The organism is Rhodopila sp. (assembly GCF_035548235.1).
Lineage (GTDB): Bacteria > Pseudomonadota > Alphaproteobacteria > Acetobacterales > Acetobacteraceae > Rhodopila.
Genome location: NZ_DASZTJ010000033.1, coordinates 57,672 through 105,831 on the forward strand (window position 1 = coordinate 57,672; position 48,160 = coordinate 105,831).

Here is a 48,160-nt window from a genome sequence, read left to right on the forward strand (position 1 = left end):
TCGTGATGATGTCGCTGTTCATCGGGGAATTCGCCCGCACCGGCTGGCTGGCTTATCCTCCGTTGTCCGAATACGCCTACAGCCCCGATGTCGGCATGGATTATTATATCTGGGGCTTGCAGATAGCGGGTATCGGCACGCTGCTCTCCGGCGTGAACCTGGTCTGCACCATCGTCAAGATGCGCGCGCCTGGCATGACAATGATGAAGATGCCGGTGTTCACCTGGACGGCGCTCTGCACCAATATCCTGATCGTGGCCGCCTTTCCCGTGCTGACGGCCGTGCTCGCGTTGCTGTCGTTGGATCGTTACGTGGGGACGGATTTCTTCACCAACGACTTCGGCGGCAACCCGATGATGTATGTGAACCTGATCTGGATCTGGGGACATCCAGAGGTTTACATCCTGATCTTGCCGGCTTTCGGCATCTACTCCGAGGTGACGGCGACGTTCTGCGGCAAGCGCCTCTTCGGCTACACGTCGATGGTCTACGCGACCCTGGTCATCACGATTCTGTCGTACCTGGTCTGGCTCCACCATTTCTTCACCATGGGTTCGGGCGCCAGCGTCAACTCGTTCTTCGGGATCACCACGATGGTCATCTCGATCCCGACCGGCGCGAAGATGTTCAACTGGCTGTTCACGATGTATCGCGGCCGCATCCGGTTCGAGCCGCCGATGATGTGGACAGTCGCCTTCATGCTGACCTTCGTCATCGGCGGCATGTCCGGTGTGCTGCTGGCCGTCCCTCCGGCTGACTTCGTGCTGCATAACAGCCTGTTCCTGGTCGCTCATTTCCACAACGTCATCATCGGCGGCGTGCTGTTCGGACTGTTCGCCGGCATCAACTACTGGTTTCCCAAGGCGTTCGGCTTCCGCCTCGATCCGTTTTGGGGGAAGATGTCCTTTTGGTTCTGGGTCGTCGGCTTCTACTTCGCCTTCATGCCGCTGTACGTCCTGGGCCTGATGGGCGTCACGCGACGCCTGCGCGTGTTCGACGACCCATCGTTGCAGATCTGGTTCGTGATCGCCGCATTCGGTGCGTTCCTGATCGCGCTGGGTATCGGGTCGTTCCTGGTGCAACTTGTCGTCAGCATTCGCAGGCGGGAGGCTCTGCGCGACGTGACCGGCGACCCGTGGTTCGCACGCACGCTGGAATGGTCGACTGCGTCACCTCCGCCGGCCTACAATTTCGCCTTCACGCCCGTGATCCATGACATCGATGCATGGTGGGACATGAAGGAACGTGGCTATGTCCGGCCACGGCAAGGCTTCCGGGCGATCCACATGCCGCGGAACACAGGGACCGGCGTCATCCTGGGCGCCCTCGCGGTGGCGTTCGCTTTCGGGATGATCTGGTGGATCTGGTGGCTTGCCGCGCTGGGCTTCGCCGCCATGCTTGCCGTCGCGATCACTCATACATTCGACTACCACCGTGATTTCCACATCGGGGCCGACATGGTCACCCGTACGGAAGACGATCGTACCCGCCTGCTCGTGGAAGGGGCCTGATATGACCACGGCAATCCTGGAGGCTCCGGACACCCGAGATACGGCGACCGAGGCGCCTGCCTTCTATCTGCGCGACGAGCACGAGCATGCCGATGGCGGCAGCACCGCGCTCGGGTTCTGGATCTACCTGATGAGCGACTGCCTCATCTTCGCCGTCCTTTTCGCCACCTATGGCGTGCTGGGCCACAACTACGCAGCCGGACCGGCGCCGAAGGACCTGTTCGACCTGCCGCTCGTCGCCGTCAACACGTCGATGCTGCTGCTGTCTTCCATCACCTACGGCTTCGCGATGCTGGCCGCGTATGAACATCGGCAGACCGCGACCCAGGCCTGGCTGGCAGTCACCGGGCTATTTGGCCTGTGCTTCATCGGGATCGAACTGCACGAATTCGCCGGCATGATCGCAGAGGGCGCGACGCCGGAGCGCAGCGCGTTCTTATCGTCCTTCTTCACCCTGGTCGGCACGCATGGGCTACACGTCACCGCCGGGCTGATCTGGCTGGTGACGCTGATGGTCCAGGTTCGCCGCCATGGCCTGATGGAGGCGAACATGCGCCGGCTGATGTGCCTGAGCATGTTCTGGCACTTCCTCGACGTCATCTGGATCGGTGTCTTCACTTTCGTCTACCTGATGGGAATGCTGCGATGACCGGTCATGCCGCGCAGACCGGGGTCCATGCTGGGCTCCATCCGGATGGCCACGATCACGGAAGCCACCGGACCTACCTGACCGGCTTCGCCCTGTCGGTCATCCTGACCGCCATCCCGTTCTGGCTGGTCATGACCGGCGTGCTTGCCAACAACCAGGTGACCGGTTTGCTGATCATGGCGCTGGCCGCGGTCCAGATCGTTGTCCACATGATCTACTTCCTGCACATGAGCAGCCGGTCCGAGGGAGGCTGGAGCATGATGGCGCTCGTCTTCACCCTGGTGCTGGTCCTGATCGCCCTCGCCGGATCGATGTGGGTCATGTACCACCTCAACGCGAACATGATGCCGGGCATGACCGACATGAGCCGCATGCCGTGACTGTTTCGGCGCCCGCGATCGGGCTCCGCCTGCGATCGTCGGTCCTGATTTTTCCTCTGCTCATGGCCGGCGTCGTGTCCCTGCTGATCGGCCTTGGCATATGGCAGATCGAACGGCGAGCGTGGAAGCTGGCGCTGATCGACCGCGTGGAGCACCGGGTGCATGCGGCCCCTGTCGCCGCACCGGGCCCCGCCGCATGGAGCGCTTTGACCCGTGGCGATGCGGAATACCGGCACGTGGCGGTGACGGGTCGGTTCGTCGCGGGGCATGACACGCGGGTAAGCGCCACCACGGACCTGGGGATCGGCGCCTGGGTCCTGACGCCGTTCCGGGACGTCGCCGGCTATACCGTGCTGGTGAACCGCGGCTTCGTTCCCTCGGGTCGGCAGGACAGCCCGCCGCCCAATCACCTAGTGACCGTCTCCGGCCTGCTGCGCATCACCGAACCGGGCGGCGCCTTCCTGCGGGCCAATGATCCCGCGCACGACCGGTGGTATTCCCGCGACGTCGCCGCCATTGCCGCCGCACAGGCCATTCCCCGGCCGGCGCCCTATTTCATCGATGCCGATGCCACCCCTGACCCAAGGGCGCGTGACGACTGGCCTCGCGGCGGTCTGACCCGGATCCGGTTCTACAACAACCATCTCGTCTACGCCCTGACGTGGTTCGGGTTGGCGGCCGCCGTGGCCGGTGCGACAGTCGTCGCGTGCCGGGACATGTGGCGGTCCCGGCCGGACCGCTAGCGGCTGGTGCCTCGCGACAGACAATCGGCGTCGCTCGCCGCCATCCACTGGCGGCCCGTACTCCGCCATGCCTCGATCGAGATGCTGCGCCGTATGACCACCTTGCCTGCCCTGGACGTGACGCTGCCGGAGACCTTGCCGGTCCCGCCCGGCACCATGCGCGCCCTGACTCCGGATGCGACCAACCGCAAGAACATGGCCGCCCTGATCCAGCTCCGCTGGATCGCCATCCTGGGGCAGTTCGTCACCATCGCCGTCGTACGGCTCTGGCTCGGCATCGACCTGCCGCTCTACCCGATGGCCCTGGTGCTGACGGCCCTGACGGTGTTGAACCTCGCCAGCCTGGCGTGGATCCGCCAGGAGAGGGACCTCAGCACCAGGGCGTTGTTGATCGCGCTGGTGCTGGACGTCTGTGCCCTGACGGCCCAACTCTGGCTGAGCGGCGGCGCGACCAACCCGTTCACCTCCCTGTTCCTGTTGCAGGTGACCCTGGCCGCCGTGTTGCTGGAGACCCGAGCGACGTTGGTCATCGTCGGCCTGACCTGCATCAGCTTCGCCGGGCTTGTGTTGTCGTACCGCCCGCTGGTCCTGCCGCGCACCGACCTGGGCGACATGATGACGCTGCACGTCGTCGGCATGCTGATCTGCTTCCTGCTGGACGCTTCCCTGCTGGTGGTCTTCGTCACCCGCGTCGCACGCAACCTGCGCGATCGCGATGCCGGGCTCGCCGCGCTGCGTCAGCATGCTGCCGAGGAAGACCACATTGTCCGCATGGGCCTGCTTGCCGCCGGTGCCGCCCACGAACTCGGGACGCCGCTGTCGTCCCTGTCCGTCATCCTGGGCGACTGGCGCCACATGCCGGCCTTCGGCGAACCCGCCATGGCGCAGGAACTGGAGGAGATGCAGACGGCGATCGAGCGATGCAAGACGATCCTGACCGGCGTCCTGCTCGCGTCAGGCGAAGCACGCGGGGAAGCGCCGATTGCCACCTCGGTCGGCAAGTTCCTGAATGACGTCATTTCGGAATGGCGGACGCGGCACACGGAAACCACGGTCTCCTATGACAACCGCTTCGGCGTGGACATGCCGATCGTCGTTGATTCGGCCCTGAAGCAGATTATCTCCAATGTGCTGGACAACGCCGTGGAAGCATCCCCCCATTGGGTGGGGTTCACGGCCGAGCGGGTCGGTCAGATGCTGGTGCTGCGGATCAGCGACGACGGAGCGGGATTCACCGACGAAATGCTGGCGCGGTTTGGGAAGCCCTATCAATCCACCAAGGCGAAGCGAGGCAGCGGCCTGGGCTTGTTCCTGGTCGTCAACGTGATCCGCAAGCTGGGTGGGTCGGTCGCGGCGTCCAACCGTCCCGCCGGCGGCGCGATGGTGACCTTGAACGTACCTCTGGACGCCCTGGCGATCGGGTCGCCTCGAAATGATGGCTGAAACAACCGGCGACAGGCCGCTGTTCATCGTTGAAGACGATATCGAATTCGCCCGAACATTGAAGCGGTCGTTCGAGCGACGCGGGTACCGGGTCGCTATGGCATCAGGCCTGGGGGAGCTCAATGCGCTTCTGGCTGACGATACGCCCAGCTTCGCCGTCGTGGACTTGAAGCTGGCCGGCGCCTCGGGCCTCGCCTGCGTCGAGGCGCTGCATGCGCACGACCCGTCGACCCGGATTGTCGTCCTGACCGGCTTCGCCAGCATCGCGACCGCTGTCGAGGCCGTGAAGCTTGGTGCCTGCCATTATCTGACAAAACCGTCGAACACCGATGCGATAGAAGCCGCCTTCAGCAAGACGCTCGGCGACCCGGATGTACCGCTACCGGAACGGCCCAGCACGATCAAGACGCTGGAATGGGAGCATATCCATCAGATGCTCGTCGAGACCGATTTCAACATTTCCGAAGCGGCTCGACGGCTTGGCATGCATCGTCGCACCTTGGCCCGTAAACTGGAAAAGCGGCCGGTTCGGTAGCCGGCGGTATTCGTTGACGTCTGAGCTTGCACCAGATCATACTATTGTATGCCTTTATCAAATCCCTCACCGACCCGACCGTTGAGGCGAAACCTGCGTGAGCAGCTTGTGGAACAGCTCGGCGGCGACATCGTGCGCGGTCGGCTGCTGCCGGGCGACGTCCTGCCCAGTGAAGAGGAATTGCTGTCCCGCTACGGCGTAAGCCGCACGGTGCTGAGGGAGGCGTTGAACGTCTTGTCGGCGAAAGGTTTGGTGGATGCGAAGCCCCGCCGCGGCACGATCGTCCGTCCGCGTGCGGAGTGGAACCAGCTCGATCCTGCCATTCTCGGATGGCGCGATGATCCCGCTGCGCCGCCCGGAACCAACCTGGACCATCTGATGGAGCTTCGTCGCATCATCGAACCGTCCGCAGCGGAGTTCGCCGCCCGGCGAGGAACCGCGGAAGACCACATGGCGATTGCGAGCGCGTATGAAGCGATGATCAAGGCCAGCGACGATATCCGGGCTTTCGTCGCGGCCGACGTATCGTTTCACGTTGCGTGCCTTTGGGCGGCGCGCAACGAATTCCTGCTGCCGGTTGGGCACGCGATCCGTGCCAGCCTGATCGCGTCCATGAGGATCACGAATCGGGATAGCAAACAGAACCGGGCGGTGACCCTGCCGCTGCACAAAGCCATTCACGACGCGATATTGGCGCGCGACACCGCCAGGGCCCGCGATGCCATGCAGGCACATCTGGATGACACCGAGCGCCGGCGTGCCGCGTTAATGCCCTTGGCTGAACCGATGCGGAAAGCCACGAAACGCAGAGGGGGCCTGTGAGGCTCCATTATCCGGTCGTTCGGAATAAGGGTTCTTCAACGCAAATCTAGGCCTGCGTCACGGTATCAATCCCAAGGCTCTCGGTACCGCCAGGGTGAACCATGGCACGAACGTCACCAGCAGGAGTCCCGCCAGCAGAACCATGACATAAGGCACCATCGCGCGGGTGGACGCACCCATCGGCGCTCGGGCGATCGCACAGGCAATGTAGAATCCGACGCCTAACGGCGGCAGAAAGGCGCCAACGCCCATCGCGATCAACAGAACGATCCCATAATGAAGATCGCTGTTCCCAAGTTTGGTTGCTATCGGCAGCAGTAGCGGCGCCAAGATCAACAACGCCGCCAGGCCCTCCAACAGGGAGCCGAGGACGACGAGGGCAACGATCGATGCAAGCAAGAACAGTGTCGTGTTGTCCCGCCAGGAGAACACCAAGGCGGCCAGCGCCTGCGGCAACTGTGCCGCCGACAACGCCCAGGAAAACGTCTGGGCCGCTGCGAGGGTGAACAAGACCATCGCTGCCACTGTCGCGGCATCAGCGGCGACGCGGGTGAGTGTGCGTAGCCCGACCTCCCGGTAGACGAACGTCGCCAGGACCAGGCCATAGAGAACGGCGAACGCCGAAATCTCGGTCGGTGTCGCAAAGCCGCTGAGAATGCCGGTGAACAACAAAGCGGGCATCGAGAACGGCAGGATCGCGCCCAACCCCAGCCGCAGAAGTGATCCCCGTACAACCGGCACGGCGTCATTGGGTTGCGCCTTGCGGATGCGCACGAACACCAGCGCCATCAGGCACAGCGCGATCACGGCGGCAGGCAGAAGCCCGGACGCGAAAAGCGCGCCCATCGACAATGACGTGACGGATCCCAGTACCAGCATTGCGATGCTGGGCGGTACGCACTCGCCCATCGCGGCCGCCGAGGCCAGGACGGCGGCCGTCTCGCTGCGTCTGTAGCCCTCCTGATCGAGCATGTCCCGCATCACCAAGCCGACAGCCGCGACGTCTGCGGCCTTCGACCCTGATATGCCTGACACGATGTACATGCTCACGATCACGACCTGCAGCAGCCCGCCACGCAAGCGTCCCACCAAGGCCGCAACGAACAGGACCAGGCGGCGCGATATGCCGCCAGCTTCCATGACGAAGCCGGTGAGGATGAAAAACGGCAGCGCCAGCAGCACGAAGCGTGATACGCCATCCGTCATGTTCTGCGGCAATGCGATCATGGATGCCGGATAGACCTGCCGAAGAAACAGGCTCGTCGCCAGCACCAATGCGAACCCCACCGGAAGGCCCAGAAGGACCGTGATCAGAACGACGACGATCGCGAGTGTGATCGAGACGTTGGACCCGAGCGGCGGCCCGTAGGCGGCGGCCAGGTAAACCGCCGCGTTCAGCACGAGCAGCACTGACAAGCTGATCAGCACATCCCGACGCGGCTGTGCGGCCAGGCGGGTGATCGCGTACATGGCGATCAGTACCATCCCGACGGTGAGCGGCAGGGCAAGCCAGGTACCGTGCAACTCCAGCATCGGAGTCAACTCGTCCCAACGCTCCGCCAGCAGCGGCAGCGAGGTGAAAAAGGCGACAACGGCCGTTTCGAGCACCAGCCAGTCGGCGGCGGCATGCAGCGCAGCATGCGCCCTGGCGGGCAGCATCTCGACCAGCACCCTGACGGCGATGTGCTGGTCGCGGCGATAGGCGACGGCGCCGCCGATGAAGGCGATGATCGTCAGCGCCAGGCCTCCGACCTCGTCAGCCCATATCAGCGGCGAATCGAACAGGGTCCGCCCGAGCACATCGCCGATGACGGCCCCGAGTTCGCCGAACATGGCGATGGCCACCACGATGTCCAGCGCCATGTCGAGAAAGGCGAGAGGGGTTGCCGCGGGCGACACGGGCGGGTTGGCGATCGCGGCCGGCAAATCGGCCTGTCGCATCGGCATCAGCGCCAATAGGGCATGTAAAGGTTTGCCAGGTTCAGGTGGCGCAACAGCGGCCCAAACGCGTCTGGGCGCGGCGCAGGCAGCGGCATCGATCCAGCGAGCTCGATCGTGGCGATCACATCCCCGGTTTGGTCCGCCTTGGCCTGAAAGACCCGTAGCTGGAGTACGCCCGGCGTTTCCGCCCAACTTGTCCGAACGCCATTGACGGTGGCCTGGATGGCGTTCTCGTCCACGCCGCTGAAGCGCCACAGCGCCAGGCGTGTCGGGGTACCGTTGGCCCCAAGGCGTGCCCGGCCGGGAAAGATCTGGTCTGCCTCGGCGCGATAATGTCCCCACATCCGCGGGACGATCCGCTTCGTCCATTGGCTGTAGCGGGACCGCGCGATGGCGCCATATCCCGGTCCTTCCAGCACCGCCCGGTTTTCCAGGTCATACAGAGCAAGATAACGCGGGAAGCCGTCGAGGCAGAGCAGCCGCTGCGCCGTAACGAATCCCTTACAATCCCGGCGCTCCGGAAAATGTTCGGTATCGTACCAGTCCTGGAACTCCTCTTCCATGGTCGGGGGAGGCTGCATCATCGCCATCATCAGTCCGGCAGGTTCAGTCATGCGTTGTGCTCCATGATCATGTGGAACAACTCGGGGTATTTGGGACTGAACTGGTCGTAGACTGTTTTCATCTTATCCTGGAACGCCTTGAAGTCGGTATCGGTCGGCTGCATGCCGTGCGCCTTTAGGAAGGTCAGCGCCTCGTCGGAGCGTTTCGCGATCGTATCACGCCAGAACGGCAGCACGGCCGTGGCGGATTCTTGGAAGGCTGCCTGCTCTTCGGGCGTGAGCTGATTCCACCGGGCATTGCTGACCATCAGCGCGCCCGCGTTGTAGCTGTGCCGCGTCAGCGCGAGATATTTGGTGACCTCGTACACTTTGAAGGTGACCGCGGTGGGCAGCGGAAACTCCACGCCGCCGACGGTGTGCTGCGACAGGCCAAGATAGACTTCGCTGCCGTCCAGCGGGACCGGAATCGCGCCAAGCGCCCTGAACATGGCGGCGAACACGGGGCCGGGTTGGATACGGATCTTGAGGCCTTTCATATCGTCCGGCGTCTTGACCGGACGATCACGGATTTCCATCTGGCGCCATCCGTACCAGCCCCAGGCAAGCCCATGAATGCCCCGCCCGGCCATATCGGCGAAGAGCCGCTTGCCAAGGTCACCGTCCAGCAGGGATTCCGCCGTGGTCCGATCCTTGAAGATGAACGGAAGGTCGATGGACTGCACCGAGGGCACAAACGATTCGAGGTAGCCCGAGGTCAGGATGGCGCAGTCGATGATGCCGGTCTGCAGGCTGTTGGCCAGATTGACCGTGCTGCCCAGCGCACCGCCAACGAACATCTGCACGTCGTATTTGCCGTTTGTCCGCTTGGCGAGTTCCGCGCCGAAGCGCTGCCCGACCTCATAGGAGGTATCGTTCATTGTATCTGCTGTCGCGAACTTCAACTGGATCGGCGACGCAATGGCACGTCGTGTGGCGGCGGCGAGTAAGCCCCCTGCGATAACCGCACGTCGTTGGACGGATGGCTGACCGGACACCGTATCTTCCTCCCGGATGTTTTATTCGGTCCGCGCTTTAAGCGGGTTCCCGTATGATCTTTTGACTCGGCAGTTATGAATATCATAGGACGAATTGGGTAGTGTCAACTCCCGTAAGGCTCTGACGAACAAGTGGCCCCCGTGTTTCCAGGCCGGTCCGCCTGGAGCGTGCCTGGTTGGCTAACCGGCTTCGCTGGCCAGGCGGCGAAGGTTTCCGGCCACCTTTGTCGCCGCGTTCAGCAGCATCGCCCCATCCGACTGGGTCGAAATGAAACGCACGCCCTGGCGCAGGAACACCTGCTGACGCATCGGGTCGTTGTCGCCGCCGACCCCGGCATATTTGCCGTGCGCCAACGCAGAGGCGGTGATGCGCGCGACGGCCTCCATCGCCTGGGGATCACCATAGGCGCCAGGCTTCCCCATGTCCGCGAGCATGTCGGTCAGACCCACATGGAGAACGTCGACGCCCTCGACGGCGGCGATCGCATCGATGTTGCCCAATCCCTCCAGACTCTCGATCATGCATACGACGAGGGTGTTGGTGTTCAGCAGCGCGATGGTTTCCTGCATCGGCACGGGTCGGTAGTTGAAGATCGGATAGCCGCTGGTGACCGAGCGCGTGCCGATCGGCGCGAACTTGCAGGCCTGCACCGCCGCCCGCGCGTCATCGGCCGTGTTGACATCCGGAGCGACGATGCCGGTGACACCGGCATCAAGCATGACCGGGATGTTCGGATCGCGACAGCTTCTGACCCGCACGAACGGCGCCACGCCGCAGCCCAGCGCCACCTGTGCGATGTGGCTGATCGTTTCCAGGGAATATATGGCATGTTGGACATCGAGGAACAGGAAGTCGTGTCCACTCGTCGCTGCAATGCGGGCGATATCGCCCGACCTTGCCATGCGCACGACCATCCCAAGAGCGAGTTCATCGGCTTCCAACCGCCGGCGGACGGGGTTGATGATGTCGGGAAGCATTTATGCGATCTCCGGCGCCGGTACGACCGGCGTTGACGCGGCCGTCTCCCCAATCGGCATCCGGGCGCCCAACAGGGCGACGAATGCGCCGGCAAGAGCGAGCACGCCGCAGACGATGAACGGGATGGTGAAGCTTCCAGTCCCGCTGACAAGATAGCCCGTGACGATCGGTGCGAGGATGCCGAAGCTGTTGCCTCCCAATGTCAGGAAGGCAAAGGCGCGGCCGGTATCGGCGGGCGTGCGCAGCAGGTCGTTCGTGAGCGCGAAGTTCCAGGATTGGGAGGCGCCGCTGAACGTCAGGGCGATCGTCAGCAACGCGACGATCGCCGCGGTCGATTCGACGAATGGCGTCGCCAGGACGCTGGCCGTCGCGAGGCTGCCAAATGCGACAGCGTAACGGCGGAGGCCATTGTGTTGCGCCTGCGGTGTCAGCAGACGATCGCTGACATGGCTCAGGGCGATGCAGAAGACGATCGCGAGGCCGTAGGGCAGGGCGGTGTAGATCCCGCTGCCCATGATGGTCATGCCCCGGGCCATCTGCATGTAGCTGGGCAACCATGTCAGAAAGAAATACGCCGTGTACGTCAGGCATCCCTGCGTCAGGAACAGTCCCCACATGGTCGGTGAGGACAGCAAACCACGGTAGCCGATCGAGCGCTCGTTCTCCGCCCGCGGCGCGTCCCGCTCGGCTAGGATCATCGTGCGTTCGTCCGGGCTGAGCCAGGACGTATCCTCGGGCCGGCGGAAGATCAGCAGCCAGGCGCATACCCACGCCAGTCCGATGAGGCCGGTGATCACGAAGGAAATGCGCCAGCCGAAATCCGATACCAGCCAGGCGACCAGTACCGCACCGGCCGACGGCCCTGCGAGCGATCCGCTGATCCAGATCGCTGAGGCCAGCCCACGTTCTTTCTTTGGTGCCCATTCCCGGATGACGCTGTTCGCGCCGGGATTGGTGAACGACTCGAAGACGCCCAGCCCTAGACGACTGACCAGCAACGGCATCAACGATCCTGCGAAGCCGCTGCCCATCTGGGCGACCGACCAAAGGCCCACGGCGAACGCGATCGCCTTGCGCGTACCCAGCCAGTCGGTGATCGCGCCGGCCGGAAGCAAGCACAGGATGTAGATCCACAGGAAGGACGAGAACAGGTAACCCAACGCCGTGGGTGAGAGAGACATCTCCCTGGCGATGGAACTGCCCGCCACGGACATGTTGATGCGGTCCAACATGCTGATGGCCAGGAGCGTGAACAGCAGGGCGTATATGAACCACCGCTTCGTATGAACCGTCATTGCCGTCCTCCCCGCCTCCTCGTGATAGCTTGCGGTGCCGATTTTTCAGATATAGTCATACGAAATGACGAAGCTGTCAAACGAGGTGCGCAATGAATCAGGACAGTGTGCAGGCGTTCGCGAGCGCTCGCAGTCGGCGTCCCGCATGGCCGGGTATTGCTGAGCCGCTTCGCCCGAAGACGATCGAAGAGGCCTACCGCCTGCAGGATGCGGCCCACCGAGTTGCCGGGGATGCCAGGGTGGGATGGAAAGTCGGTTCCACCTCCGCCGCGGGGCAGCGAGTCTGGGGACTGCATGAACCGGTCTATGCGGGCCTGTTCGCCGGAGACCGCTCCCTGTCGCTTGCCGAGGCGCTGGACCGGCCGCTCACGCGTCCGTCACTGGAATGCGAGATTGCGGTGGTTCTGGGACGTGATGTCGATGGCGCCGATCCGAACCTGTCGGCGGAGGCGGTGAAACAGGCCATTGGCGCCTGCCATATCGGTTGTGAAATCATTGACAACCGGTACGGCGAGCCGATGGCGTTCGGGGTTCCGACATTGATCGCCGACGACTTCTTCCAGGCGGGCTTCGTGATCGGGGCCGAGAACACAGTCTGGAAGATGCAGGACCTGCTGACCGCGGAGGGGTTCATCGATATCAACGGCGAACGCCGGACCGGCTCCGCTCGCGACATCTTGAGCGCGTTCGACTCGCTTGTCTGGTTGGCCAGGGCGCTGGCGCGAAGCGGTCAGTTGCTACGTGCGGGTGAGATCGTGCTAACGGGCACGCTCGTGCCGCCCGTGCCGGTCAATTTGCCGGCACGGACAGTGTCGATGGGAATCACCGGGTTCGCGACCCTGACCCTCTAGGGTGCGCAGGGCTGCCCCCGAGTCCCCTCGAGGCGATCCTTGACCGCTGGTTCAATCATATTACGATACGCCTAAGAACCACAATGTCCGGGAACGCCCATGCCGGCGGATATAGTCGACGCGAACCCAATCGCTGGGAGTGCGGAGCGAGTCTACTCCTCGGTGGCGCCGCAGCTCGCGGCGAACCTGCCGGCGTCGCTCGCCCGCATCTTTTCGCTGGAAGACCTGGAATCCCAAGCCCGGCGCCGCCTGCCAAGGCGGATATTCGGCTTTGTCGAGGGCGGGGTTGAAACCAATGCCGCACGCAACGCGAACCGTGCCGCCTTCGCGGCGTGGTGGTTTCGGCCACGGGTGCTGGTCAATACCGTGGACCGCGACCTGAGCACCAGGATGTTGAGCAAGACATGGTCCGCCCCGTTCGGCATAGCCCCGATGGGCGCCACCTCCCTGATGGCATTCGAATGCGAGCGGGTTCTGGCCGAGGCAGCGGGCGAGGCCAATATTCCATTCGTTCTCAGCGGCTCCTCTCTCATGCCGCTGGAGACCATCATCAAAGCCAATCCAAACGCATGGTTCCAGGCCTATATCCCGGGCGATCGGGCGCGGATCGGGCCCCTTGTGGATCGGGTGGCGAGCGCGGGCTACGGCACCCTGGTCGTCACCGTGGACGTGTCCGTGGCCGGCAATCGGGAAAACAACGCGCGCAACGGTTTTATGCTGCCGTTGCGGCCCAGCCTGAGCCTCGCCTGTGACGGCATCACCCATCCGCACTGGCTGTTCGCCAACCTGGCACGGACGCTGCTGACTCGTGGCATGCCCCATTTCGAGAATGTGGACGCGGTCCGCGGCGCCCCGTTGATCGCCGCCCAGGCCGAACGCAGTTTCGGCCGGCGCGACGCCCTGAGCTGGGAAGACATCGGTTGGATACGTGACCGCTGGCCTGGCACGCTGCTGCTGAAAGGTATCCTCGACCCCCAGGATGCTCTCAGGGCCGAAACGATCGGGGCCGACGGGATCATCGTTTCCAATCATGGCGGGCGGCAGCTCGATGGGGCGATGCCATCGCTTGCTGCCTTGCCCGACGTGGCCAGGTCCGTCGGCAATCTGACCGTCGCCATGGATAGCGGCGTACGGCGTGGCACAGATGTGCTGAAGGCGTTGGCACTGGGGGCCGCATTCGTGTTTGTCGGGCGGCCATTTCTTTATGCGGCGGCGGTCGCAGGCAAGGCAGGCGTGCGCCACGCGATCTCTCTCCTCTCCCTGGAGATCGACCGCAACATGGCAATGCTTGGTTGCACCGGAATCGACCAGGTGAGTCCGTCACTTCTGGTTCCCGCGCAGACGAATGGACTGAGTGCATGACAACGATAATGGGAACGGGCGACTTCAAGTTTCGGATGGAGCCTGACTGGGCGAAGCTCCCCGATGACTGGGACCTGAAAGATGTCGGTGGCGTCGCCGTCGACAGCCAGGACCGAGTCTTCGTGTTCAATCGCGGCGATCATCCGATGATCGTGTTCAGCCGGAATGGTTCCGTGCTGCAGGACTGGGGCAAGGAGCTCTTCAATCGGCCGCACGCCGTGCATTTAGCACCGGACGAAACGATCTGGTGCACGGATGAGGGCGATCATGTCGTCTATCGCTGCACGCTGGACGGCGCGCTTTTGTCCACGCTCGGTCAGAAAGGCGCCCCCGCGCCGGAATTCAGCGGGGAACCGTTCAATCGTCCGACCCAGACGGCGTTGACGCCGGACGGGGACATCCTCGTGGCGGACGGTTATGGCAACGCCAGGGTCCACAAATACGCGCCGGACGGTCGACGGCTGCTGTCATGGGGGGAGTTCGGAACCGATCCCGGGCAATTCAATGTCGTGCACAACATTGCCTGCGATGCGGACGGATTTGTCTATATCGCAGACCGGGAGAATTACCGGATTCAGGTGTTCGACACAGCGGGAAAGTTCGTGACGCAGTGGCACAATCTGTTCCGGCCGTGCGGGCTTTACATGCATGGAACACGTCAACCGATCTTCTTCGTCGGTGAACTGGGACCGTTTCTTGCGATCAACCGGCGATATCCGAACATCGGGCCACGCATCTCGATCCTGAACCATAAGGGCGAACTGCTGGGGCGATTGGGGGCGCCTCACGCGGGGACCGAGGACGGAACCTTTATCGCCCCGCACACGCTGGCGATCGACTCCCACGGTGACCTCTATGTCGGAGAGGTGTCCTATTCGGCGTGGGACCATGTTTTTCCCGGAGCACCGCGACCAAGGCGGATCCGGAGTCTGCAGAAACTCGCTCGCGTCAGTTGACGCAGGTCGTGGAGGGAACCCGCCATGCCGTGATCCGGCAGTGAGTCGGGTCCCTCTCCCCTGATGGTCGAGGGACCGGTGCGCCATCGAAGCACAGCAGCCGGTGCCTGGCTCCCGCCTCTCTTATGCCAGCGCCTCGGTGGGACCGAAGAACTCATGATGGACGCGGTCATCCGCCAGGCCCAGCGCGACGAGGCTGCGCCGCACGAAACCCATGAAGGGCTTCGGTCCCAGCACATAGGCGTCGGCCTCCGGCTGGGTCGGCACCCACGCTTTCAGTTGATCCATCGCCGGGCGGCCCAGCGCCGTGGGCCAGGCGCCGTTGCGCAACGCGCCCTGCTCGTAGGCGACATAGGCACGCAGCCGCGGGTACCGCCGCACCCAGCCGTCAATCGTGGCGCCGAACGCATGCACGCCGCTATTGCGGGCATAGTGGATGAAGACCACGTCGCGCCCGCCACCAGCCAAGGCCGCCTCGGCCATCGCGATGGTGGGGGTAATGCCGACCCCGCCGCTGATCAGCACCACCGGCCCCGTGCCGGATGACAGCGTAAACTCCCCGGCCGGTGGGAAAACGTCGAGCGTCGCGCCCTCATTAACGGAATCATGCAGGTAATTCGATACCAGGCCGTGAGGCTCCCGCTTCACGCTGATGCGGTAATCACGGCCGTTGGCGACCTGCGAGAGCGAATAGTTGCGCCGCACCTCCTGCCCGTCGATGACCAGACGGAGACCCAGATATTGTCCCGGCTGATAGGCCACCACCGCCTGATCATCGGCTGGCTCCAGGTAGAACGATGTGATTTCCGCGCTTTCCGCAACCTTGCGGGCGACGCGGAAAGGGCGGGCGCCGCGCCACCCGCCAGGGGCAGCCGCGAGTTGATCGTAAACCTTGGCTTCGGCGCCGATGAGGATGTCGGCCAATTGGCCGTAGGCAGCCGCCCAGGCGTCTATGACGGCGTCCGTCGCGACTTCCGCGCCCAGCACTTCGCGGATGGCGCGCAGCAAGCAACTGCCGACGATGGGGTAATGCTCGGGCTGGACCTGCAGCGCCACATGCTTGTTGATGATCTGCGCCGGCAGGGCGCCCAGCGCGCCAAGGTTGTCGATATGGCGGGCATACATCAGGACGCTGTTGGCCAACGCACGAGGCTGTGCGCCGCTTGCCTGGTGAGCCTGGTTGAATAGCGGCCGAACCTCGGCATGCTCGCCGAGCATGATCTTATAGAAATGGGTGGTCAGCGCCTCGCCACCGGTTTCCAGAATGGGAACGGTGGCCTTGATGATCGCGGTCTGTTCGGAGGTCAGCATGACATATGAGCCTTTGCACTGTTGGCGTGAAGGACAGGGGCAGCGGCGAGACGTCGGCTCCACGAACGAGGCGGCATGAAGGTTTCCCGGCCAACAGTAGCAATGGCTCGTTGCCGTCGAAAGACTGCCATGATGAGGATGCCGGGCTGCTCGGGTGAAGTGGCCGATCGGGTCGCCGACCGTACGGACGTTCGGTGTCGTTCAGACGCGCTGTTGGATTGTTTTTGGGGACTGCGGATTCCGACGATCCGGCGGGAAGACCAAGGCGCAGGCATTCCTTTGGAAACCTGTCCTACTCAAGATCGTGTCGCTTTGCATGGGCCTTGATCTCTAAATATGCATCTGAGATGCTCTATATCATGCCGACGAAAACATGCAATGGGAATGCATCTATATGGCCTACCCATGAGACTGACCCGCTACACCGACTACGCCATCCGTACGGCCCTGTACCTGGCCAGCCACCCGGAGCGCCTATGTTCTATCGGTGAGATCGCCAGAGCTTATGACATTTCGCAAAACCACCTGATGAAAGTGGTCAGCGACCTGGCGGCGGCCGGCTATGTGCAGTCCCTGCGGGGACGGGGCGGTGGGATCCGGCTCGCGCTCGACCCGGCGGAAATCAACCTTGGGGCCCTCATCCGTCACACGGAAGGCAACCTCGATCTGGTGGGCTGTGCAACCTGCGCCATGGCGCCGGCCTGCGGCATGACGTCGATATTCCACAAGGCGCTGGCGGCTTTTCTGGCGGTGTTGGACGGTTACACCCTGGCCGACGTCACGACCCCGGCCGACGTCACCAGATTGCAAATGATATTTGAGGCCCTCACGCCCAGGCAGAACATTCCGGTATCTTGAAACGACCGATGCACACACATCCAGATTCGACCGTAGCACGAGAGTAGGCGAGGGTAGTTGGTGGTCCGCCGCCCATCTCCAACTCTTCCGTCAACAGAACGCTTCAGCCGCCTGATCGTTTCGTCCGTAGTTCCGCCCAATACTCCAACCGCTTGCTGATCTCGCGTTCAAAGCCCCGATTGCGCGGCTGGTAGAATTCCACCCGCTCCATCCCCTCAGGGAAGTAGTTCTGACCGGAGAATGCATCCTCCGCCCCGTGGTCATATTCGTACCCTGCCCCGTATCCCAGTTGCTTCATCAGCTTGGTGGGCGCGTTCAGGATATGCGCCGGCGGCATCAGGCTCCCTGTCGACTTCGCCGCTGCGCGGGCCGCGCTCAGCGCGGTGTAGACGGCGTTGGATTTGGGCGCCGTGCCCAGGTAGACGACGACCTGTGCCAGGGCCAGTTCACCCTCGGGGGAGCCCAGCCGCTCGTATGTCTCCCAGCCGGCCAGGGCTTGCGGCAGGGCGCTGGGGTCGGCCATGCCGATATCCTCGGCGGCGAAGCGAACCAGGCGGCGGGCGATATACCGCGGATCTTCCCCACCGTTCAGCATCCGTGCGAACCAGTACAGCGCGGCGTCGGGATCCGATCCCCGCAGCGACTTATGCAGTGCGGAGATCAGGTTGTAATGTTCTTCCCGGTCCTTGTCGTATAGCGCCGCCCGTTTTGACAGCAGGTCGGACAGTTCCGCCGCGTCCAGGATAGGACTGTCAGGCGGCAGCGCGGCCACCTGCTCAATCATATTGAGGAAGTATCGTCCGTCACCATCGGCCATCGCCCGCAACACGGCCTTGGCATCCTGCGTCAGCGGCAGCGTTCGGCCGAGTTCGAGCTCCGCGCGCGCCAGCAGGCGATCGAGCGCGGCGTCGTCTAGGCGCTTCAGCACCATCACCTGGCATCGCGACAGCAGCGCGCCATTCAGTGCGAAGGATGGGTTCTCGGTCGTCGCGCCGATCAGCGTGACCGTGCCGTTCTCCACCACCGGCAGGAACCCGTCCTGTTGCGCGCGGTTGAAGCGATGGATCTCATCGACGAACAACAGCGTCCCCTGTCCGGCCCGGCGTCGCTTGCCGGCGTCATCGAACGCGCGTTTCAGGTCGGCGACGCCCGAGAACACGGCCGAGAGCTGCACGAAGGCCAGATGTGCCTCCCCGGCCAGCAGCCGGGCGATCGTCGTCTTGCCGACGCCCGGCGGTCCCCACAGGATCAGCGACGCCAGCGAACCCCGAGCGAGCATGCGCGTCAGCGTGCCGTCCGGACCCAGCAGATGGTCCTGTCCGACGACATCGGCCAGCGTCGCGGGGCGCAGCCGATCCGCCAGCGGACGGCCAGAGGCGGGCTCCGCCGCCGGCACGGGCTCCTCGGCAAAAAGGTCATCCGATGCCGTCACGCGGCTCGTCCTTCAGTCCTGCGCAGCTGTCCGGAGTCGTGAACCATGATGCGCGGGAAAATAGCGGAAGAGCCGGACCTCGTCCAAGGCGGCGTCCGACATGCGGACCGGGGGGAACGGCCCCGTGCCACGGAACTTTTTTTCCGCGGCGCAGGCACCAGGGGATTCAAGGGGTAGGCCTGGGCCCCAGCATGGTTGCGGCGATCGCCCGGCTGCACGGCGGTGAACTCAGGCTCGAGGACAACGAGCCGGGGCTGCGCGCCGCGCTGGTCCTGTCGGCAGTGGTCCGGGAAGACGCGGTCTGACAGGCCGTCAGCGTGTCCAATGGCCCGGGATCCACCAGCCATGTCAGTTATAGTGGCCAGGGACCCAGTGAAGCGGCGGGGCATAATAATATGCTGGCGGGACCGTAGTAATAGCTGGGCTCCGGGGCGGCCCATCAAGCACGCGCTGGCACCTCGGGCGGGCGCCTCGGATCACAGCGCCAGCACCGCCTCCATCACCTCCGGGTCGTCCGGCATGCGGTGAACCTCAAAGCCCAGGTGGCGGACGAAGGCCAGCATGGGTGCGTTGTCGGACAGGATCTGGCCGACCACCCGCTTCAGGCCCTGTGTCCGCGCCCAGTCGATCAACCGGCACATGAGATGCGAAGCCAAGCCCCGCCCTTTCATGTCGGCCTGTACGATGACGGCGAATTCCCCACCCTCATGATCGACCTCGCAGGTCAGCCTGGCGACGCCGATCGTTTCGTTGGTGCCGTCCTTGACGGCAATGAAGGCCATTTCGCGGTCATAATCCACCTGTGTCAGGCGCGCCGTCAGTTCGGGGGAAAGTTCGCGCATCGCGCTGAAGAAACGAAAGCGGATGTCCTCGGGCGAAAGACGGCCGAAGAAGGCGGTGTGTGCCAGCGCGTCCTCCGGCCGGACGGGGCGGATGGTGACGGGGTCGTCACCCACCATGCGGTGCTCGATCAGGTTGGCGGGGTAGGGGGCGATCGCAAGGCTCACCGGCGGCTCCTCTGGCGCGCGCAAGCGCAGCCAGGCGTCGACGGCCAACACGCCACGGGAGTCGGCGAACAGCGCGGGGATATATAGCTCGGCGATCTCGGGGAAGTCGACAATCAATTGGCTGACCCGGACCAGCGTCTCGGAGACGGCGGTCTCGTTCGCGGCGGTCTGGTCGCGCAGGCTCCTGCTCAGGGCCGAACCCGCTCGGCATCGATGGATCAGTCCGCGCGCGAGGGCCAGGTTCAGCGGCGGCAGATCAATTGCCGTGTCGCCGGTGTGGGCCATGGTGCCACCGGGACCGAAGGCGATCACCGGGCCGAAGGTGGGGTCGGAGAAGACGCGGATAGCCAGTTCCCGGCCGCGTCCCGCCTGACGCTGCACCAGCAGGGCCTCGTCCTCCAGCCGGCGGCGGGCACGGGCGGCCAGCAACCTGGCGGCGGCAACGACACCCTCTGGTTCATGCAGGTCGAACACCACGCCGCCGGCCCGGCGTTCCGGCGGCGGCAGGCTGCTCCGCTGCTTGACCACAGCGGGGTAGCCCAACAGCGCCGCTGCCGATGCGGCGTCGTCCGGCCCCGTGACGACACGGGTCGGGACGCTGGGGATGCCATAGGCCGCCAGCACGTCGAGCGCCTGGTCCTGCGTCAGCACGCGGGCGCTCCCGGCGAAGAGCCGCTTCACCCAGGCCTTGTCGGGCGCCAGGGTCAGCACGTCGCGGGGCGGCAGCTCCCGAGCGGCTTCCCGGTTGCGGCGGTCACGCGCGAGATGGGCGAAGCCGCGCACCGCTTGATCGGGCGTGGCGAAGACCGGCAGACCGGCCTGGGCCAGAGTGCGGCGATGGATCGCGCCGACGGTCTCGCCCAGCGCGCAGATCAGGATCGGGGTACGCAGGCCCGGCGGCGGGTGGCACAGGCCCTCGATCGCCTTGGCGTCGGCGGCGCCGATCGGGGCATGCACTACAAGGATGCCGCCGGTATCGGGCTGCGCCGCTGCCGCGAAGGCGGCTTGCGACAGGGTTTCGGTGGGGACCGGCGACAGGCCCTCGGGCAGCAGGCGCAGCCCTTCCCGCATTGCGCTGTCGGCGGCGAGGCGGCCGGGGCCGATTGCGTTGGTGACGATGGCCAGCGTATCGCCACGGACCGGCTTGGCGCGCGACAGGGTCTCGGCGGCGGCCAGCAGGTCCTCCAGGCGTTCGACATACAGGACGCCGGCGCGGCGCAGCGCCGCCTCGAACGCCAGGTCCCCGACACCGTCCCCGTCCTCCAGCCGCAGGCCGGGGCGGATCGCTACCACCGGCCGCAGCCGCGCCGCCGCCCTGGCCGCCGACAGGAATTGTCGATGGTTCTTGAGCCGCCTGATGTCGAGCAGGATCGCCCCGGTCCGCGTATCCCGCGACAGCCAGTCGAGCGCCAGGGAGAAACCGATCCCGGCATTGGCGCCCACGCCCACGATATAGCTGAACCCCACGCCATTGGGCCCTGCCCAGTCGATCACCGCCCTGGTCATCGCCGAGGACTGGGAGATCACCGCCAACCGCCCCGGCGGCGGCTGAATGTGCGAGCGCGTCGCGTTGAGCGACAAAGATGGGATCGCCAGGCCGAAACTATGCGGACCCAGGGCGCGCACGCCGGTCCGTGCGCAATGCGCCGCGAGGTCGTCGCACGGGCCGGGGACGATCGCGGCGAAGCAGTCGAACCGCGTCATCTCTTCCATCGCCGGCCCGATCCGGTCGGATGGCAAGGCGAGCACCGCCAGATGGGTCCCCGGTTCCAGGCGCGTCCGCATCTGGCCCTTGAACCCGGCAAGCGTCAGGTTTCCCATGATCTGGGCGCCTTCCTCGGTCTCAAGGCCGAGCAGGGCCACCGACTCGGGATGGAACAGCCGAACCGCATCGAAGCGGCCCTTGGAGCTTAGGCGAGGGACTGTCATCGGCACAGACCTATGTTGCAATGCAGCATAACGCCGACCCGGGCCGCGGCGCACGTTGCAATCCCGCGGCGTCTGCCGTTGCATGGCAGCCGGACGCATTCGCGAGGAGGAAGATAGCATGGCGGACCGGTCGCATTGGGATCCGGAGATGGCCGCGTTCACCGACATGATGGACAAGGAGGCGGCGAAATACCCGCCCGTCCGCGCTGCCTTTCCGTTCGAGCCGAACAGGCGCGTCAACGATATCCTGGGCATGGTCACTGCCCACGGCGGGCCGGAGATGGCGGAGCGGGTGGACCGGTTCGTCGATGCGCGGGGGCGCCGGGTTTTCTGTCGGGTGTTCCGGCCGGTAACGGACCGTGTTCTGCCGACGCTGGTATATTTCCACGGTGGCGGCTGGGTGTGGGCGAATGTCGACACGCATGACCGGATGGTGCGGGAATATGCCGCGGCGGGCGAGGTCTCGGTCGTCAGCGTCGATTATGCCCTGTCGCCCGAGGCGAAGTTTCCCACGGCGTTGGAAGAATGCGCCGCTGTCGTGCGCTTCGTCGCCGAACACGGGGCGCATTGGGGGTTGGACCCGACGCGCATCCTGGTCGGCGGCGATTCGGCCGGCGGCAACCTGGCGCTGGCGACGGCGCTGCTGCTGCGCGACGCCGGAGGGCCCGCGCTGGCGGGGATCCTGGCGAACTACCCCGTCGCGGATTCCCGGTTCGATACGCCCAGCTATCGTGAGTTCGGGGCCGGCGGGTACGGGCTGAACCTGGAGCGGATGTCGTTCTACTGGGACGTTTACGTGCCGCATGCCATCGACCGCCTGCACCCCCTGGCCGCGCCCCTCCGTGCCGACCTGACCGGCCTGCCGCCGGTGATGGTGCTGCTGGCGGAGCTGGACGTGTTGCGCTCGGAAGGTGAGGCGCTGGTCGAGAAGCTGCGCAACCAGGGCGTCCCCGTGGAGACTCACACGTTCCCGGGCGTCGTCCACGGGTTCCTGCGCGCGACGGCCACCGTGAGCAAGGCGCGGGAGGCCGTCGCGATGGCCGGAACGTGGATGAAGCAGGTCGCCGGCTAGGCGATCTCCGGCTTCAACCCGTCGGCGTCATATTCCAGCTCGGTCCCGCTGATCGGGCGGACGACGCCGAACAGGTAGATCAGCCCGCCCAGCGCCGCGACGCCGGCGCCGATGAACAGCGCGCCCTCGAAGGAGCCGGTCATGTCCACCACCATGCCCGTCACCACCGGCGAGCACGCGCCGCCCAGGTAGCCGCCACAGTTCTGGATGCTGCCCAAGGAGGCGACATAGTTCGGCGGCGCCGCGACGGTGACGAGGCCCCAGATCGTCGCGCTGGCGCAATTGCTGAACAGCACCGCGATCGATACCAGTGCGATGGTGAGCGGCGCGGACTGCGCATAGGCGGCGCAGACGGTCAGCGCTGCCGTGCCGGCCAGGCCGACGATGATCGGAATCTTCCGGCTGTTGATCGGCGTGACGCCCGCCGCCGCCAGCCTGTCCGACACCCAGCCGCCGGCCAGTGCCCCCACGACGCCGCAGAGTGGCGGGATCGAGGCATAGATGCCGGTTTTCGCCACGCTGACATGGTGCTGCATCTCCAGGAATCCCGGCAGCCAGGCATAATAGACCCAGAACAGGTAGCCGGAGCCGAAATTGCCGATCAGCATCGCCCAGGTCGTCCGGCACCGGAACAGCCTGCCCCATTGCGGCAGCGTCACCTTGGACGTGCTGGGCGTATCGCCGGAGCGGATATAGGCCACGTCCTGGGGCGGGGCATGGTGTTCGGGGTCCCTGTAGAACAGGAACCAGACCAGGGCGCCGACCAGGCCGACGACGCCCATGGTGATGAACATGGCACGCCAGCCGAACGCCAGCATCAGCGCCGTCAGGATCGGCGGCGCCAGCGCGGTGCCGAGACTGGGTCCCACCGATGTCGCCGCGGCCATCGGTACCCCGCGCCGGCTGATATGAAACCAGTTGCCGACGACGCGGGCGGCGGTGGGGAATTGCGGCGACTCGCCCAGGCCCAGGACGATCCGTGCCCAATAGAACTGGGTGAAACTGGTGACGAAGCCAGCCGCCATCTGTGCCAGCGACCAGATGCCGAGGCCAACGCCGAGCAGGATGCGCGGACCGATCCGGTCGACCGAAACGCCGGCGGGAAGCTGGGCGAAGGCATAGCTGAGCAGGAACGCGGACAGTAGCACGCCCATCTGCGTGGCGTTGAGCCCCATTTCCTGGCGGACCTCGATATTCGCGATCGAGAGGGCGGCGCGGTCGAGGTAGTTGATGACAGCGCTGCCGATCAACATCGTCATTGCGAGGATCTGCATCGTTCGCGTGACGGCTGAAAGTCGGGCAGTTTTCATAGAGCCTTATCCTTGGACGATTTTGTTATGAGGCGATGAGGCGCCTGTTGGATGGAGGCGTCAATGTTCTGGGCTGTTGGTGCGACACTTGCATCTACGCACAGGTCCGTGACGTGGTGGAAGCAGCGTATGGTCAAGCTTGGCGTTTTCATTCCCATCGGCAGCCGCGGCTGGCTGATCTCGACCACGTCGCCGAAGACGACGCCGAGCTTCGACCTGAACCGCACGGTTGTGCAGCAGGCGGAGCATTATGGCTTCGACTTTGCCCTCTCGATGATCAAGCTGCGCGGCTTTGGCGGGCCGAGCGGGTATTGGGACGAGAATCTGGAGTCGTTCACGCTGATGGCCGGGCTGGCCAGCGTGACGCGGCGGATCAAGCTGTTCGCCTCGGTCGCGGTGCTGACGGTGCCGCCGGCGTTCGCGGCGCGCATGGCGGTGACGATCGACAGCATCGCGCCGGGGCGGTTCGGGATGAACATCGTCTCCGGCTGGCAGCCGACCGAATACAAGCAGATGGGCATCTGGCCAGGCGAGCGTCATTTCGCCAAACGGTACGAATACTGTTCCGAATACGTCACTATCATGAAGGAACTGTGGGAGACGGGACGGTCCGACTTCAAGGGCGAATTCTTCCAGATGGACGACTGCCGCCTGGCGCCGCGTCCGTCCGCTCGGATCGAGATCGTCGGCGCGGCGCAGAGCGATCGCGGCATGCGCTTTGTCGCCGAACATGGCGATTACTGCTTCTGCGGCGGCGGTGGGCTGAACCAGCCGGAGACGTCCGCGCATGTCGCCGGTCGGTTGGCGAAGATCGCCGAACCGGCCGGGCGTGATGTCGGCGCGCTGATCCTGCTGATGATCATTGCCGATGAAACCGATGAGCTGGCGATGGCGAAGTGGAACCGCTACAAGGCCGGCACGGACCTGGAGGCGCTGGAATGGCAGCGCACCCAGGCCTCGGCCGACACGCAGGCGTCGAAGGAGTCCACGGTCGGGCAGATGATCGAGCGGCAGAAGGCCGAACCGATCCCCACCGGCATGCTGAAGCTGATCGGGTCCTATGCGACGGTGGCGCGGATGATGGACCAGGTGGCCGCGACGCCGGGGGTGAAGGGCATCCTGATGACGTTCGACGACTTCGTCATCGGGATGGAGCAGTTCGGGCAGTATATCCAGCCCCTGATGAAAAGCCGGATGGCCTGACCATGGAACTGTCCGACAAATCCGCGAGGGTCCTGTATCAGGAGCTGAAGGCGAGCCCGGGACGGCGGCGTTTCGGGTTCGGGTCCAGGCCGGCCTTGGTCAATGTGGACCTGCAGAAGGCCTATACGCTGCCGGGCGAGTACGTCACAGCGTATGAGACCGATCCGCGGCAGCTTGAGTATGTGAACGCGCTGGCGGCGGCGTGCCGGGGGCTGGGTGCGCCGGTGGTGTGGACGCATGTCGCCTATATGGCGTCGGGGGAGGATTGCGGGGTCTGGGGGACCCGGTCCGATACGCCGGACTCGCTGCAGAACGTGAAGGTGGGGTCCCGCCGGGCGGAGTTCGATGACCGGCTGGCGATCGACCGGGAGCGGGATGTGATCATCAACAAGCGGATGGCGTCCGCGTTCCACGAGACGCATCTGGCGTCGCTGCTGACCTGGCACAAGGTGGACACGGTGATCGTGACCGGCGGGTCGACGTCGGGGTGCGTGCGGGCGACTGTCGTCGACAGCCTGTCCCATGGGTATCGGACGATCGTGCCGGAGGAATGCGTGGCAGACCGGCATGAGGGGCCGCATTTCGCGAACCTGTACGATATGGCGGTGAAGTATGCGGATGTGCTGCCGGTGGCGGAGGTCATCGCGGCGCTGCGCGGCATGCACAACATGAGATAGCCAGCCGCGCCAACCCGGCGTAGCCTCCCTGCAAAATAACAGGGAGGATCGCATGGACCAGTCCATCCGCGAGGCATCGGTTGGCGCCTGGCCGCCCGGCCTGACCAGAGTCCCCTATTGGGTCTACCGTGACCCGGACACCGCCCGCGACGAGCAGAGCCGCATCTTCGAAGGCCCTGCCTGGCACTATCTGTGCCTGGAGATCGACCTCCCCGGCTCCGGCGGCTACCGCACCACCATGATGGGCGCCATGCCGGTCGTCGTCGCTCGGGCCGAGGACGGCAGCGTCGTCGCCTTCGAGAACCGCTGCGCGCATCGAGGCTCCTTGATCTGCCTGGACGATGGCGGGACGGTGAAGGACTTCCAGTGCGTCTACCACGCCTGGCGCTACGATCTGTGCGGTAACCTGACCTCCATCGCCTTCCGGCGCGGCGTCAACGGCAAGGGCGGCATGCCTGACGACTTCGACATGACGCAGCACGGCCCGCGCAAGCTGCGCACCGCGGTGATCTGCGGGCTGGTGTTCGGCACGCTGTCGGACGATGCGCCGCCGATCGAGGACTATATCGGCCCCGACGTGATGATTCGGCTGCGCCGCGTGCTGCACAAGAAGGTCGAGGTCCTGGGCCGCTTCACCCAGCAACTGCCGTGCAACTGGAAGCTCTATCTGGAGAATGTGCGCGACACCTACCACGCCAGCCTGCTGCACACGTTCTTCACCACGTTCCGCATCACCCGCCTGAGCCAGGGCGGCGGGGTGATGGTGGCACCGAGCGGCGTGGCGCATGCTTCGACGACGCTCGCGCCAGCGGCAGGGCCGGATGACTCCTATGCCGGGATGCGGTCGGACAACCAGGACCTGAAGCTGCACGACACCTCCCTGCTGACCGCGGCGGATGAGTTCGGTGACGGCATCCAGGTGCAGATCCTGTCGGTGTTCCCCGGTTTCATTCTGCAGCAGCTCCGCAACGCCATCGCCGTCCGCCAGATCGTGCCGCTGGGCGTCGACAGCATGGATCTGCACTGGACCTATCTGGGGTTCGAGGACGACATGCCGGAGATGCGGGCGATGCGGCTGAAACAGGCCAATCTGGCGGGGCCGGCGGGGTTCGTCTCGATGGAGGACGGTGCTGTCGGCGGCTTCGTCCAACGTGGCATCGGCGCCGCCGGGGGGTTTGAGTCCGTGGTGGAGATGGGCGGTTCGGATGCCGGGTCAGCCGACAACCGGACGACCGAGGCCTCCGTGCGCGGGTTCTGGAAGGCGTGGCGAAGCTGGATGGGGGTCTGAGCCATGCTGCTGGAGATTGCCGCGCTGAACGGCGCCTGCGCCCGTGCCCTGGACAGCGACCGGCTGGAGGACTGGCCGGGGTTCTTCACCGAACGCTGCCTGTATGTCGTCACCACCGCCGACAATGTGGCTGCCGGGTACAAGGCGGGGCTGATCTATGCGGACTCGCAGGCGATGCTGGTGGATCGCGTGGCGGCGCTGCGGGAGGCGAATATCTATGAACGCCAGCGGTACCGGCATCTGCTCGGGCTGCCGGTGGTTCTGGGGGAGGCGGATGGGGTGGTGACGGTGGAGACGTCGTTTGCGGTGATCCGGACGATGCGGGATGGGCATATGATGGTGTTTGCCGCGGGGGCTTATCAGGACAAGGTGGTCCGGGGGGAGTGGCGGTATACCGAGCGGCTGGTGGTTTGTGATAGCCAGCGGGTGGATACGCTGCTGGCGATCCCGCTTTAGGGGGCGCGCGAGGGCGGGGCCTGATAGCAGGCATTTCCGCCACGACGGTGGCTTGACGATATTCCTTCGAAGGAATATATTGGCCGGGTGAACTGGCAGGTCGAATACACCGACGAATTCGGCGCCTGGTGGGATGGCCTGACCGAGGATGAGAAAATCCGGGTGACGGCGTCGGTCGGGCTTCTCGAACGTCGCGGTCCCAATCTGCCATTTCCGCACTCCAGCGGCATCAGCCGATCGCGCCATGGCCATATGCGGGAGCTGCGGGTTCAGGTCGGTGGGCGGCCTATTCGGATTTTCTATGCGTTCGATCCTCGGCGGGTCGCGATTCTGCTGATTGGCGGGGACAAGACGGGGGATAGCCAGTTCTATGAACGCTTCGTCCCGCTGGCTGACAGGCTTTACGATGAACATTTGGCCGAAATCGGCCGGTTAGGAGACAGTGACGATGGGTAGTCACGCTTTCGCTCGGCTTCGGGAAAGCCTGTCGCCGGAGGCTCAGGCCGAGGCTGTGGCTTTGACCGACCAGATGGACCGGGAACTCTCGCTGGCGGAGCTGCGCAAGGCGCGGTCGCTGACGCAGGACCAACTCGCTGCCGACCTGCATGTGGGGCAGGCGTCGATCGCCAAGCTGGAGCGGCGGACGGATATGTATCTGTCGACGCTGCGCCGGTTCGTGGAGGCGATGGGCGGGGAGTTGGAGATTGTGGCGCGGTTTCCGGATCAGCCGTTGGTCCGGCTGCGGGGGTTGGGGGAGTTGGCGGAGGAGGAGGTTGCGGAGGCAGGTGAGTGATCGACCTTGGGGCGGGCCAGCGGGGAATTGCTGGGGCATCAGTGGTTTATTGTTGGAATTGGCTCGGTTAGTTATAGGCGTTGTGTCCGCGCGAGCTTGCCGGTATGACAGGGGCGTTGCGGGTGTAGCTCAATGGTAGAGTCCCAGCCTTCCAAGCTGGCTGTGCGGGTTCGATTCCCGTCACCCGCTCCACCATTTCCCTGGTCTTTATCAGCACCTCTATTGGCAGTCAAAAATGTTAAAAATAGCAACCAACAACGAATCAGGCGGGGAATTAACTGATCGCAGTTTCCAAGTGGCTTGTAAGGTGTCCTACAACTACCTGGCGGGTTTCTTCATCCCAGCAAAAGTAAATTCGTAATATCTCCCGCGGATCTCGAGAATTCCCTTTTTTCAAATGACGATCGGTGAACAACTCCCGCCCCTCATATCGGCATTTATATTGTGAATCGGAACGAAATTTATCTAAGCTAGCTCCGATGGGTTCTTCCCTTAACGTTAAGCTTCGCAACCGCCCTTCATAAATGGGTCTGCGATCCCCATGCCGGCGCATATCTACATATTGCATTGCCAGTAACTGTAGCGCGTCACAAACTAGTCCTATATCTTGGTATACGCTAGACATGACAGCTGCTTCAGCCTTCTTTGAAAGAACAAGTCGCCCGCTAAAGGTCTTCACCACCCACTGTGGGACGCCACTGTAGTCTGTGGGTCGTTCTGCACCTTCTTCTACACCCGTCTTTCTGGTAGACTCCAACAGTTCGATATAGGAACGGAGACCTGCATTTTCCCGCTTCACATCGTCCAAATCTCGACGGGTTACCTTTTGGTCTTCCTCGGCAATAGAACTGAGATCCATCCACTCTTGAACGTCTCGTTTTAGTTTATCATTCTCGTCTTTTATCTGTTCAAGCTGCTGCTCTGTAGTAAGGTCTGCCCGACGCCGCTCGTAACTACGCTGAGCCAATTTCGCGCGAAGTGTAACGAAACGGGGAAATCTCTGGTATATATCCGCATTATCGATGCTTGAAAAAGCGATGGTCCGGCGTAACCAAGATTCGCCCCATGTAGTGTTGATCAGGCGTTCGCCAAAGATGAGAGGATGGTCGTACGGACTCTGGGCGAATCGATCAAACCCAGGCATATAAATTCGGCATGCCCCGTTAAAGACGGACCAAGTTTTTCCTAGAGCGTCCGACAATCCAAATGCCGCCTCGTACGAAATGCAAAAGACCCAAGCGAGACCGGTTAAATTGCGCGCTAGTAAATTTATATCTAAAAGCCACGGCCGATTTAGATCAGGTCTAGCCTCCGAGACAACAACAATAGGTAGCTTCCTCTGACTATCCTCTAATCGGGCAACCAAATCATCGATGTTCACGGATCCATAATGTACTGGAAATGAGTCTATTCTTTCTCCCTCATTTTCTATTCCAATTTTCTGCGCTAGCAAGGGAACAAAGCTGGGGACCGCGGGAGTAAACGTTCCTATGTCTCCCCGAGCTACACAACTCAAACGAATGCAAATCCTCGCTATGCGATTTACTCGAAATAGCGCGATCTCGACGATCCAGTTCCGTCCGGCAATCTGCTTATCCGGATCAACGATTTGCATGGCCCAAATCCAAGGGTCATCTTCCGCTATGGCCTCTGCGGAGACACCACCCTGGTCTGGTGGGATATTGAACGACGCTCCTCGCCGAGCGTCCTCAGGAAAAGCGTGTCCCACTCGCCCACTAAGCCAAGCCAATACTAAGTTGCGGGCACTATCGATCGACGAATATCCGCCAATTAGGTCTCCCTCAATCTGTAGAACGGCGGTGCCGACTGGCCGCAAAGGATAATCACTCATGATCTAGCTTTAGAAATCATAGCATCATCGTGATAGTTTTGATAATTCTGTCAACTTCGATTCTCCTCCGCGATCATATTTTTGCGTAACCGCAGCATCGATTTAACAAAACCTATTGCGGCGGAGACTGTCAGTAGCGTGTACAGGGTGCGACCGCTTGAAATTTTCAATCCTGCTCGGGCACCCACCGAACGCAGTTATAAGGACCGTCGCAACTCTTGTGATAATACGATAATACCTCCACCCTCTCCCCCACCAAGAAACCAAGGGGAAGAAACCGTCCATGCCCATCACCCACCGGCGCTACTGGGTCTACGCCATGCTCTTCAGCCTCGGCGTCATCAACTTCATCGACCGCATCACCATGTCCGTCGCCGCCAAGCCCATCGCCAATGAGCTCGGCCTCTCGCCCATCGAACTCGGCTACCTCTTCTCCTCTTTCTACTGGATGTACGTCATCTGCCTGATCCCCGGCGGAGTCCTCGCCGACCGCCTCGGCGGCCGAAAGATCGCCGCACTCGCGATCGGCGTCTGGTCCGTCATGCAGATGCTGACCGGCCTCGTCGGCAGCTACGCCACCATGCTGGCCGTCCGCATCGGCCTCGGCATCGGCGAGGCGCCGACCAACGGCGCCGTCTCCCGCACCCTGCGCGACTGGGCGCCGTTCTCCGAACGCGGGCTCTCGATGTCGATCTTCACCGGCGGCTCCTACGCCGGGCCGGCCTTCGGTGCCGCGCTCTCCGGCATGCTGGTCGCCGCGGTCGGCTGGCGCCTGTCCTTCGTCATCACCGGCGGCATCGGCTTCCTCTGGCTGGCAATCTGGCTGATCTGGTTCCGCAAGCCCGAGCACGTTTCCTGGCTGCCGGACGCCGAACGCAACAAGATCGTCGCTGAACGGGAGGTCTCTGGCCACCCCGAGGGCGCCGATATCGGCTTCCTGGGTCTCTTGAAGCAGCCCTCGATGTGGGGCGTGGCGCTGACCCAGGGCTGCATGACCTACAATCAGTATCTCTTCCTGGCCTGGTTGCCCAACTACCTGGAGACCAGCCAGCACATGACCGTCCTCGACACCGGCTATCTGGTCACCCTGGCCTACACGATCTCGGTGATCGCCAGCATCAGCCTGAGCCTGGTCGCCGACCGCGTCCTGACCGCCGAGAAGGTCCGCGATGGCCGGCGCCGCGGTGCGGTCTGCGCGTCGATGCTGGTGGCGGCGGTGGTGATTCTGATCCCGTGGTCGGGCTCGCTGGCGTTCACGTTGACGCTGATCACGGTGTCGCTGACCTTCAGCGCGACGGCACTGGCGCTTAACTTCACGCTGTGCAACGACCTTGTGACGCTGCCGGGCAGCGTGGGGAAGGCGTTCGGCATCCTGACCGTCGGCGGCAACATCTTCGGCCTGCTGGCGCCGATCGTTACCGGCTATGTCGTGCAGTTTTCCGGCCGGTTCGACACGACCTACATCATTTCGGGCGTGCTGCTGCTGATCGGCAGCGTCGTCGTCATGACGCTGACGCGCCACCCGATCGGGGAGGCCGAACCGACCTCCCTATCCACACCGGCGCGCCGCATGGCGTGACAGGCGGCGGGGCCGCGTCACAGCGGCCCGAGCTTGCCCAGCTCCATGGCCTTGATCTGCAGGGCCAGGTACTTGGAATAGGTCCGGCACTGCGACAGGCTGCCGGCGATGAACCACGCCCCCTGCTGCGGCGTGCGCTTGAACATGTTGTTCAGCTCGCCGTCCGGCCCCTCGCCCCAGACCGGCCCGATGCGCGCCGCCATCGCCTCCCCCAGCGCGCGGCGCACAAGCTCCGCCTGCGGGTAGTAGCCCGTGGCCAGCACGATCAGGTCCGCCGGCACGGTCGAGCCGTCCTTCAGCCGCGCCCCTTCGGCGCAGAACCGTTCGATCCGGTCATAGTGCAGCAGTCCGATCTCGCCCTTGATCATCAGGGCCGAGCTGCCGGCATCGAGGTTATAGCCGCCGCCACGACGGCGGTATTTCATCTGGTGGCCGGTCTCATCCTCCCCCACGTCGTGCTTGAAGCCGATCCGCTTCAGCCCTGCGATCATCTCCTTGTCCAGCTCCAGCATCCGTTGCGTGACGGCCTTGTAGGCCTGCAGGATCAGCGGCGGGGTTGTGGATGAAACGATCAGGTCGCAGTCCTCCAAAAGCCCGCCTTCGTCCCAGACGGCCTCGTTCAGCCGGGCGCTGGGATCGATGGAAACGACCGTGGTCGATCCGCGCTGCACCAGCGTCGTGTTCACGCCGTGGCTGTGCAGGTCCATCGCGATATCGTTGGCGCTGCTGCCGGTGCCCAGGATCAGCGCATTCTTCCCTTCCCAACCGGCGCCGCTGTCGAAACCTTCGGAGTGGATGACCGCGCCCTTGAAGTCTTCCAGGCCTGGTTGAGGGGGAACCAGCGGATAGCTGCTGACGCCGTTCGCGAACACCAGGTGCCGCGGCCGCACCACGCGCTCCGTCCCATCCGATCGTTTCAGGCGCGCGGACCAGCATCCGGCCGACTCGTCCCAGGTGCCGGCGACGAACTCCGTGTCGGTCCAGCAGTTGATTTCCATTGCGTCGGCATAGAACTCGAACCAGTTCCCCAACATGTCCTTGGGGATGTATTTCGGCCAAGTCGGCGGAAACTCCATATAGGGCAGGTGGTTCAGGTGGATCGAGTTGTGCAGCGCCAGGGAGTGGTAGCGCCGGCGCCAGCTATCGCCGATGCGCGGCCATTTCTCGACCACCAGCGTATCGACGCCGAGTTGATTGAGCCGCGCCGCGATCGACAGCCCCGCTTGGGCGCCGCCGATCACCAGGACCGTCGGCTCCCGGTCGTCATAGGCGACGGCCTTGCGGCGCACGTCCGCCCAGTTGTCGCCGCCGAAATTGCGCGAGTAGGCGGCGCCGGTCGGGCGATTGGCGCCGATTTTCTCCTCATGCCCGCGCAGCGATTCCAGTGTCGTCGACAGCAGCCAGGCTTTCATGGCGTTGTCGGCGTCCGGTGAGAGACGGATAAGGCCGGCACCGCGCCCGTCTTCCGTTTCGAATTCGAAGATCGCCTCGATGCTGTCGATCCCTAGCCGCTTCACGTTGCGCGGCGCCCGTCGCCCTGGCGGCAGGTGAAACCCGTGCGCCGCCACCCGCCCCTGTTCCGCGGCCAGCCGCTCGGCCACCGGTTCCCGGCCCCGGAGTGGCGTCAGGTACCAGGTGAAGACCAGGATATCGCGCCAGTGGCAGTCCTCGTGGAACAGGGCGCCGATCCGCTTCGTGTCGCGGGCGACGAGTGCTGCTTCAAAGGCTGACAGCCAGTCTTCGGCGTGACGCCGAGCCTGTTGTGCGGCCTGGAACTCCAGGAAGGATTGGTCGAAATCGTTCATGCGGGCCTGCTCTCCCTGGCCTGTCGTCAGCGTCGCGAGGATGCGGTGGTTACCAGTTAGTATGCAGGCAATCTCGTGGGTGTCTATTCCAGCGACCACCGTCCCTCGTCCCTTGGGCCGGCTCGTGCCATGCTTTCCTCCAATCAAGGAGGGAAACCCAACCATGACCCCCAACCCGCTGCGCGCCGCCCTGGAACGCGGCCAGCCCCAGATCGGCACCTGGCTGACCATGGTGCGCAACCCGGAGATCCTGTCGCTGATGAAGGCGGCGGGCCTGGACTTCGCCCGCGTCGACATGGAGCACACGGCGCTGACGATCGAACGGATCGCCGATTTCGCTTTGGTGTCCCGCGCACTGGACTTCCCGATCGCGGTCCGTCCGCCCAAGGCAAACCGCGAATGGATCACCCGCCTGCTGGATATCGGCGTCTGGAACCTGCACTGCCCGCAGGTCGAGGACCTGGACCACGCGAAGGAGATCGTCGCCGCCTCCCGCTACGCGCCGCTGGGCCTGCGCGGCAATGGCGGCCTGAGCGCCGCGACCGGGTTCGATGGTACGCTGTCCGCCACGGCGAAGCGGGAGAACGCCAACCGCCAAGTCTTCGTCACCGTGATGTTCGAGACCGCTCGGGCCTTCAAAGACCTGGACGCGATCGCCGCGTTGCCGGGGATCGATGCGCTGACGATCGGTCCGGCCGACCTGGCGCAGGACTTGGGCGTCTTCGGCGCGCCGGACCAGGCTCGTGTGCTGGATGACCACCGTGACCAGGTGCTTGCGGCGTGCAAGAAGCACGGCAAGGTCTGCGCCATGCTGGTCAACAGCTTCGAGCAGATGCAGCAATGGCGCGACGCGGGCGCTCTGCTGCTCGCTTATTCGTCCGACGTGGACATCCTCTACAGCGGCTACAGCGCGGCGATGAAGCGGATCAAGGGCGGGTGAGCCCGTTTGACATTTTGTTCCGGGCCCTTCATCGTCGGGTGTTACCGAGGGGGGCCCCACCGACGGGGCTGAGATACCGCGGAAGGCCGGCGAACCGGCGGTGCGGTGACCCTTGAACCTGAACCGGGTCATGCCGGCGGAGGGACGGGTCGCATCCAACCAGGCCTGTATCCGTCGTCGGCCGACCCTTCCGAGGAGACGCGCCCATGACGGTCCAGTCGAAATCCACCCTCCGGCCGAATTCGGTGACGACCGGGTCGATCGCCGGATCGCACAAGATCTATTCCAGCCCGGAAGGCCACCCGGACATCCGTGTTCCGTTCCGCGAAATCCCCGTCCAGGGGGAGGACGCGTATCGCGCCTATGACTGCTCCGGCGTCTACACCGACCCCGCCGTCACCATTGACCTGGAAGCCGGCTTGCCGCCGGTGCGGCGGGCGTGGCTGGCGAAGCGTGGCTTCGACCGGATCACCCCGCGCGTGGTGAAGCCCGAGGACAACGGCAACATCGCCGCGGACAAGCTGATCCCCGCCTGTCCGGCCGATCACCCAGTCTACGGCGGCAAGCCGGGCCAGCCCGTCACCCAGTACGAATTTGCCAAGGCCGGCATCATCACCGAGGAGATGATCTACGTCGCCCATCGCGAGAACATGGGCCGCGCGGCGATGATCGAGCACGCACAGGAGCGCATCGCAGATGGCGAGAGCTTCGGCGCCGAGATCCCTGCCTTCATCACCCCGGAATTCGTCCGCAGCGAAATTGCCCGCGGCCGCGCGATCATTCCAGCCAATATCAATCACCCGGAGCTGGAGCCGGTCATCATCGGCCGCAACTTCCTGGTCAAGATCAATGCCAATATCGGCAACTCCGCCGTCACGTCGGGCGTCGCCGAGGAAGTGGAGAAACTGGTCTGGGCGATCCGCTGGGGCGCCGACACGGTGATGGACCTGTCCACCGGTCGTAACATCCACAACATCCGCGACTGGATCATGCGCAACGCGCCGGTGCCGATCGGAACGGTGCCGATCTACCAGGCGTTGGAGAAGGTCGATGGCGACCCGACCAAGCTCGATTGGGAGGTCTTCAAGGACACGCTGATCGAGCAGGCGGAACAGGGCGTCGACTACTTCACCATCCATGCCGGCGTGCGGCTGAAATACGTGCCGCTGACCGCCAACCGCGTGACGGGCATCGTTTCGCGCGGCGGTTCGATCATGGCGAAGTGGTGCCTGTCGAAGCACAAGGAATCGTTCTTGTATGAGCGCTTCGACGAGATTTGCGACATCATGCGCAAGTACGACGTGTCGTTCAGCCTCGGCGACGGGCTGCGCCCCGGTTCCAACGCCGATGCCAACGATGCGGCGCAATTCGGGGAGCTGGAGACGCTGGGCGAGCTGACCAAGGTGGCCTGGGACAAAGGCTGCCAAGTGATGATCGAAGGCCCCGGCCATGTGCCGATGCACAAGATCAAGGTCAACATGGACAAGCAGCTCCGCGAATGCGGGGAAGCGCCGTTCTATACGCTTGGGCCTCTCACCACCGATATCGCGCCGGGCTACGATCACATCACGTCCGCGATCGGTGCGGCGATGATCGGATGGTTCGGCACGGCGATGCTCTGCTACGTGACGCCGAAGGAGCACCTGGGCCTGCCCAACCGCGACGACGTCAAGACGGGCGTCATCACATACCGGATCGCGGCGCACGCGGCCGATCTGGCGAAAGGCCACCCGGCGGCCAAGCTGCGCGACGACGCGATCAGCCGCGCGCGGTTTGAGTTCCGGTGGGAGGATCAGTTCAACCTCGCCCTCGATCCGGACACGGCACGATCGTTCCATGACGAGACGCTGCCGAAGGACGCGCACAAGGTCGCGCATTTCTGCTCCATGTGCGGACCGAAATTCTGCAGCATGAAGATCACCCAGGACCTGCGTGAGGAAGCCGGGCGGATCGCCGGCATGGAGGAAAAAAGCCGCGAGTTTGAACAGGCCGGCAGCCAGATCTATCTGGAAACCAAGGCGGCGGAGTAACACCTGTCCCCACTGTCATGGCCGGGCTTGGCCCGGCCATCCATGACTTGCGATGCCGGTGGGGAGAAACGCGTGGGTGGTGGGCCTGCGCCCACCACGACGATAAGAACGACTTCGCCCTCAGGTCAGTTCGCGTGACATGATCTCATAGCGGAACGACGCCGGTTCCAGCGTGTCCGGTTGCTGCGCACCCACGAACGCACACGGATACATCAGGAACGCAAAGTTCGGCTTTTGGTCGGACCCCAGCCCGGGCAGGTCGATATCTGTCGCGCTGTTGAACCCGACCCAGTTCATCTCCCACGATCCGAACAGATATTCACGCAAGGCCCGCACCTGGGGGTCCTGCAGCGTCAGTTTCTGCTCCAGAACGACCTTCGCCACGTCGGCGGGGTCGACCGGGAACCAGCCGCGATCGGGCAGATACACCTCCGACCGGCAGTGCTGAGCCTTGGTGATCGTTCCCCCCGCCCCCAGGAACGGGAACCGGTGCGACGGCCCGACGCGGATACCGTACACGTCCCGAGCGGGGAAACCGGCGGCGCGTGACAGCCCGGTCATCAGACTGTTGATGTCGACGCATTTGCCGGTCAAATGCCCGCTCTCCAGCATGGCCGTGATGTCTCCGACGCCGCAGCCGGGCGTGTCGGGATTGCGCGTCGTGTGGTCCACCACCCAGTCATAGATCGCCCGCAGCTTCGCTCGCGGTTCCGATTGACCCGCCACGATCTTCTCCGCGGTCGTCTTCACGATCCCGTCGGTCGGCAAACTCCCTGTCGGGGAGCGCCAAAATCGCCGTTCGGCCTCCGTCACCGGCAATGTCGGATCGGACGAAGAACGATCCCGCGTTGCCACCACCTGCACCACGTCGATCGTCCGCTCGGCGCTGCCGGTCCAGTCGACCCGCAGCACGTCCGCCCCATATGTCGCGTCATGCGTGACGACGGCATGGCCTGAACCGGTCGTCGTCGGATCTGACGCGCTCTGGTATCCGCCGACCGTCTGCGCCAAGGGCAGCCAGAGCTGTGCTGGACCATCGCCCATCAAGGTCACGCGTGTGGTGATCTCAAACCGGCGCCAGGGCTCTGCAGGTCCGGCCCAACCGGGCCGAGACAGTATTGCCGCCCCCGCAGCGGCGGAGGCGAACAATTGGCGGCGTTTCATGGACATCCTGAACCTCTCCGAGGCATCAAAGCAGTGCAAATCCAACGGGCGTCAGCCTAAGGCACCAGCCCCAAGGCGATACGCCGCCTCCACCAGGGCGACGGCAGCGGCATTATCGTTCAAATCGGCGATTGGCGTCCTTCCATCCTGCACACGGGTCAGTGTGTCACGGACAAAGGTCGGATAGAAGTGCACGTTCGTCAATTTCATCGATCGCACCTCCCGCTTTCGATCGTTGGTGACGATCTCCAGTGTCGAGTCATCGCGTGCTGCGAAGTAATGCCCGTCGGTCCGGATGCTGTAATGCAGGTCGAACACCGAATTCGGCGCCGGATACAGATACCCGGTCTCCACCATGCAACTGGCGCCGCCCCCCTGCATCAGCACGACGGCATGGTCCTCTATCGACAGCCCCTCCTTGCGGTTGGAAATCATCGATCCGGTCACAGACAGATCAGCACCCTTCAAAAGCACGCGGCACATGTCCATGAAGTGCACACCCAGGTTCAGCAACGGCCCACCACCCGAGCGGGCCCGATCGATGACCCACTCGACCCGTTGCTGACGATACCGATCCACCATGCCGCCGATGAACTTGAACATCGCGTAATGGACAGGCTCGTCCAGCGACAGGATCGTTTCGACCATGGGGCTGTAGCGGATCACATACGGTACCGCCGCGAACACGCCGGCGGCGGTGGCCCGAGCGGCAACGTCCGCAGCCTCGGCAGCGTTGATGGCACAAGGTTTTTCCATCGCGAACGGGATTCGCGCATCGATCAGGAACCGCGCCAGCGCTGCCATTTCGTCATGCGGGGCCAGGGCGAAGGCGAAATCCGGCTTCACTGCCGCGCACATGTCGCGATAATCGGGGAATGCCTTACACTTTGCCTTGGCCGCGACCGGTTCCGCCCGCGGCAGGTCCGGGTCACTGACGCCGACGATCGAGACCTCTGCCATCTCCAAGCATGGGTCCAAGAAAAACGGCGTATGCCAGTGTGAAACCCCGATCAGCACGACGCGCATGGTCGTTTCCCCTCTTTTTCCCCGGCCTTCTCTGGCGCATCGTCACGCCGCCCGCAACCCGAGGACCCAGCCGATGATCACCCTGTCGGAGAATTTCCGCGCCCTGTTCTACACACCCTTCTACGCGGCGGTGGCGACAGGGGCATACAAGGACGCCGGCGTCGAGGTCGACTTCCGCCTCTCCACCAACCCGGAGAAGACCGCGGCCGCCCTGAATGCCGGCGAGGTGGAGGTGATGTGGGGCGGCCCGCTCCGCGTGCTGACCAACCACGACAGGGACCCATCGAACGATTCGGTCTGCTTTTGCGACGTCATCGCCCGCGATCCGTTCTTCGTCATCGGCCGCACGCCCAAGCCTGATTTCCGCCCCGCCGACCTGCTGCGCACGAAGATCGGCACGGTGTCCGAGGTACCCACGCCCTGGCTCTGCCTGCAGGACGATATCCGCCGTGACGGCGCCGATCCCGCCGCCGTGCCACGGGTCACCACCAACACGATGGCAGAGAACGCCGCGGCCCTGCGCGCCGGCACGCTTGACGCCGTCCAACTCTTCCAGCCCTATGCGGAGGATTTGCTGGCCTCCGGCGCCGGCCATCTCTGGTATGCCGCCGCCAATCGCGGGCTCTGCGCTTATACGACTCTAGTCACGCGCCGTTCGGTCCTTGCCGCCAAGCGCAAGGAATTGTTGGGCATGGTCCGAGGCATGTACCGCACGCTGCAGTGGCTGCACGCCACACCGGGGACGGAGATCCAGCGCACGCTGGCCGGTTACTTTCCCGACGTGCCGCCTGCGATCTACGCGGGGGCGATCGACCGCTACAAGGCCCTCGGCCTCTACGGCCGCGACCCCATCACCCGACCCGAAGGCGTCGCTCGGCTGGCCGCTTGCATGAAGTCGGGTGGTGCGTTGACGCGGGACATCCCGTTCGAGGAGATCGTCGACAACAGCCTGGCGGAACAGGTCGTACGGGAAGGGTAGGGGTCAGCGCCCCTCCACGATCACCGCCGCCTCGATCAGCTTCGCTGCGCCGGCGGCCATGGTGGCGCCCTGCTGGACCAGGGCGATCGTCCGCTCCTCGGCCGCCTGCACCCGCCGGAGGCGCTCCAGCACGTATTCCGCCTGTGCCGCCGGCACGATCACCACACCATCGGCATCGCCGACCACGATATCCCCCGGCAGCACCGTCACGTCGCACAGCGTGATCGGCGCGCCGACGATCCCCGGCCCGTGCATCGCCGGGGAGTTCGGTTGGATCCCCTGGCAGAACACCGGCAGCCCGGTGGCTATGATCCCCGCCTTGTCCCGCGCCAACCCGTCCGTGACGAAAGCCGCGATTCCCTTGTTTTTCATCATCCCCGCCGCGATGTCGCCCAACACGGCCGTCCGCGTGAAGGCATCGTTCGCCACGACGATCACGTCCCCCGGTTGAGCTTCGGACAGCGCACCGAACACCGCCGCCACATCGGCCGGATAGGCGAACGCGGTCATCGCAGGTCCAACAAACGACGCCGTAACAGGGTCCAACGGCTTGACCCGATAATCAAGCGATCCACGCCCGTCCATCGCATCGGCCAGATGAGACGTCTGCGCCCCGCGAAACGCTTCGATCAGCGCCTTGTCGGGCCGACGGAAGCCGCGGTGGATCGTGAGGATCGGTGGATTTTCGAGCATGGCCTGGTTCCCTCCGGCCGGCACACTGCCAAGCCGGAGCGAACCGTGCAAACGCGTCCTTATTTGCTGGCGGACTTTTCGGCCAGTTGCTTGATCTCGTCCATCGCCTCGGTGAAACGGGTGTTCAACAGCTTCAGCGCCTCGGCGTTGGACTTCTGGATCATGTCGCCGAGTTCCTTGATGTTGGCGACCGCACGCTCATAGGCGTGCTTTAGCAGTTCCGCCTGTTTCGCAGCCTTGGCCTGGGGCGATTCGGTGGTGGTGATAGCGCGCATCGCCTCGGTCATTTCGGTCATGCTTTGCTGCATGATCTCCATGTGCCTGCGGGCAACGGCCTGTGCGCCTTCCAGGGCGACACGGTTGGCGGCGGTCAGCGTCTCCATGTTGCGGCGCGTAGCGGCGACGAATGCGTCCATGTCCGGCATGGCGGGCATCTTCATCTCGGCGAAGAATTTGGTGAAATCGCCAAAATCAGCCATTGATTTAGGGGGAAAAGCCATGAAATTTGCCTCCTGCTGGCCTGGTACGGCACTTGATACGTTAAACATCCCTGGTGGAAAAACCAAGGCTGTCCCTTGATGAAAGTTTAGCGGTGAAAGGACCCGCCCGATGGACGACACGACCCAGGACGCTGCCGTGACACGGGATACGCCGCCTGGTACCCGAATCGACGTCGTCTCCGACGTTATTTGCCCGTGGTGTTACATTGGCAAACGCCAGCTTGAACGTGCGCTGGCGACGCTGGCCCAGGAAGGCCTGCATTTTTCTGTCCATTGGAACCCGTTCCAGCTCAACCCCGACATGCCGCCGGAAGGTCGTGACCGCGCTGCTTACCGCACCTGGAAATTCGGCAGCCTGGAGAAGTCGAAGGAACTCGATCAGCGCACCAGTGACGCCGCGGCTGCCGTCGGCCTGCAATTCCGAACCGATCTGATGACCCGCACCCCCAACACCATGGATGCGCACCGCTTGGTCTGGTTCGCCGACCGCTCCGGGAAACAGCCTGAGATGGTGGAGCGGCTATTCCAGGCCTATTTCACAGAGGGCAGGGATGTCGGCGATCACGGTGTCCTGGCCGACTGTGCCGCCGAAGTCGGGCTGGACCGTTCCGCTGTCGAGGCGTTCCTGGCCGGCGACCTTGCCGACAACGCGATGCGTCAAGCCGACCAGGCCGCGCGGGAAAGCGGCGTGAGCGGCGTTCCGTCTTTCTTCTTGGACGGCTACGGGTTGTTCTCCGGCGCGATGCCCGCCGAGACCATGGTGCAGGCCCTCCGGCGCGGCCACGAGATTTTGGTGAAGCGGGCCGTCGAAGGCAACTGACCACGGATCTGCACAAATCCTCCGGCGTCGGACGGTCGGGCTTCCAGGGTGCGCAGCGTCGCCGACATGCCCGCCCCGCCACCGCTGGGGGTAGGTTTTTCTCTCCAGGGAACCGGCACTGAGGAAACGAAGCACTGGTAAAGTGCCTAATGCCGGAAGTTTTGTCTTTCCACGACGTGGGCATTTACGAAATGTCGCGCCCACCTATAGTCGCGGCCCTTATCTGCGGGAGACTTCCATGAACAGCAAACACCCAGAGACCCTGGCCCTGCACGCCGGCTGGCGCCGGGATTCCGCGACCAATTCAGTTGCTGTGCCGATCTATCAGACCACGTCCTATCAGTTCGACAGCGCCGAGCACGCGGCCAACCTCTTTGGGTTGAAGGAGCTCGGGAACATCTACACCCGCATCATGAACCCGACCTGCGACGCCTTCGAGAAGCGCCTGGCGGCGCTGGAAGGTGGCGTGGCGGCGCTGGCATTGGCATCGGGCCAGGCGGCCTCGGCCATGACGGTGCAGAACTTGGCGCGAGTTGGCGACAACATCGTGACCTCGACCGACCTGTACGGCGGAACCTGGAACCTGTTCGCCAATACCCTGAAGGACCAGGGGATCGAGGCCCGGTTCGTCGACCCGTCCGATCCCGAGGCCTTCGCCCGTGCGACGGACGACCGCACCCGCGCCTACTATGCCGAGACGCTGCCGAACCCGAAACTGGTCCCCTTCCCGATCGCCGAGGTGGCGAAGATCGGCCGTTCCTTCGGCGTCCCGCTGATCATGGACAACACGGCCGCGCCCCTGCTGGTGCGCCCGCTCGATCATGGCGCGGCAGTGGTGATGTATTCGACAACGAAATATATCGGCGGCCACGGCACCAGCATCGGCGGCGCCGTGATCGATGGCGGCAATTTCGATTGGGAGGCCCATGCCAGCCATCAACCGGCGATGAACACGCCTGATCCGTCCTATCATGGGGCCGTCTGGTCGCAGGCCGCCAAGCCGTTGGGACCGATCGCCTATATCCTGAAGCTGCGCGTGACGCTGCTGCGCGACCTTGGCGCGGCAATGGCACCGTTCAACGCGTTCCTGTTCCTGCAAGGTCTGGAAACCCTGCCGCTGCGCATGCGGGAGCACAGCAAGAACACCCTCGCCGTCGCCAATTTCCTGGCGGAGCGGAAGGATGTGAAGCGGGTGATCCATCCAGCTTACCATAGCGGCGTGGGCGCCGAACGGACCGCGAAATATCTGCCGCACGGGCAAGGCGGCCTATGTGGATTCGAGATCGCGGGTGGCGTGGAGGCCGGCCGTCGCTTCATCGACGCGCTGCAGATGTTCTACCACGTCGCGAATATCGGCGACGCCCGCAGCCTGGCGATCCACCCGGCCAGCACGACGCACTCGCAGTTGACGGAAAGTGAGCAGGCGGCGACCGGCGTAACGCCTGGCTATATCCGGCTGTCGATCGGGCTGGAGCATATCGACGACATCCTGGGGGACCTGTCGCAAGCGCTGGATGCGGCGAAAGGGTAGGGCCGCGGACCCGTGTCCGAGTCCGAACCCCGTGTCGCCTTGGTCACCGGAGGTGCGAAAGGCATCGGCGCCGGCATCTCCGTCCGGCTGATCTCCGATGGTTGGCGCGTCGTCATCGCCGACCGCGATCGAGCCTCGGTCCCAGGTGCTCGGTCGATGGTCTGCGATGTCGGGAATGAAGCCCAGGTCGCCGCGCTGGTCCGTTCCGTATCGGAAACAGAGCGGCGTCTTGACGGGCTGGTGTGCAACGCCGGCTTCATGATCCGCAAACGGATCGCCGATTTGACGCTGGCGGAATGGACGTCCGTGCTGACCACCAACCTGACCAGCACCTTTCTGCTGGTCCGCGCGGCGGAATCTCTGTTGCGTGAAAGAAACGGGTCTGTGGTGACCATCGCCTCGACCCGCGCGCGGATGTCGGAACCGGATACCGAGTCCTATGCGGCCTCGAAGGGTGGTCTGGTCGCGCTGACGCATGCGCTGTCGATCAGCCTGGGCCCTGACGTGCGGGTCAATTGCATCAGTCCTGGCTGGATCTTTACCAAAGGTCCGACGCCAACGGAGGAAGAGCACGCCTTCCATCCCGCAGGTCGGGTCGGGCGTGTCGAGGACATCGCGCCTTGGCGGCATTCCTGTTAGGGCCGGACGCCGGGTTCATCACCGGCGCGGAATTCGTGGTCGATGGCGGCGTGACGCGGAAGATGATCTATCCGGAGTGATAACGGGCAGGCACCAGGACGTTACGGCATCACGCCGAAGCCCGTGCCGCTTCGGTCTTTGGCTTCGCGTTCAGCGGCACCTCGACATCGATCTCCAGCATCGACATCGCCTCGCCGCGGTCCAGCTTGATCTGCACTGCATCGCGATCGACCGCGACATGCTTGGCGATCACCGCCAGGATCTCTTCCTGCAGCACCGCGATCAGATCGGACTTGCCGATCACGCTGCGTTCATGTGCCAGCAGGACTTGCAGCCGCTCGCGTGCGACAGGGGCGGAGCTTTTCTTTCTGAACAGGTCTATGAGTTTCATGCCACCCTCCGACCGAATAGGCGCCCGATCAGGCCCTGCCGCTCCAGTGGAACCACGACCTCGACCGTTTCGCCCTTCAACCTTCGGGCTGCGTCGAAATAAGCCCGTGCCGGGGCGGAAGATGGATTGTTCAGCGTCACCGGCGCGCCGATGTTCGATGCACGCAGCACTTCCTCGGATTCCGGAATGATCCCCAGCAGTGGGATCGACAGGATTTCCAGCATGTCCTCGGTCTTCAGCATTTCGTTTCGCGACGCGCGGGCCGGATCATAACGGGTCACCAGCAGGTGTTTCTCCATCCGTTCCCCCCGTTCGGCGCGCAGCGTCTTGGAGTCGAGGATGCCGATGATGCGGTCTGAGTCACGCACGGATGATACTTCTGGGTTCGACACGACCACAGCCACGTCGGCGTTGCGCATCGCCAGCAGTGCGCCGCGCTCGATTCCCGCCGGGCTATCGCAAACTACCCAATCGAATTTTTCCTTGAGCTCGGCCACGACTTTATCGACTCCCTCGGTCGACAGCGCGTCCTTGTCGCGGGTCTGGGAAGCCGGCAGCAGCGACAGCGTGTCCAGGCGCTTGTCACGGATCAGGGCCTGGCTCAGCTTGGCATCGCCGTTGACGACGTTGATCAGGTCGAACACCACACGCCGTTCCGCGCCCATGATCAGGTCAAGGTTGCGCAAACCTACGTCGAAATCGACGACGACGACGTTCTCGCCACCACGGGCCAGCGCCGCGCCGAGGGCGGCGGTGGAGGTCGTCTTGCCGACACCGCCCTTGCCGGACGTTACCACCAGGACCTTGGCCATCTGCTTCCCCTCACTCCAGAACCGTGATTTTCATCTGCTCGCCGTCGAGCCAAGCCTGCACTGGCTTGCCCAGGGCTTTCGGCGGCATATCGTCGGCCGTCTGATAGACGCCGTCGATGGACAGCAATTCCGCCTGCAACTTCGTGCAGAAGATCCGAGCGTTCGGATTGCCCGCCAGTCCGGCGATCGCACGGCCGCGCAGCGTGCCGTAGATATGGACCGACCCGCCGGCGATCACCTCCGCGCCCGAGGCGACGGAGCCCAAGATCGTGACATCGCCCCGTTCGAACACCACCGACTGGCCGGAACGCACCGGTTCATCCAGCACGAGCGAATTGACTTCGCCCGCCTGCTGGTCGACCGGCGGTTGAACGGCCGATGCTTGGGTGGCGGAAGATTGGGCCGCGGACGTGGCCTCCGGCACCTCGATCGGACGCCCGGGCTTGCCAGTCATCGGCAGCGGCCGGCCCCAGGCCTCGATCCCCGGCCAGGACGCATGGGCGCCCTCGGTGCCGATGATGCGGATACCGCGCTGTTCCAGAAGCTGCAGGAACTCGGCCACACCCTGCTGCGCCGCCGGCACGGCGCCGAGATCGACGATCACCGGGCGCGAGTCGAAGAAGTTCGGCGACCGTTCCATTTGCGCATCCAACGCGGCGAGCCAGTCGCCCAGCGGGATTTCCGGCGCCAGCACCAGCGCCATAACGGAGCGGCCTCTCAGCCGGATCAAAGGACGGGTTTCTGAGGTTGTCACACTCTCCGACCTATCCGGGGACGGCTTGACGGTCAACGGGAATCGGCCGGTCAAACACAAAATAATGTGGATAACCGCCCGTATCGACCGCTAGAGGTTGTAGTTAGCGCATCATGCGGCACCAAACCCTGGTACTACGCAGCCGCTCCGGCCGTGGACGGCGCATCCCGCCGCCCTCCTATGCCGCACCGAGTCGCATCACGCCACCGACTCACAGCTTGGCGTCCACGCCGCCACGCCCCATGTCCGGAGGCGGATTTGCGGTTCGGGTTCGGCCGGAAGCGCAAGGTCCTGAAAGAGATAGGCTTCCAGCCGCATCGTCTCGTCCCATCCCCGTCCGGCGGCGGACCCGTTTGCCGCCATGAACGCGGAGATCGTGGCGACTCCGGCCGAGAAATGGCGCTCCATCGCGTCCTCCATTCGATCAGTGCCGCGTTTCGCCGGGCGGGGCGACCGACCAGGTTTCGAGCCCGTCGGCTGTCGGCGGCACGCGGGGCCGGAAGAAGAGCCGCGCATCGGCGAACAGCTCGCCGAGGCCTTCAAGGGCGAGCAGGGCGAAATCCGCGCCCTGGGCGGACAGCAACGTGATCCGCAATGCCTTCGCCGCAAGATCGCCTTGTCCGGCCTGTGCCAGGGCGGCGGCATGCAGCAGGTGCTTCTCGTCGTCCGACACGTTCGGGCAGCGCGGGCAATGCACGTCGATCGGCCGTCGCACCGTGCGCGCGACGATGTCCATCAGGTTGTCGATGGCGAACGCGGCCTCATAGGCGCCGGCGGCCTCGAACCCCCGGCAGAGGCGGGCCAAGGCGTTCTCGCCCTGTCGATAAGCGGCGACCCACCATCGTATCGCGATCAGCAGGACAGATTCGGCGGTGTCCAGCTTGGCGGACGTATTCGGATAGGGCACGGGGCTGATGGGCAGCCGGATGATCTGACCCATGGGGAGTCCTCCAGATGGCGAGGACTACCCTGCCTCAAATGAGAATGCGTCGCAATATCATAATTCGACGAGGCAAGCGATCGCGGGTCAGGCCGGGCGGTCGATCAGCACCAGTCCATCGCGGATTTCGCTGGGAACGGCAGTCAGGAAATCGCCACGGCAAGGGCCCGCCACGCATTCTCCCGTCGCAGGTTCGAAGGCGGCGCCATGCGTGGCACAAATCAGATACCGGCCGTCGGTCGAAAAGAATTGCCCCTGTACCCAATCCAGCGGCGTGCCGATATGCGGGCAGGCGTTTTCATAGACTAGGACCTGCTCGCCCTGGCGCACCGCGATCAGCCCCGGTGTGTAGCCCGGGCCCCCGGGGAAGCCTTTGGCGCCGCCATCGGGTATGGCGTCGACTCGGCAAAGTGGCCGGAACCGTGGCGGAATCAGCATGGACATGATTCGTTCCTGCAAGGTCTTCCTGATCGGGCCATGACACCCCAGGCGGAAAGGCTGCGCCAAGCCGGCGGCCTCATTGCCCGGGAGCCATCATCTCGGTGAGAGCATTCCGCATCTCTCCGCTGGAGATCGCCATGAACCCGCTATAGGGCAGGCTGAGATCAATGATGACGTAGACCGCGCTGCTGAGGGAGAGCGCGCATAGCAGGATTCCGAGCGCGGCAATCCTGTTCCGCGGCGCCGCAAGGCCGAGAGTGAAGAAAACGACGGTCAGCCAGAAGATCAGAATCGAGAAAAACGGGACGGAGAGTTCGGTCCCCGCATCTTCGATGACCGTCATCCGCGCGGCGATGACACCGTGATAAAGATCCTGGCAATCCTCCGCCGTTGCTGTTTTCTCCCGGGTCGTGGGCGTCAGCGCCCGAATCCTCTGTCCGATGCGGTTCATGATGTCGCCCAGGACCGGTGAGGAGCCGACCACCGGCATGTTCCTGGTGTCCGGATACGCGATGCCGACCGGAGGCGGCTCGTGCGGCCATGTGCTGGCGATGACGGCGGCAGTGTAGCGTGCAAGGTCCTCGCGTGCCGAGCGGGTCTCCGGTCCGTAGTCGCGCAGACACTGGTCGAGCGCCGTCAGGTGGAGGGCATAGGCATGGCGGTCGCGTGTCGCCGCATCGTAGGAATTCTTCACGGAGGCCGTCAGCAGGCCCAGGACCAAGGCAGCGAAAGTGACCAGCATGCCGATGACGAGCTGCATCGTCTCCAGCGTCTCGCGCGTCCGGTAGGTTTCGGGCATGCGGCGATGGATGAAGCGGCCGAACAGGGCACTGGCGCAAAGCAGTGCGAACGTCGCGGCGGAGG

General features: G+C 64.1%; 47 protein-coding genes, 1 tRNA gene and 1 riboswitch (1 of these 49 running past the window's edge). Of the genes, 26 read left to right on the forward strand and 22 right to left on the reverse strand.

The annotated features are described in order from the left end of the window. The 7 genes from cyoB to VHB27_RS02090 all read left to right on the forward strand — a co-directional run. Positions 1–1,511 carry the 3' portion of a cytochrome o ubiquinol oxidase subunit I gene (gene cyoB / locus VHB27_RS02060; protein ID WP_413788613.1) on the forward strand. It extends 463 nt beyond the left edge of the window, so only the last 1,511 of its 1,974 coding nucleotides appear in the window; the start codon falls outside the window, past its left edge; its stop codon occupies positions 1,509–1,511. A gap of 1 nt (position 1,512) precedes the next feature. Beyond that, positions 1,513–2,160, forward strand: coding sequence for a cytochrome o ubiquinol oxidase subunit III (gene cyoC, locus VHB27_RS02065; RefSeq protein WP_325597218.1), 648 nt, complete (start codon positions 1,513–1,515; stop codon positions 2,158–2,160). Continuing rightward, complete coding sequence (gene cyoD, locus VHB27_RS02070) at positions 2,157–2,540, forward strand: cytochrome o ubiquinol oxidase subunit IV (RefSeq protein WP_325597220.1); 384 nt, start codon at positions 2,157–2,159, stop codon at positions 2,538–2,540. Before cyoC ends, cyoD begins: the two co-directional genes overlap by 4 nt. Next, positions 2,537–3,283: an SURF1 family protein gene (locus VHB27_RS02075; protein ID WP_325597222.1), complete on the forward strand. Its 747-nt coding sequence runs from the start codon at positions 2,537–2,539 to the stop codon at positions 3,281–3,283. The genes cyoD and VHB27_RS02075 overlap by 4 nt, the downstream gene beginning before the upstream one ends. Before the next feature lie 6 nt (positions 3,284–3,289). Continuing rightward, positions 3,290–4,726, forward strand: coding sequence for an ATP-binding protein (locus VHB27_RS02080; RefSeq protein WP_325597224.1), 1,437 nt, complete (start codon positions 3,290–3,292; stop codon positions 4,724–4,726). After that, positions 4,719–5,261, forward strand: coding sequence for a response regulator transcription factor (locus tag VHB27_RS02085; protein WP_325597226.1), 543 nt, complete (start codon positions 4,719–4,721; stop codon positions 5,259–5,261). Before VHB27_RS02080 ends, VHB27_RS02085 begins: the two co-directional genes overlap by 8 nt. Positions 5,262–5,369: 108 nt before the next feature. Then, positions 5,370–6,083 carry a FadR/GntR family transcriptional regulator gene (locus VHB27_RS02090; protein ID WP_325597228.1) on the forward strand — a complete coding sequence of 238 codons (714 nt, stop codon included), beginning with the start codon at positions 5,370–5,372 and terminating at the stop codon, positions 6,081–6,083. Positions 6,084–6,140: 57 nt separating this feature from the next. Here the strand turns inward: VHB27_RS02090 and VHB27_RS02095 are convergent, their stop codons facing one another. The 5 genes from VHB27_RS02095 to VHB27_RS02115 form a co-directional block, all read right to left on the reverse strand. Then, positions 6,141–8,030 (reverse strand): TRAP transporter large permease subunit, encoded by a 1,890-nt coding sequence (locus VHB27_RS02095; RefSeq protein ID WP_325597303.1) that lies wholly within the window; start codon positions 8,028–8,030, stop codon positions 6,141–6,143. After that, positions 8,030–8,638, reverse strand: a complete 609-nt coding sequence (locus VHB27_RS02100; RefSeq protein WP_325597230.1) for a hypothetical protein — start codon at positions 8,636–8,638, stop codon at positions 8,030–8,032. The genes VHB27_RS02095 and VHB27_RS02100 overlap by 1 nt, the downstream gene beginning before the upstream one ends. Further along, a complete protein-coding gene (locus VHB27_RS02105; protein WP_325597232.1) occupies positions 8,635–9,621 on the reverse strand; it encodes a TRAP transporter substrate-binding protein in 987 nt (328 codons plus the stop codon). Before VHB27_RS02105 ends, VHB27_RS02100 begins: the two co-directional genes overlap by 4 nt. Positions 9,622–9,801: 180 nt before the next feature. Then, complete coding sequence (locus VHB27_RS02110; protein ID WP_325597234.1) at positions 9,802–10,599, reverse strand: HpcH/HpaI aldolase family protein; 798 nt, start codon at positions 10,597–10,599, stop codon at positions 9,802–9,804. Beyond that, entirely contained in the window at positions 10,600–11,895 is a 1,296-nt protein-coding gene (locus tag VHB27_RS02115; RefSeq protein ID WP_325597236.1) for an MFS transporter, read from the reverse strand. A 92-nt stretch (positions 11,896–11,987) separates the two neighbouring features. On the opposite strand from VHB27_RS02115, the gene VHB27_RS02120 reads away from it, so the two are divergent. The 3 genes from VHB27_RS02120 to VHB27_RS02130 all read left to right on the forward strand — a co-directional run bounded on the left by VHB27_RS02120 (position 11,988) and on the right by VHB27_RS02130 (position 15,064). Continuing rightward, positions 11,988–12,746: a 2-keto-4-pentenoate hydratase gene (locus tag VHB27_RS02120; RefSeq protein ID WP_325597239.1), complete on the forward strand. Its 759-nt coding sequence runs from the start codon at positions 11,988–11,990 to the stop codon at positions 12,744–12,746. A 162-nt stretch (positions 12,747–12,908) separates the two neighbouring features. Next, the gene (locus tag VHB27_RS02125; RefSeq protein ID WP_325597241.1) at positions 12,909–14,108 is read left to right on the forward strand and encodes an alpha-hydroxy acid oxidase; all 1,200 of its coding nucleotides are present in this window, start codon (positions 12,909–12,911) and stop codon (positions 14,106–14,108) included. Between the two features lie 173 nt (positions 14,109–14,281). Next, positions 14,282–15,064, forward strand: coding sequence for a peptidyl-alpha-hydroxyglycine alpha-amidating lyase family protein (locus tag VHB27_RS02130; protein WP_325597243.1), 783 nt, complete (start codon positions 14,282–14,284; stop codon positions 15,062–15,064). 123 nt (positions 15,065–15,187) lie between these two features. On the opposite strand, the gene hmpA is transcribed toward VHB27_RS02130, so the two are convergent. Then, a complete protein-coding gene (gene hmpA / locus VHB27_RS02135; protein WP_325597245.1) occupies positions 15,188–16,375 on the reverse strand; it encodes an NO-inducible flavohemoprotein in 1,188 nt (395 codons plus the stop codon). A gap of 405 nt (positions 16,376–16,780) precedes the next feature. Here hmpA and VHB27_RS02140 point away from each other — a divergent pair, with 405 nt between their 5' ends. Next, positions 16,781–17,233, forward strand: coding sequence for an RrF2 family transcriptional regulator (locus VHB27_RS02140; RefSeq protein WP_325597247.1), 453 nt, complete (start codon positions 16,781–16,783; stop codon positions 17,231–17,233). 103 nt (positions 17,234–17,336) lie between these two features. Here the strand turns inward: VHB27_RS02140 and VHB27_RS02145 are convergent, their stop codons facing one another. Together VHB27_RS02145 and VHB27_RS02150 are read right to left on the reverse strand one after the other, a co-directional pair. Next, positions 17,337–18,665 carry a replication-associated recombination protein A gene (locus VHB27_RS02145; RefSeq protein ID WP_408903958.1) on the reverse strand — a complete coding sequence of 443 codons (1,329 nt, stop codon included), beginning with the start codon at positions 18,663–18,665 and terminating at the stop codon, positions 17,337–17,339. Between the two features lie 476 nt (positions 18,666–19,141). After that, positions 19,142–21,601 carry a GNAT family N-acetyltransferase gene (locus tag VHB27_RS02150; RefSeq protein ID WP_325597249.1) on the reverse strand — a complete coding sequence of 820 codons (2,460 nt, stop codon included), beginning with the start codon at positions 21,599–21,601 and terminating at the stop codon, positions 19,142–19,144. A gap of 118 nt (positions 21,602–21,719) precedes the next feature. On the opposite strand from VHB27_RS02150, the gene VHB27_RS02155 reads away from it, so the two are divergent. Further along, positions 21,720–22,673, forward strand: a complete 954-nt coding sequence (locus VHB27_RS02155; RefSeq protein ID WP_325597251.1) for an alpha/beta hydrolase — start codon at positions 21,720–21,722, stop codon at positions 22,671–22,673. Here the strand turns inward: VHB27_RS02155 and VHB27_RS02160 are convergent. Continuing rightward, positions 22,670–23,983, reverse strand: a complete 1,314-nt coding sequence (locus tag VHB27_RS02160; RefSeq protein WP_325597253.1) for an MFS transporter — start codon at positions 23,981–23,983, stop codon at positions 22,670–22,672. The two genes, VHB27_RS02155 and VHB27_RS02160, sit on opposite strands and share 4 nt — an antisense overlap. Positions 23,984–24,112: 129 nt before the next feature. Here VHB27_RS02160 and rutA point away from each other — a divergent pair, with 129 nt between their 5' ends. The 7 genes from rutA (at position 24,113) to VHB27_RS02195 (ending at position 28,592) form a co-directional block, all read left to right on the forward strand. Beyond that, positions 24,113–25,186 carry a pyrimidine utilization protein A gene (gene rutA / locus VHB27_RS02165; protein WP_325597255.1) on the forward strand — a complete coding sequence of 358 codons (1,074 nt, stop codon included), beginning with the start codon at positions 24,113–24,115 and terminating at the stop codon, positions 25,184–25,186. A 2-nt stretch (positions 25,187–25,188) separates the two neighbouring features. Next, complete coding sequence (locus VHB27_RS02170; RefSeq protein ID WP_325597257.1) at positions 25,189–25,863, forward strand: isochorismatase family protein; 675 nt, start codon at positions 25,189–25,191, stop codon at positions 25,861–25,863. Between the two features lie 52 nt (positions 25,864–25,915). Beyond that, the gene (locus tag VHB27_RS02175) at positions 25,916–27,151 is read left to right on the forward strand and encodes an aromatic ring-hydroxylating oxygenase subunit alpha (protein ID WP_325597261.1); all 1,236 of its coding nucleotides are present in this window, start codon (positions 25,916–25,918) and stop codon (positions 27,149–27,151) included. Between the two features lie 3 nt (positions 27,152–27,154). Then, complete coding sequence (locus VHB27_RS02180; RefSeq protein WP_325597263.1) at positions 27,155–27,607, forward strand: aromatic-ring-hydroxylating dioxygenase subunit beta; 453 nt, start codon at positions 27,155–27,157, stop codon at positions 27,605–27,607. Between the two features lie 87 nt (positions 27,608–27,694). Beyond that, positions 27,695–28,063, forward strand: coding sequence for a type II toxin-antitoxin system RelE/ParE family toxin (locus tag VHB27_RS02185; protein ID WP_325597265.1), 369 nt, complete (start codon positions 27,695–27,697; stop codon positions 28,061–28,063). Continuing rightward, positions 28,056–28,400, forward strand: coding sequence for an XRE family transcriptional regulator (locus VHB27_RS02190; protein WP_325597267.1), 345 nt, complete (start codon positions 28,056–28,058; stop codon positions 28,398–28,400). Before VHB27_RS02185 ends, VHB27_RS02190 begins: the two co-directional genes overlap by 8 nt. A gap of 118 nt (positions 28,401–28,518) precedes the next feature. Then, positions 28,519–28,592, forward strand: a tRNA-Gly gene (locus VHB27_RS02195). An 82-nt stretch (positions 28,593–28,674) separates the two neighbouring features. Here VHB27_RS02195 and VHB27_RS02200 read toward each other — a convergent pair. After that, a complete protein-coding gene (locus tag VHB27_RS02200; RefSeq protein ID WP_325597269.1) occupies positions 28,675–30,015 on the reverse strand; it encodes a hypothetical protein in 1,341 nt (446 codons plus the stop codon). A gap of 520 nt (positions 30,016–30,535) precedes the next feature. Here VHB27_RS02200 and VHB27_RS02205 point away from each other — a divergent pair. Further along, a complete protein-coding gene (locus VHB27_RS02205; protein ID WP_325597271.1) occupies positions 30,536–31,831 on the forward strand; it encodes an MFS transporter in 1,296 nt (431 codons plus the stop codon). A 17-nt stretch (positions 31,832–31,848) separates the two neighbouring features. Here VHB27_RS02205 and VHB27_RS02210 read toward each other — a convergent pair whose 3' ends face one another. Then, on the reverse strand, positions 31,849–33,636 hold the full coding sequence (locus tag VHB27_RS02210) for an NAD(P)/FAD-dependent oxidoreductase (RefSeq protein ID WP_325597273.1): 1,788 nt from the start codon (positions 33,634–33,636) through the stop codon (positions 31,849–31,851). 163 nt (positions 33,637–33,799) lie between these two features. Between VHB27_RS02210 and VHB27_RS02215 the strand changes: the two genes are divergently transcribed. Continuing rightward, positions 33,800–34,576 carry an HpcH/HpaI aldolase family protein gene (locus VHB27_RS02215; protein ID WP_325597276.1) on the forward strand — a complete coding sequence of 259 codons (777 nt, stop codon included), beginning with the start codon at positions 33,800–33,802 and terminating at the stop codon, positions 34,574–34,576. Positions 34,577–34,613: 37 nt separating this feature from the next. Next, positions 34,614–34,738: riboswitch (TPP riboswitch) on the forward strand. Positions 34,739–34,782: 44 nt separating this feature from the next. Next, positions 34,783–36,606 carry a phosphomethylpyrimidine synthase ThiC gene (gene thiC / locus VHB27_RS02220; RefSeq protein ID WP_325597279.1) on the forward strand — a complete coding sequence of 608 codons (1,824 nt, stop codon included), beginning with the start codon at positions 34,783–34,785 and terminating at the stop codon, positions 36,604–36,606. Positions 36,607–36,726: 120 nt separating this feature from the next. On the opposite strand, the gene VHB27_RS02225 is transcribed toward thiC, so the two are convergent. Next, complete coding sequence (locus VHB27_RS02225) at positions 36,727–37,776, reverse strand: transglutaminase-like domain-containing protein (protein ID WP_325597281.1); 1,050 nt, start codon at positions 37,774–37,776, stop codon at positions 36,727–36,729. A gap of 45 nt (positions 37,777–37,821) precedes the next feature. After that, positions 37,822–38,796 carry a Gfo/Idh/MocA family protein gene (locus tag VHB27_RS02230; RefSeq protein WP_325597283.1) on the reverse strand — a complete coding sequence of 325 codons (975 nt, stop codon included), beginning with the start codon at positions 38,794–38,796 and terminating at the stop codon, positions 37,822–37,824. 73 nt (positions 38,797–38,869) lie between these two features. Between VHB27_RS02230 and VHB27_RS02235 the strand changes: the two genes are divergently transcribed. Then, the gene (locus VHB27_RS02235) at positions 38,870–39,775 is read left to right on the forward strand and encodes an ABC transporter substrate-binding protein (protein ID WP_325597285.1); all 906 of its coding nucleotides are present in this window, start codon (positions 38,870–38,872) and stop codon (positions 39,773–39,775) included. Between the two features lie 3 nt (positions 39,776–39,778). Here VHB27_RS02235 and VHB27_RS02240 read toward each other — a convergent pair whose 3' ends face one another. After that, the gene (locus VHB27_RS02240; RefSeq protein ID WP_325597287.1) at positions 39,779–40,468 is read right to left on the reverse strand and encodes an RraA family protein; all 690 of its coding nucleotides are present in this window, start codon (positions 40,466–40,468) and stop codon (positions 39,779–39,781) included. A 59-nt stretch (positions 40,469–40,527) separates the two neighbouring features. Next, the gene (locus VHB27_RS02245) at positions 40,528–41,016 is read right to left on the reverse strand and encodes a phasin family protein (protein ID WP_325597289.1); all 489 of its coding nucleotides are present in this window, start codon (positions 41,014–41,016) and stop codon (positions 40,528–40,530) included. Between the two features lie 61 nt (positions 41,017–41,077). Between VHB27_RS02245 and VHB27_RS02250 the strand changes: the two genes are divergently transcribed. From VHB27_RS02250 to VHB27_RS02260, 3 genes are all read left to right on the forward strand, one after another. After that, positions 41,078–41,788: a DsbA family oxidoreductase gene (locus VHB27_RS02250; protein ID WP_325597291.1), complete on the forward strand. Its 711-nt coding sequence runs from the start codon at positions 41,078–41,080 to the stop codon at positions 41,786–41,788. Positions 41,789–42,026: 238 nt separating this feature from the next. After that, on the forward strand, positions 42,027–43,319 hold the full coding sequence (locus VHB27_RS02255) for an O-acetylhomoserine aminocarboxypropyltransferase/cysteine synthase family protein (protein ID WP_325597293.1): 1,293 nt from the start codon (positions 42,027–42,029) through the stop codon (positions 43,317–43,319). 12 nt (positions 43,320–43,331) lie between these two features. Next, positions 43,332–43,958 (forward strand): SDR family oxidoreductase, encoded by a 627-nt coding sequence (locus VHB27_RS02260; RefSeq protein WP_325597294.1) that lies wholly within the window; start codon positions 43,332–43,334, stop codon positions 43,956–43,958. Positions 43,959–44,067: 109 nt separating this feature from the next. Here VHB27_RS02260 and minE read toward each other — a convergent pair whose 3' ends face one another. The 7 genes from minE to VHB27_RS02295 all read right to left on the reverse strand — a co-directional run. After that, positions 44,068–44,349, reverse strand: a complete 282-nt coding sequence (minE, locus tag VHB27_RS02265) for a cell division topological specificity factor MinE (RefSeq protein ID WP_325597295.1) — start codon at positions 44,347–44,349, stop codon at positions 44,068–44,070. Next, a complete protein-coding gene (gene minD / locus VHB27_RS02270; RefSeq protein WP_325597296.1) occupies positions 44,346–45,161 on the reverse strand; it encodes a septum site-determining protein MinD in 816 nt (271 codons plus the stop codon). Before minD ends, minE begins: the two co-directional genes overlap by 4 nt. A gap of 10 nt (positions 45,162–45,171) precedes the next feature. After that, positions 45,172–45,915, reverse strand: a complete 744-nt coding sequence (gene minC / locus VHB27_RS02275; protein ID WP_325597305.1) for a septum site-determining protein MinC — start codon at positions 45,913–45,915, stop codon at positions 45,172–45,174. 198 nt (positions 45,916–46,113) lie between these two features. Then, on the reverse strand, positions 46,114–46,323 hold the full coding sequence (locus tag VHB27_RS02280; protein ID WP_325597297.1) for a hypothetical protein: 210 nt from the start codon (positions 46,321–46,323) through the stop codon (positions 46,114–46,116). Positions 46,324–46,339: 16 nt separating this feature from the next. Then, a complete protein-coding gene (locus tag VHB27_RS02285; protein WP_325597298.1) occupies positions 46,340–46,855 on the reverse strand; it encodes a hypothetical protein in 516 nt (171 codons plus the stop codon). A gap of 87 nt (positions 46,856–46,942) precedes the next feature. Next, entirely contained in the window at positions 46,943–47,299 is a 357-nt protein-coding gene (locus VHB27_RS02290; RefSeq protein WP_325597299.1) for a Rieske (2Fe-2S) protein, read from the reverse strand. Between the two features lie 73 nt (positions 47,300–47,372). Further along, a partial coding sequence (locus VHB27_RS02295) for a hypothetical protein (RefSeq protein ID WP_325597300.1) occupies positions 47,373–48,160 on the reverse strand: 788 nt, incomplete at its 5' end.

What these genes read in the sequence shown, in the direction of transcription:
- cyoC (WP_325597218.1), top strand. Translation starts at nt 1,513, where the DNA reads ATGACCACGGCAATCCTGGAGGCTCCGGACACCCGAGATACGGCGACC.
- cyoD (WP_325597220.1), top strand. Translation starts at nt 2,157, where the DNA reads ATGACCGGTCATGCCGCGCAGACCGGGGTCCATGCTGGGCTCCATCCG.
- VHB27_RS02085 (WP_325597226.1), top strand. Translation starts at nt 4,719, where the DNA reads ATGGCTGAAACAACCGGCGACAGGCCGCTGTTCATCGTTGAAGACGAT.
- VHB27_RS02095 (WP_325597303.1), bottom strand. Translation starts at nt 8,030, where the DNA reads ATGCCGATGCGACAGGCCGATTTGCCGGCCGCGATCGCCAACCCGCCC.
- VHB27_RS02100 (WP_325597230.1), bottom strand. Translation starts at nt 8,638, where the DNA reads ATGACTGAACCTGCCGGACTGATGATGGCGATGATGCAGCCTCCCCCG.
- VHB27_RS02110 (WP_325597234.1), bottom strand. Translation starts at nt 10,599, where the DNA reads ATGCTTCCCGACATCATCAACCCCGTCCGCCGGCGGTTGGAAGCCGAT.
- VHB27_RS02115 (WP_325597236.1), bottom strand. Translation starts at nt 11,895, where the DNA reads ATGACGGTTCATACGAAGCGGTGGTTCATATACGCCCTGCTGTTCACG.
- VHB27_RS02120 (WP_325597239.1), top strand. Translation starts at nt 11,988, where the DNA reads ATGAATCAGGACAGTGTGCAGGCGTTCGCGAGCGCTCGCAGTCGGCGT.
- hmpA (WP_325597245.1), bottom strand. Translation starts at nt 16,375, where the DNA reads ATGCTGACCTCCGAACAGACCGCGATCATCAAGGCCACCGTTCCCATT.
- VHB27_RS02140 (WP_325597247.1), top strand. Translation starts at nt 16,781, where the DNA reads ATGAGACTGACCCGCTACACCGACTACGCCATCCGTACGGCCCTGTAC.
- VHB27_RS02150 (WP_325597249.1), bottom strand. Translation starts at nt 21,601, where the DNA reads ATGACAGTCCCTCGCCTAAGCTCCAAGGGCCGCTTCGATGCGGTTCGG.
- VHB27_RS02155 (WP_325597251.1), top strand. Translation starts at nt 21,720, where the DNA reads ATGGCGGACCGGTCGCATTGGGATCCGGAGATGGCCGCGTTCACCGAC.
- VHB27_RS02160 (WP_325597253.1), bottom strand. Translation starts at nt 23,983, where the DNA reads ATGAAAACTGCCCGACTTTCAGCCGTCACGCGAACGATGCAGATCCTC.
- rutA (WP_325597255.1), top strand. Translation starts at nt 24,113, where the DNA reads ATGGTCAAGCTTGGCGTTTTCATTCCCATCGGCAGCCGCGGCTGGCTG.
- VHB27_RS02170 (WP_325597257.1), top strand. Translation starts at nt 25,189, where the DNA reads ATGGAACTGTCCGACAAATCCGCGAGGGTCCTGTATCAGGAGCTGAAG.
- VHB27_RS02175 (WP_325597261.1), top strand. Translation starts at nt 25,916, where the DNA reads ATGGACCAGTCCATCCGCGAGGCATCGGTTGGCGCCTGGCCGCCCGGC.
- VHB27_RS02180 (WP_325597263.1), top strand. Translation starts at nt 27,155, where the DNA reads ATGCTGCTGGAGATTGCCGCGCTGAACGGCGCCTGCGCCCGTGCCCTG.
- VHB27_RS02190 (WP_325597267.1), top strand. Translation starts at nt 28,056, where the DNA reads ATGGGTAGTCACGCTTTCGCTCGGCTTCGGGAAAGCCTGTCGCCGGAG.
- VHB27_RS02200 (WP_325597269.1), bottom strand. Translation starts at nt 30,015, where the DNA reads ATGCAAATCGTTGATCCGGATAAGCAGATTGCCGGACGGAACTGGATC.
- VHB27_RS02205 (WP_325597271.1), top strand. Translation starts at nt 30,536, where the DNA reads ATGCCCATCACCCACCGGCGCTACTGGGTCTACGCCATGCTCTTCAGC.
- VHB27_RS02210 (WP_325597273.1), bottom strand. Translation starts at nt 33,636, where the DNA reads ATGAACGATTTCGACCAATCCTTCCTGGAGTTCCAGGCCGCACAACAG.
- VHB27_RS02215 (WP_325597276.1), top strand. Translation starts at nt 33,800, where the DNA reads ATGACCCCCAACCCGCTGCGCGCCGCCCTGGAACGCGGCCAGCCCCAG.
- thiC (WP_325597279.1), top strand. Translation starts at nt 34,783, where the DNA reads ATGACGGTCCAGTCGAAATCCACCCTCCGGCCGAATTCGGTGACGACC.
- VHB27_RS02225 (WP_325597281.1), bottom strand. Translation starts at nt 37,776, where the DNA reads ATGTCCATGAAACGCCGCCAATTGTTCGCCTCCGCCGCTGCGGGGGCG.
- VHB27_RS02230 (WP_325597283.1), bottom strand. Translation starts at nt 38,796, where the DNA reads ATGCGCGTCGTGCTGATCGGGGTTTCACACTGGCATACGCCGTTTTTC.
- VHB27_RS02235 (WP_325597285.1), top strand. Translation starts at nt 38,870, where the DNA reads ATGATCACCCTGTCGGAGAATTTCCGCGCCCTGTTCTACACACCCTTC.
- VHB27_RS02240 (WP_325597287.1), bottom strand. Translation starts at nt 40,468, where the DNA reads ATGCTCGAAAATCCACCGATCCTCACGATCCACCGCGGCTTCCGTCGG.
- VHB27_RS02245 (WP_325597289.1), bottom strand. Translation starts at nt 41,016, where the DNA reads ATGTTTAACGTATCAAGTGCCGTACCAGGCCAGCAGGAGGCAAATTTC.
- VHB27_RS02250 (WP_325597291.1), top strand. Translation starts at nt 41,078, where the DNA reads ATGGACGACACGACCCAGGACGCTGCCGTGACACGGGATACGCCGCCT.
- VHB27_RS02255 (WP_325597293.1), top strand. Translation starts at nt 42,027, where the DNA reads ATGAACAGCAAACACCCAGAGACCCTGGCCCTGCACGCCGGCTGGCGC.
- minE (WP_325597295.1), bottom strand. Translation starts at nt 44,349, where the DNA reads ATGAAACTCATAGACCTGTTCAGAAAGAAAAGCTCCGCCCCTGTCGCA.
- minD (WP_325597296.1), bottom strand. Translation starts at nt 45,161, where the DNA reads ATGGCCAAGGTCCTGGTGGTAACGTCCGGCAAGGGCGGTGTCGGCAAG.
- VHB27_RS02280 (WP_325597297.1), bottom strand. Translation starts at nt 46,323, where the DNA reads ATGGAGCGCCATTTCTCGGCCGGAGTCGCCACGATCTCCGCGTTCATG.
- VHB27_RS02285 (WP_325597298.1), bottom strand. Translation starts at nt 46,855, where the DNA reads ATGGGTCAGATCATCCGGCTGCCCATCAGCCCCGTGCCCTATCCGAAT.
- VHB27_RS02290 (WP_325597299.1), bottom strand. Translation starts at nt 47,299, where the DNA reads ATGTCCATGCTGATTCCGCCACGGTTCCGGCCACTTTGCCGAGTCGAC.